Genomic DNA, 56,039 nt, shown 5'->3' with positions numbered 1-56,039 from the left:
TCGTTTTGTCTCCCTCAGAGCAATTCCAGGAAAAGTGCGAAGCGGTTTTCCGTCCGGAATTGCGTAAAATAAAAGGTTAGAGCGGTTTTGTTAAACCGCTCTAGTAGGCGTGGCTGTTCTTGTCGGTGACGGATTTCTCGTCGACCTTGCCCCACAGGACCTTGTAGACCCAAGCGGTGTAGGCAAAGATGATCGGCAGGAAGATCGCCGTCACCACCAGCATGATGAACAGCGTCATATGGCTGGAGGATGCATCCCAGACCGTCAGGCTCGATCGCGGATCGAGCGAGGAGGGCAGGATGAACGGGAACATCGAGAGACCGACCGTCGAGATGATACCGAAGATCGCGAGCTTGCTGAAGAGCAGCGTCATCACCTCACGCCTTGCCCGCATGGCGATGAAAGCCAATGCCGCCCCCACAAGGCCGAGGACGGGCGCGACGATCATCCACGAATGGGCGCCGTAATTGGTAAGCCAGGCGCCCTTTTCGATCACCACCGTTTTCAGCAGCGGATTGGAAGGTCCGATCGGGCTGATATCGCTGGTGATGCGGTAGCCGTCGACCCCGATCCACAGGAAGAGGCCCCCGAGGGCAAACAGCACGATGGCGGCCAGGGCGGCGATGCTGCCATAACTTCTGGCCCTTTCCGCAACCGGCCCTCTCGCCTTCAACACCAGCCAGGCGGCACCATGCATCGTCAGCATGGCGAGGGAAAGCAGGCCGCAAAGCAGCGCATAGGGGTTGAGCAGAGCGAAGAACGAGCCTTCGTAGAAGATCCGCATATCGTCGGCGAAGCGGAAGGGCACGCCCTGCAGCACGTTGCCGACGGCAACGCCAAAGATCAGCGCCGGCACGAAGCCGCCGATAAAGAGCGCCCAGTCCCAGTTGCTGCGCCAGCGGGCACTTTCCCGCTTCGACCGGTATTTGAAGCCGACCGGGCGCAGGATGAGCGCGAAGAGGATCGCGAACATCGCGAGATAGAAGCCCGAGAAGGAGACCGCATAGAGCGGCGGCCAGGCGGCGAAAATGGCGCCGCCGCCGAGGATCAGCCAGACCTGATTGCCTTCCCAGGTGGCGCCGATGGTGTTGATCGCCACGCGCCGTTCCGTATCGGTCCTGGCGACGAAAGGCAGAAGCGTGCCGACGCCGAGGTCGAAGCCGCCTGTCGTCGCAAAGGCGATCAACAGAACACCGAGCAGCAGCCACCAGATGATACGCAGGGTTTCATAGTCGATGAGTTCGTGAAGGATCATGACAGGTCACTCCGCGGCCGGGACGAGGGTTTCGGAAATCAGCACGGCTTCCGGCTCGTCGTCCGGCTCCGGTCCCTGCCTGATCGCCTTGAGCATCAGGCTCATCTCGATGACGATCAGCACAGTGTAGAGCGCGGCAAAACCGATGATCGTCAAAAGCACGGTGCCGGCGCCGAGGCTGGAGACGGCGGCCGCGGTCGGCAGCACGCCTTCGATCACCCAGGGCTGGCGACCGAATTCGGCGACGACCCAGCCGAGCTCAATGGCGACAAAGGGCAGCGGGATCGCCAGTACGGCAATCCGCAGCAGCAGCGGATATTTGTCGAGATGGCGCCGAGCCGACAGCCAGAAGAAGGTTGATGTCAAGAGGATGAAGAAGATGCCGAGCCCGACCATGATGCGGAAGGACCAGAAGAGCGTCGGCACGTGCGGGATCGTATCGCGCGCGGCCTGGACGATTTGCGCCTCGCTCGCCTGGCGCGGATCGTCGACATAGCGCTTCAGAAGAAGGGCGTAACCAAGATCATGGCCGAGATCCTCGAAAGAGCTGCGCACCTCCTGCGCCACCTGATCCTGGGCGGGGGCGGCGCGGATCTGCATCAGCGCGTCGTAAGCCTTGATGCCGTCGCGGATGCGGGTTTCGGCCTGCTGTTCAAGCTTGTCGATACCTGGGATTTCCGTCGTCAGCGATCGCGTGCCGATCAGACCCATGACCCAGGGGATATGCACGGCGAAATGTGTTTCACGCGCTTCCTGGTCGGGGAAACCGAAGGCGGTGAAGGCGGCCGGAGCCGGCTCGGTCTTCCACATGCCCTCGATTGCGGCGAGCTTCATTTTCTGGTTCTCGGTCGCGAGATAACCGCTCTCATCGCCGAGCACGACCACCGACAGCGCCGAGGCCAGCCCGAAGGAGGCGGCCACCGTCATTGAGCGCTTGGCTAGCTCGATATGCCGGCCCTTGATCACATACCAGGCCGAAACGCCGAGCACGAAGATCGAGGCGCAGACATAACCCGCCGAGACCGTGTGGACGAATTTCGCCTGGGCGACGGGATTGAAGACCACGTCGAAGAAGCTTGTTATCTCCATGCGCATCGTCTGCGGATTGAGCGCCGAGCCCACCGGGTTCTGCATCCAGCCGTTGGCGATGAGGATCCAGAGCGCGGAAAAGTTCGAGCCGAGCGCCACCGCCCAGGTGGCAACGAGATGCCCGACTTTCGAGAGCTTGTCCCAGCCGAAGAAGAACAGGCCGACGAAGGTCGCTTCGAGGAAGAAGGCCATCAGCCCTTCGATCGCCAGTGGTGCCCCGAAGATGTCACCGACATAATAGCTGTAATAGCTCCAGTTCATGCCGAACTGGAATTCCATGACGATGCCGGTGGCGACGCCGATCACGAAATTGATGCCGAACAGCGTGCCCCAGAATTTCGTCATCTGCCGCCAGATCTGGCGGCCGGTCATGACATAGACGGTTTCCATGATCGCGAGCAGCACGGACAGACCGAGCGTCAGCGGTACGAACAGGAAGTGGTAAAGCGCCGTCAGCGCGAATTGGAAGCGCGAAAGCGCTACGATATCTAATTCCATTGTCTTTCTCCCACGGTCCCACGGGGTACGGAACGTTCCTCAGCGCCGGCCGGCGGCTGAGGGCATGCGGGTCTCACTCAATCCGGCCGAAGCCGGTCGAGCGCCTTTTCGAACGCCGCCTCTCCGCGGCGTGAAACTTCCGAAATATGTCCTCCTTCGATGACAACGATGCGGTCTGCGATCGCCGCTTCGCGGCGGATATGCGTTGCGATCACCAGTGAACGGCCCGCCGCCGTCTTGGAAAGGCGCTGGAGCACGTCGCGGGCAGTGGCGCCGTCGAGGCTCTCTGTGGGTTCATCGAGCAGCCAGAGCGACGTGTCGCGCAGGAAGAGCCGGGCAAGCGCCAGCCGGCGCGACTGGCCGCCAGAAAGGCCGAGCCCGCCTTCGCCGAGCCTTGTGTCGATCCCCCGTGGCATGGCCTCGATATCGGCGAGCAGGCCGGCAGCCGCGAGCGCTTCGCGAAGGCGGGTCTCGCTCGCATCTGGGTTGGCAAGGGCGAGGTTGCCGCGCAGGCTATCCTCGAAGAGTTCGGTCCGCTGCGTCAGCAGTGTCGCCCCCATCGCGGCGACACTTCCCGCTCTGGCCGACAATTCGTTCGAAAGCAGAGCGAGCAGGCTCGACTTGCCGGCGCCGCTGCTGCCGATGACGGCAAGGCGCTCGCCCTGCTCGAGCGTGAGGTCGATGCCCACGAGCGCCGGCACGGCGGAATTCTCATGGAAGGCGGTCACAGCAGCCAGCGAAAAGGCGTATCCCGGCCGCGGCGACGCCAAAGGCTCGGTTACATCAGCGGCGGCAAGCCGCGGCGCGATGCGCTTAGCGGCCAGCAGCGTCCGCCCGAGTTCCAACGCACCGCGGCGTAATGCTGCGAAGGGCTCGACCGCAGCAAAGGCAACGAGCAGGCCGAGGGCTGCGACCGGCGCGGTGATCGTCTTGGTTTCCGCGAGGGCCGCAACGGCAAGCAGCGAGGCCGTCAACAGCAGGGTGGAGACGAGACCGAAGCCGAATGTCAGGCCGGTTTCGACGCGGTTCAGCCGATCGTCGGCAGCGGCTGCGTAACTGTCGGCATCTGCAATGATGCTCCTCTGCGCGGCAAGCCGGCCAGCCATCAGGAGGTCGGTCTGGCCGGCAACGAGATCGATCGTCCGTGACCGCAGCGCCTCGATGCCGTGGGCGCGCCTGCGAGCATGGCTCCGCGCCGCCCGGCCGGCGACCCAGGGCAGGCCGAGGCCGGCGCCCATCAAAAAGAGACCGAAACACAGGCCGAACAGGGGATGCATGAGCCCCAGCACCACGCTTGCGGCCAATGCCGCGCCGATCGCGACCGCGGCAGGCACGAGAATTCTGAGATAAAGGGAGTCGAGCGCATCGATATCGGCGGTCAGCCGGAAGAGCAGCCTTGCCGGACGATGCGAGAGGGCGCGCGCAGCACCCGGTTCGGCAAAGCCGCGAAATAATCTCTCGCGAAGAGCGGCGAGCACGCCGAGCGTCGCATCATGGGTCGCAAGCCTTTCACCGTAACGCGCCACCGTTCTGACGATGGCGAGCAGCCGGATGCCGGCCGACGGCGCAAAAACGTCGAAGGTAACGGCGGCAGCGGCCGAAAGCCCGGCAAGCGAGGTGGCGGTGATGAACCAGCCGGAAAGGCCGAGCAGCGCGATACCCGCCGTCACCGTCGCCGCCGAAAGCACTGCGCCGAAGAGCAGCGCGCGCCGGCGCTCGGCGAGGAACAGCCGCAGGATCGGCTTGAGGTCTGCAGCAAATCTGCTCATTCGGCAGCCTCCCTCACAATAAAGTTGGCGTCGACGTGCACCGCGCGATGCATGCAGGCGGCAAGCAGCGGGTCATGGGTCGCGACGATCAAGGTGCGGCCCCTGGCGAGCGAAAGCAGGCTCTCGGTCACTTCGGCCGCGGTTGCAGCGTCGAGATGGGCGGTCGGCTCGTCGGCCAGGATGATCTGGAGATCGGGATTGCAGGCCGCGCGCGCGATCGCAAGCCGCAGCGCCTCGCCGCCGGAAAGCCCGATCCCGCTCTCGCCGAGCGAGCGGTTGCCATAGGCATCGGCAACCTTTCCGAGGCTGGCGGCATCGAGCGCACCTGCCAAGTCGCTGCTTGAGATGCCGGGCCTTCCAAGCGCGATGTTGCCCGCGATGGTACCGGCGAAAATATGCGGCTTCTGGCCGATCCACGCCATGCCGCCGCGCACAGCAGCGGCAGTATCATCCGCAAGCTCGGTGTCGCCGATGACGATGCGGCCTTCGCTGCAGGGCGCCAGTCCCGCAACGAGCGAAAGAAGCGTCGACTTGCCGGAACCGCTGGCGCCGAGCAGCGCCACATGCTCGCCGGCGGCGATATCGAGGTTGAAACCGTCGAGAACAAGCGGTTCGTCGGCGTCGTAGCGAAAGGCGAGATTTTCAAAGCGGATGTCCGGGGCCATGCCGCCCGCGGGAGCCATGGGTTCGGCCGCCCCCCGGATGGGCAAGCCATCAACTGCAAGCGCCTCCAACGCCTTCAGCGCCGCTTCGCCGGCCGCCCGGTCGTGCCAGACGGCGGAGAGTTCGCGCAGCGGCTCGAAGAAGGCGGGCGCCAGCAGCAGGATGAACAAACCTTCGGTCAGGTCGAGCCCGCCCGACCAGGTGCCGAAACGGATCTCGCCGAGCAGGCTGAAACCGACATAGACGGCGATCATCGCCACGCCGAGCGCGGCGAAAAGCTCGAGCACGGCCGAGGAGAGGAAGGCGATCTTCAGCACGGACATGGTGCGCGAACGCAGCGATTCCGCCTCGCGCCGCAGCCGAAAAGCCGTCGCATCGACCGCGTCGAGCGCCCGGATCGTCGTCAGCCCGCGCAGCCGGTCGAGCAGGAAGCCGTTGAGACCGCCGGTCGCGACAAGCTGTCTTTCGCTCGCCGCTTGGGCGCGCCAGCCGATCAACGCCATGAAGATCGGGATCAGCGGCGCAGCAAACAGCAGAACCAGCGCGGCGATCCAGGAGACAGGAAGGATGAAGGCAAGGATGATGAGCGGCACAAGGCTCGATTTCATCCGCGCCGGCTGGAAACGGGCGAGATAGGGCACGATGAGTTCAGCCTGCTCGCCAATGACGCTGGCGGCTTTGCCGGATGCCGGCCGGCCGCGGTCGACCGGCGACGACAGGGAAAGAGCAGCGACGGCGGCCCGCCGTTTGCGACTGAGCTCTATGCGGGCGGCGCGAAAGGCGAGGCGACCGCCAGCCGCTTCGAGACAGCTCCTTGCCAATCCGAGGACGAGGATGCCGAAGGCCGGCCAGAGAACGTCGTGTAATCCGCCGCCATCGGCGATGCGGCCGACCGAGAGGGCGAGCAATCCGGCCTGCGGGATCCAGATGGCGGAGGCAAGCACCTGCAGCATCGCGGCTCTTCGCAGCCGGCCTTTCGCCGTGTCACCGCGAGACGAACCGACATCGCGTGGCTGTACCGCCGATTTACCTCTCGCGTCGAAGAAAGCAGTGCCCATGGCTCTAACTCTTGTTCGCAGGATTCGGCCGGCGGCTGCGGCCGAGCGAGACGACCCGGTCCTTGGCCTCCAGAAGCTTGGTCACTTTCGCGCCCAGCGAGAGTAGCGTTGCAAGCCTTTCCGTTTCAAGTTGTTTTACGTCTTCATACCAATGTGTCAGCTGTTCGATCAGCGTATGCATCTCGCTCATGCGCGCCTGCGCATGCCGTTCGGCATCGCTCGCCGGCCGCTGCATCAGGATCTCGCGCAGGACCGACAGCGTCGGATCGACTTCCCGCTTCTTTCGCTCCTCGGCAAGCGTTCGCAAAATGAGCCAGACATCGTCGGGCGTGGTGAAAAAATCACGGCGATCGTCAGGCTTATGCTTGAGAAGCACGAGGTTCCACGCCTGCAGTTCGCGCAGGCTCATCGACACGTTGGAGCGCGAAATGCCGAGCGCATCGGCGATCTCCTCGGCGCAGATCGGCGTGGGCGAGACGTAGAGCAGGGCATAGATCTGGCCGACCGTGCGGTTGATTCCCCAGCGGGAGCCCATTTCGCCGAAATGGAGAACAAAGGACTGGACGAGAGGCGGAAGGTTCATGGTCATTTCCGTTGCGTCTGTGATTTCAGTAATTTCTGAAATTACTATAGCCAATTTCGCGACCGGCCGACAATCGGCAAGGCTGCCCTGCGTCAATTTGGATATCCGTTCGTCGATCGTGGGCTGGATATAACAGGAGGCGACACGGCCGGATTTGATTTGGATCAATTCAGCAACACTTCGCAGCCATGACGCAAAAACGCCCGGCAATGCTACGCGCATGCCGGGCGTTTGGTCTGACTGTGATGATGAGCGGCGTTATGCACGCCGCCGCTGGTCGAGGCGGCTCAGATCAAGCCGGCCAGGATGCCGACACCCGATATGGCGGCGATCCCGCCGGCCGCACGCGCCACGAAGGCGCCCTGGCGCCCACCGGCGCGGCCGATGATGTAACCAAGGGCAAGGCCTGCGCCGTGCAGCAGCGCGGTCGCAATCATGAAACCGGCAGCATAGGCGGCACCGGCGGCGTTTTCCGGCATTTCGGCGCCATGCGCATGACCGTGGAAGATCGCAACGAGGCCGACAATGCCGAGCGCTGCTGCGAGGGGTGCCTTGACGTCGAGCGCAACGATAGCGCCGAGGACGACGACGGAAAGGGCTATGCCCAATTCAACGAAGGGAACATCGATGCCGGCAGCGCCGAGGGCACCGCCGAACGACATGACAAGAACGAAGGTCGTCGGTACGAGCCAGGTGGCGCGACCGCCGAGCTGGAATGCGAAAACACCGACCATCACCATGGCGAGGACATGATCGAGCCCTGATATCGGATGGGCAAAACCATGGCCGAAACCGGCCGCGTCGCCGATGGCGGGATGGGCGGAGGCGGCGGCCGGAAGCGCCGCGGCAGCCAAAGCCAGCAGGACACTCTTGAGTGCTGATTTCATTGCTCGATTCCCTCGTAAATTTTTGAATATCCTGCGGCCGCCGAATATAAGGCATGGCTCCAAGTCGCGCGCATCAAGCTAGTCCAAAGAGCCTGTACGGTCAACGAGAAATGCATAAATTACAAGGCAATTCAATTGCTTATGTGATAGGCAAATGCCGCTTTCGATAGCGCATCCGTCTCAATATCGGCCCTTCGAACGACCTCGGCTCTTCACATTCCTTTTCCGAGAACTGGAAACGACCCGGCACAGCGGCTATCAATCGTCCGACCGAGGCGACACAAACCGTCCGCGCGTTGGAGGAGACATTCATGACGAATAACGAACGGCCGCTGGCGATCAGCGCCCCCGAGCCGCGCACGCTCGACCTGATCTTCACCGACAAGGCGCGCGCCGAACTGCATGCGAAATACGAGATCGTCGAGGCAGATCCCGACAATATCGCCGATCTTGGCGACGAGGTCCTCGGCAGGGCGCGCTACATCATCGGCCAGCCGCCGCTTACGGCGGAAACGCTGGCGAGAATGCCAGCCCTGCGCTCGATCCTCAACGTCGAAAGCAATCTCTTGAACAACATGCCCTATGACGTGCTGTTCGAGCGCGGCATTCATGTTGTGACCACCGGCCAGGTCTTTGCCGAGCCGGTCGCCGAAATCGGTCTCGGCTTCGCGCTGGCCTTGGCGCGCGGCATCGTCGATGCGGATGTGGCGTTTCGCGAGGGCAGCGAACTCTGGGGAGGGGAGGGCAATACGACTGCGCGGCTGATCGCCGGCTCCGAGATCGGTATCGTCGGCTTCGGCGATCTCGGCAAGGCGCTGCGCAGGCTGCTCTCCGGCTTCAAGGCGCGCATCAGGGTCTTCGACCCCTGGCTGCCGCGCTCGATCCTCGAGGAAAACGGCGTCGAGCCGGCAAGCCTGGAGGATGTGCTGACGAAGAGCGATTTCGTCTTCGTCGTTGCAGCCGTCACCAGTGAAAACAAGGGATTTCTCGGCACTGAGGCCTTCGCCAGCATGCGCAAAGGCGCGGCCTTCATCCTGCTCAGCCGCGCCGATGTCGTCGATTTCGACGCGCTCATGGCGGCCGTTTCGTCAGGCCATATCGTCGCGGCAAGCGACGTCTACCCTGAGGAGCCGCTGCCGCCCGATCATCCGGTGCGAAGCCTCAAAGGCTTCATCCGCTCGGCGCATCGGGCCGGGGCGCTCGACAGCGCCTTCAAGAAGATGGGCGACATGGTGCTCGAGGACATGGACCTGATGGATCGCGGCCTGCCGCCGATGCGCTGCAAGCGGGCGGAGCGCGAGACGGTCTCCCGCATGCGCTCCAAACCGGTCGCAGTGAATTAGATGCCGCGCAGGCACGCCACTCAGGCGGCGCGCTGCTCCGTGCCCTGGATCGCGGCGAGCTTCCAGTCGCCGCTCGGCTTGCGCACGAAGGTCCATACCTCGGTGCTTTCGCTCGGGTGGCGATCGTCGCCGGAAACGACGCGGCCGCTGTTGCGTTCGACCATCGCATCGATCGAGGAATAGCGCATGGCGAGTGTCGCATAGTCCTGACCATCCTCGCGCCAGGCCTCGGCGATATCGCCCTGCAGCAGCTTGACATCGGAAACGCGGTTGCGCACGCCGTTGGTGGCGTTTTCGCCGAGCTCCTCGGCAAGGTAGGACATCGCCTCGGGTGTCGTCAGGCGGCGCAACGTGCCGTAATCCTCGGCACCGTAAGCCGTCTGAACGCCGGTCAGCAGTTCCTCGAACTGGTCGAGATCGGCCTGCGCCAGCCCGATCTCATCGCTCGGACGGTTGCCGCGCGAGGACGAACCTGAACCCGCGCCCGAACCGATCGCCGGGATCTGGAAGGACGAATTGCCTGCTGGCGACATGCCGTAGGACTGGGCGTAGGATCGGCTCTGACCGCCGATGCCATAGGAAGGCTGTCGGCGGCTGGCGAAATAACGCATGGCGAGCATGACGGCACCGCCGATCAAAGCGATCTGCAGCAGCATGCCGAGGAAGCCGAAGCCGCCGCCGAAACCGTGACCGAGCAGCATGCCGAGGAGGCCGCCGGCAATCAGGCCGCCGACCATCGAACGGCCGAAGCCACCGAAGAGACTAGGACGCTGAGCGCCGAAGGGCTGCTGCGCGGCTGCAGGTGCCGTCGTCTGCGGACGCGGCGTCATCGACCGCTCCATCGGCGCGGCGGGTGCAGATGCGGTGCTGGTCACCGGAGGAGCCTGGAAGGTGCGCGTACCGCGGCTTCCGAAACCGCCGCTGCCGGCCCGGCGCGCCTCGGCACTGTCGAGGGAAGCAAAAACGGTAGCGCTCGTCAGAGCGGCAATGGCCGCAAACTTGGCAAAACGCGAAATGGCACCCGGCATTCATGATCTCCTGTCATGCGCAATCACGGCATGTCGGGAGACATATAGGTACACTTTCCCGGGTTTGAAGTTCTTTGGCTCCAATACTGCCACACGCCTACTGGCAGACGTCGACCCAGCTGGCGCCGGTCAGCTCGGCCAGCCGCCCGGTTTCGATGCGCACGGCCGAATTCGTCGAGCCGGCCGCCGGCACGACTTCATCGAAACGTTTCAGCGAGATGTCGCAATAGATCGGCAGCGGCGAGGGCAGTCCGAAGGGGCAGACGCCGCCGACCGGATGGCTGGTGACGGCCACGACTTCCTCGGCATCGAGCATGCGCCCCTTGGCGCCGAACGTGTCCTTGAATTTGCGATTGTCGAGCCGCGCCGTGCCGCCGGCAACGACCAGCATCATCTGCTCGCCGACCCGCAGACAGATCGTCTTGGCGATTTGCGCGGGCTCGACGCCGTGGGCTTCGGCGGCAAGCGCCACCGTCGAGGAGCTCTCGGCGGTTTCGATGATTTCGATATCGGGCGCGTGGACACGGAGGAAAGCGCGGACGGATTCAAGGCTCATGGGATGGACGTGCAAAAACGATGATCGGAGGATGCGGACTGCGATGAATACCGAAATGCAAGCATCATTCCGTAACTTAAAGTTCCAGCAATTTCAATCAAAGCGTGGCTCGTTCGCTGAGCGACGGCAATGGCAGGATCGGAGATCATCCGCCTTCGTGGCGGATGCCGGCCGGGATGATTTCACCTTGAAACCACCCCGGCCGGATATTGCCAACAGCGGCGAGGAAGCCGATCTATTCGTGTAATAAAGCGAGGTCGCGGCGCAGCCATGCTGGAAAGAAGTCCACGCTGTTCACCATGCGACGACGTTTCCGCCGGGCAATGATGGTTGCGACGAGAATCTCCCGAAAGCTAAATCGCGAGCAAAGCTCGCTCATGGATGTCGCCAGGCTCTCGCCGGCGTGCTGATTGTTCATGATCAATCGCGGTCAGAATCTGAACCGCCCTTCTCTCAAGCTTGAAGAGCGCAGCGCCATGTCGCGCGGACGTCGCCGTGCCAAAACGCTGCGTACGAAACGGACGCCGTCTTCGGATGGTGAAGCTTGAAAGGTCTCGGATTGGTTCGAGGCAGGGAGCTTCGGAAGCCTATGCCAAAGAGGCGTTGGACGAGGAAATATCTGTCATTGCACGCCTCCGTTGTTGAACTGCTCCGGCGGCAATTATTAGCCGATCGACGAAAGACAGGCAAGAGCGAAACTCGGCCCGTGAGGCCGGCAGTGCCATTGTAACCGGCCCTATGTCGCGATGGATGGACCTTGCTCCGGCGCTGTCTACATCGATGTTTACCGGCAACTAAACCTGGCACTTTCATCGGCATTGACCCCGCCGAGAAGATCGTCATAATAAATTTTGCACACGTGCTCAATTTTGTCATTCGGCCGTTACATCAACCCCCTAGAGCGGACATCGTCACGTTTTCGTGGGGTTTCGGAGCGGCCATCATCAGCAGTGCTGACCCGCCAAGAGGCTTCACACTGCTCTTCCAGGGAGACGAAGAAGATGACCATTTTGCCGACACTGAAATCCCTCACCATCGCGGCCGCCATCCTGGCCTCGACCTCCGCTTTCGCCTTCGCCAAGGACGTTACCATCAGCGTCTGGGCCGGCGGCACCGGCCCGAACGACGTCTATCGCCTCGACGCCATCGACATCGCGGCCCAGCAGCTGCAGCGCCAGGCGGCCCTCAAGGGCGAAGACCTGAAGATCACCGTCGAGAAGAAATCCTATTCCGCCTGGGAGGACTTCAAGCAGGCGCTGACGCTGGCTGCGGAAGCCAAGACCGCGCCCAATATCGTCGTCAGCGGTCATGAAGACATCGCGCCCTGGTCGCAGGCCGGCCTCATCGTTCCGATCGAAGATTACGTCGATCTCGACTCCTGGCCGCTCAACGGCATCTACGAGAACCTGCTGCAGATCGCCTCCTACAACGGCACCGTCTACGGCATACCGCAGGATGCCGAATCCCGCCCCATGTTCTTCTGGAAGCCGTATATGAAGGCGATCGGCTATAGCGACGCCGATCTGGACGCGCTGCCGCAGAGCGTTCAGGACGGCAAGTACACCATGAAGAACCTGCTCGAAGACGCCAAGAAGATGCAGGACAAGGGCCTCGTCCAGCCGGGCTACGGCTTCTATCCACGCACCAGCAACGGCCCCGACTACTGGCAGTTCTACACCAGCTTCGGCGGCACGATGGAAGAAAACGGCAAGCTCGTTTTCGACAAGGCGGCGATGACCCGCACCTACCAGTTCTTCGCCGATGCCGTTAAATCGGGCGTCACCAAGAAGAACCACATCGGCATGCCGGGCGACCAGTGGTGGAAGGAAGTCGCCACCGGCAAGGCCGGCATCTGGGACGGCGGCACCTGGCATTATGCCCGTCTCGTCAACCAGGAAGGACTCAAGGACTTCTTCGGCAACGTGATCTTCACGCTGATCCCGGCCGGTGAAGGCGGCAAGGCCAACACGCTGACCCATCCGCTCGTCTACCTCTTGACCGCCGGTCACGACAAGGAAGAGACCGACATCGCCGCCCAGCTGATCACGATCGCCTCCGAGCCGCGCATCAACGCGCTGCATGCGGTCAAATCGGCCCATCTCGGCATCTCCGAGGCGGAATCCCAAGTCGATTTCTACTCGGCCGACCGCTGGACCCGCGAAGCCACAGAACGTCTGCTGCCGCATGCCAATGCGATGCCGAACAATTCCGATTTCGGCACCTACTGGAACATCATGTGGAAGAACCTTCAGGCATCCTGGACCGGCGACAAGGCCGTCGATGCCGCGGTCAATGATGCCGAAAGCGAGCTGAAGAGCACGCTCGGCGACAAGATCGTCATCCGCTAGGACCGAAGCATCATCCGGGCGGCGGCAACCCCGCCGCCCGGCCGGTCCCGCGAGGAGGCTGCCATGAAATCGTCCAGAACACTCGGACTGGTGATGATCGCGCCCGCGGCGATCATGATCGTCCTGTTCTTCCTGCTGCCGGTCGTTCTGACGGCGGTTTTCTCGATGACCAATATGACGACCGCGACCGGCATCTCCGGCGGTGTCTACCAGATCGCGCCCAATTCCCTGATCACGCTGAAATCGGCGATGCCCGACATCGCCGCCGAGATTTCCGAGCCACGCTACGCGATCGATGAAGCCGGTCTCAAGGCCGTGGAGGGTCTCGGGCTCGCGCCGGGGATTGCCGGCGAATTGCGCGCCAAACATACGGGCGAGGTCTTTGCCACCCGCCGCGACGCCGAGCGGATGATCAAGGATCTCTCCGAGAGACCTTCGACGCGCGACGTCAAGCAGATCTCCGAACAGTTCAACCGTTCCGTCGTCAACACACGCTTCGACAGCAAGGAACAGCTGTTTTCGGCTCTTGATACGCTGGGCCTCAAGCTGACGCCGGAACAGAAGGAAACCGTCGCCACGGCCACCTATACCGGCTGGACCTGGACGACCGACAATTTCTCGCGCCTGGCCACGTCGCCCGACATGGCGCGCGTGCTTTTGAATACCGCGCTCTACGTCGCCCTGGTGCTGACGCTTTTCAATGTCGGCTATGCGCTGCTGCTGGCGATCTGGACACATTACATGCCGCCGGGGCCGGCCTCGATCTTCCGCGGCATCTGGCTCCTGCCGCGCATCACCCCGGTGGTCATCTACGTCCTGCTGTGGAAATGGCTCGCCTGGGATAGCGGTTTCATCTCCATCCTGATGGGCAAGTTCGGCTATCCCCCGAAGAACTACCTGCTCGACACCGCCTATAACGCCTGGTTCTTCGTCGTGCTGATCAACGGTTTCATCGGCGCCTCGATGGGCATGCTGGTTTTCTCTTCGGCGATGAAGGCCATTCCCAAGAGCCAGTTCTATGCGAGCGAGGTCGACGGCGCCTCGCGCTGGCAGCAGATCCGCTACATCATCCTGCCGCAGATGCGATGGCCGATCCTCTTCGTCACCTGCTACCAGACGCTGTCGCTGCTCGCCTCCTTCAACGAGATCCTGCTCGCCACCAATGGTGGCCCTGGTAATTCGACCGAGGTCTGGGCGCTCGCCGCCTATCATACCGCGCTCAGGAATTATGCCGGCAATCTCGAATATGGGCTGGGCGCCGCCATGGCGTTGGTGCTCGTCGTCATCGGCGTGACGCTGTCGCTTCTCTATCTGCGTGTCTTCAACTACGGCACGCTTGTCGCCAAGCCCCTGATCGAGGATTGACCATGGCCGAACAATCGCAGCCATCGGCAAATTACCGCAGCTGGCCCGTCATATCGGCGCTGACGATCGTCAGCCTGCCGCTGCTCCTGATGTATGTCTATCTCTTCCTCGACACCGTGACGGTAAAGCAGCCGGACGCCTTGTTGCCTTCCGGCCTGACGCTCGATCACTGGCGTTTCCTGTGGCAGACGACGCCGGGCAAGGCCAACATCTGGCAGGTGACTGTGAATACGCTGCTCTTTGCAGCCTGCACCACCAGCGTCGTGCTCATCGTCTCATCGATGGCGGGCTACGTGCTGTCGCGACTGAATGTTCCGGCGCGCGGCTTCTTCCTTGCCGGCGTCATGGTGCTGCATGCCTTCCCGTCGGTGACGCTGATCATCGCCATCTTCATCGTGCTGCAGATGATCGGCCTCTACAATTCGCTGATCGGCGTGATCCTGGTAAAGGCGGCGATCGACCTGCCGCTCGGCATCTGGCTGATGAAAGGATTCTACGACACCGTGCCCTGGGAAATCGAAATGGCCGGCGTCGTCGACGGCGCCTCGCGCTTTCGTGTGTGGCGCAGCCTCGTGCTGCCGCAGGTCCAGCCCGGTATCATGGCACTCGGCCTGTTTTCCTTCCTCTCCGGCTGGGGCGAATTCATTCTGCCGCAGGTGCTGGCGCCGGGCAACGAAGTGCAGGTGCTGTCGGTCTATCTCGCCGGCTTTCTCGCCGACGACAACAATTATGATTTCAATATGTTCAAAGCGGTCGGCATCTTCTACTTCCTTCCGGTTCTGATCGCCTACGCACTCTTCAACAAATATCTCATGAACATCTACGGCGGCGGGAGCAAAGGCTGATGCGCATCCTCCTCGACAATTTCTCGAAGAGCTTCGGCTCCACCAAGGTCATCGAGAACATGCAGCTCGAAGTCGGCGACGGCGAGATGCTGGCGCTGCTCGGCCCTTCCGGCTGCGGCAAATCGACGACGCTTTTTGCGGTCTGCGGCATTCACCGACCGACCGGCGGACGCATCCTCTTCGGCGATCGCGATGTGACCGACCTGCCGAGCCAAGCCCGCAATGTCGGCGTCGTCTTCCAGTCCTATGCGCTCTACCCGCACATGACGGTCGCCGAAAACATCGGCTTTCCCCTGAAGGTGAAGGGCGTCAACCCCGCCGAAATCCGCAAGGAGGTCGAGCGCATTTCCGGGCTTGTTCACATCGACAACCTCATGGAACGCCGTCCGGCACAGCTTTCCGGCGGCCAGCAGCAGCGAGTGGCGCTGGCGCGCGCATTGATCCGCAAGCCCGACGTGCTGCTGCTCGACGAACCGCTCGCCAATCTCGACGCCAAGCTGCGCCTCGAAATGCGCTCGGAAATCCGCCGCCTGCAGCGCGAGACCGGCATCACCGCCATCCTCGTCACTCATGACCAGGTGGAGGCGATGAGCATGTGCGACCGCATCGCCATCATGAAGGAAGGCGAGATCGTCCAGATCGCCACGCCGGCCGAAATGTACAATGATCCGAAGACCGCCTTCGTCGCCGGCTTCCTCGGCAATCCGCCGATCACCTTCCTGCGCGGCATCATGGACAAGGGCTCCTTTGTCATCCCCGAAAGCGAAATCCGCGTGCCGCTGCCCAGTACCATCGGCACCGCCGAGGGCACGAGACTGATGCTCGGCGTCCGGCCGGAGCATTTCACCCCGGCAGGCGACACCCCCGTCTCCGGCAAGGTCACCTTCGCCGAAACACAAGGCCGCGAGAACCTCTACGACGTGGCGCTTGCCGGCGGGCCGCTGCTGCGGTCGATCCAGCCGGTGCGCAACGACATTCACGTCGGCGACGAGGTCCGCTGGGCAATCGACAGCCGCGGCGTCCTGGTCTTCGATGAAAATGGCGGGAGGCTGTGATGACCCGCGATTTCTCGGCATTTTTCAGCCGCTACGGCTGGCCGGCGGCCAAAGGCCGGCTTCCCTTCTGCATCGGCCATCGCGGCGCCAGCGGCCACGAACGAGAGAACACGATCGCCGCCTTCCGGCGCGCTGCCGAACTCGGCGCCGAGATGTGGGAGCTCGACACACAACTGACCAAAGACGGCGTGGTCGTCGTTTCGCATGACGACCATCTGGAGCGTGTTTTCGGCATCGATCGGCGCATTTCCGAAATGACGGCCGCCGAGCTTGCCGCCCTCGACGGCGTCGATGTGCCAAGTTTTTCGGAGGTGGCCGCTCTCGGTCGCGAGACCGGAACCGGCCTCTATGTCGAGCTCAAGGCGCCCGGCACCGGCCTGCGCTGCTGGCGCCACCTTGTCGAAATGAACCAGCGTTTTGCCTGCCTCGGCTCCTTCGATACCGCGCAGGTACGCGAACTCAGGAACGCAGGCTGCGATTTTCCGCTTTCAGTGCTGATCCGCGTCGGCCACGATCCGCATGCGCTGGGCGACGAGGCCGGCGCCGATATCCTGCATCTCTGCTGGGAAAGAGCAGGCGAGCGTCCGCAGGATCTGGTAACCGAGATGCTGACTCGTCGCGCCTTTGCGGCGGGCCGCGAGATCGTGCTCTGGCACGAGGAGCGGCGGGCCGTTCTCGATGACATCATGGAACTGCCTGTTCTCGGCATCTGCACGGATCTGCCCGATCTGATGCGGCCGTCGGCAGAGAGGGAAAAAGCAGTTGGCAGACAGGGATAAGGGACCGCGCAAGGTAACCTCCTTCGACGTGGCGCGTGTGGCCGGCGTCTCGCGCGCCGCCGTGTCGCGCGCTTTCACGCCGGATGCCAGCGTCTCGCCGAAGACGCGCGAGAAGGTCTTCGAGGCCGCCAAACAACTCGGCTACCGGGTGAACTATCTTGCCCGAAGCCTCACCAATAAACGTTCAGATCTGGTCGGCGTCGTCGCCGCCGGTCTCGACAATCCGTTCCGGACGTTGCAGATCGAGAATCTGGCAAGAGTGCTGATCGCTCGCAATTTCCGCCCCATCCTGCTGCCGACCTCGCAGGAGGCGGATACCTCGACCGTCATCGGCCAGCTGCTGCATTACGCCGTCTCAGGTGTCATCGTCACCTCAGACGCGCCGCCGACCGAGATTTGCGAACAATGTGCGGCCGAGGGCGTACCGATCGTGCTGATCAACAAGGGCGACGATATCCACTTCGTCGACCGCATCATCTCCGACGATCGCATGGCCGGCCATCTCGCCGCCGCCCACCTGATCGAAGGCGGCGCGCGAAAGCTCGCCGTCATGGCGGCGCCCGCCATATCCTATACGGCGCGGCGGCGCAGCGAAGCCTTCCTGGGACGCTGCAGACAGCTCGGGATCGAAGCGCAGATGCTGCAGATCAGGATCAACGATTACCGCAGCGGCTATGATGCGGCAGCCGACTTTGCCGCATTCGGCATCGATGGGCTGTTCTGCGCCAACGACTATATGGCCTGCGGCGTGGTCGACCGCGTCATGCAGGGCCGCAGCCGCGATGATGCACCGCCGATACGCATCATCGGTCATGACGATATTCCCCAGGCGAGCTGGACAGCCTACGATCTCACAACCATCCGCCAGCCCTGCGATATCCAGGCCGAACAGACCGTCGATCTGCTGATGAGCCGGATCGCAGAGCCGGACTTGACGGCGCGTGTCGAATTCACGCCGGTAACGTTGATAAAAAGAAGGACTGCCTGATGAGTTCCGCATTCGATGCCGCCGCCATCCGCGCCCGATCAGAGGTCGCGATCGCCGTCGCCCTCGAGGTCGGACGGGAAGCGGCCCGGTTTCGGCGCGACTCCAACCCCGGTACGCTTGCCGTCGAGAACAAGGGATTGCAGGATTTCGTCACCATCGCCGACAGGAAGGCCGAGCAGGCGATCCGCGACGCGCTCATCTCGCGCTTTCCCGACGATACTTTCATGGGCGAGGAAGGCGGCGGAGGATCGGGCGGAGCCGGCACCTGGGTCGTCGATCCGATCGACGGTACGACCAACTATATCAGGGGCTTGCGCCACTGGGGCGTCTCGATCGCCTTCGTCGCCGGCGGCACGGTCGAAATCGGCGTGGTCTACGATGCCACCGCGGACAAGGTCTTTCACGCCGTCCGCGGCGGCGGGGCTTTCAAGGACGGGCTTCCGGTCCATGCGGCTGCCACCGCCGATCCGGCCCATGCGCTCGTCATTCTCGGCCATTCCCGCAAGACCAGCTTCGACGACCATCTGGCCCTCCTGCGGCGGCTCCATGAGCGTGGCATGGACTACCGCCGCACGGGCGCGGCCGCCATCGACCTCCTTCGTGTCGCCGAGGGCGCGGCCGATCTCTATTACGAGCGCCATCTCAACGCCTGGGACATGCTTGCCGGCGCGCTGATCGCGGAAGAGGCCGGCGCAATGGTGGCAATGCCCGATGTCGACAGTCTGCTTGCGCAGGGCGGGCCCGTCATCGCCCACGCGCCCGGGCTTGCCGGCGAATTCACCTTCATCCTCGACATCGAGGGACTATAGAGACTCCTGTCTCAGAGAAAACGGCGAACTTTGTCCGGAGCGGCGGAACGCCGTTATGCCACAACGCGATTGCGACCGGTCTTTTTCGCCGTATAGAGATTCTGATCGGCGATCGCCAAAATCTCGTTCGGAGACTTGGCAGACAGAGTGCTGGCGACGCCGATGCTGATCGTGACGCGCAAGCCGTTGCAGATCTCCGACCAGTCCCATTGTTCAACCGCTAAGCGTAGTCTTTCGCAGACATCGGCTGCACCTCGCGGAGCACCCGCCAACAGCACGACGAACTCCTCACCGCCGAAGCGGATCGCCTGATCGGTGATCCGCAACTGGCTGCGCAATATGGTTCCGATGGCACTCAGAACCTGGTCGCCGATCATGTGAGAGAAGTTGTCGTTGACCGACTTGAAGTGATCGACATCCAGCATCGCGATGGAATAGGGGCGTTTCTCGGATGTCAGCTCCTTAAAGCGGCTGTCGAGATATTTGCGATTATAAAGCCCGGTCAGCGCATCCAGATAGACGGCGCTGGCAAGGATATCGGTTTCTTCCTGCAATTTCTGATAGGAGGCTTCCAGCGTATCCGCACGCTTCGTTTCCGTTTCAGCAACTTCCTTCAGCCGCTTGGTTTCATAGTAGATTTCCGCCAGGCGTGTGCGCTGCTGGGTTCTTTCGGCGCTGTTCTGCAGGTAGGCCTGATGGTATTTTTTGTGCGCCTCCAGCGCCAGATCGAACTGCCCCAGCCCTTCATGTGCCTGCGACAGATAAAAATAGATCTGGATATAGGAATCGAAACTACCGCCCTCGCCGATCAGCTCCATCGCTTCGAGCAGCAGCGATCGCGCGTCCGCGAATTTTCCGTAATTGATGTAGATCTGACCCAGGGTGTAGAGATATTGCTGCCGATCCCTGACATAGCTGTTCTCTTGAAACAGCTGATAGCGCTCCATGCACTGGAGCGCCTTCTCGTGCTCACCGATGTGGCTGTAGTAATCGGCGTTGTTGCCGAGACAAATGCGGGCGGCCCAGCTGTCGCCGGTCTCGATTGCGATGTCGAGCGCCTGGTCGGTCAGCTCAAGCGCGCGCAACAGCAGCCGGTGTCCTTCCTCCGGTTTGCCGAGGGCTTGAGCAATATATCCGCTTTCCGAATGAGCGCCGCCGAGATTGACGAGCCACCAGCATTCATAGGTTTTGTCGCCGATTGATCTGGCGAGTTCAACGGACCGTTCGCTCATCAGGATCGCCCGGTCAGGCTGCTTGTTGTACCAGAAGATAATTCCGATGACGTTGGTCGCCAGGCTTTGCGCCTTGGCGTCTGCAACCTTGTCGGCAAGGTCCAGCGCGCGGGTCGCTTCTTCGATGGCTTCCTCCGGCAAGCCCAATTCCAGGAGCAGCCATCCGAAATAGGCCCGGGCATAGGCCTCCTGCCTGGACTCCCCGTGCAATTTCCAGAAGTCTACCGCCCGCCGGACATGCGTCAGTCCAAGTTCGGCCTTGCCGATCTGAAAGCAGTACCAGGCAATGTCGGTGTCGCATTGGGCAGCAAGCCAATCCTCGCCCCGCGCCTTGGCGCCGGCCAGAATTTCGCCGGCGAGCGTCAGCGCCTCGACCGAACGGCCTGTGCACCCCAGACGCCACGCTTCCTGTAAGCTGAAAATTACTTGTTGAGCAACTGCTACAGCATCAACGACTTGCATATCGAACACCAACGTTTGTCTGCCGGAGATCGATAGCATCAGAAGTTTAAAATGATGCAAACTGCCAAAAGATGCGAACAAGCCCTGTCTCAATCAAAGACATAAGCGATTGAAACCCGCTCGCACCTTTCGGCACGATGCTCCAACACCCCGCCAGTCAGCCCGCCATGCGGCGGTCCCAGGCGCGCTCGGTGGCCGGCGCCTCGTCGGTGGTGACCTGATCCGGCTTCAAAGCCATCAGCGCCCGGAAATTCCGCCATTCCTCGTCGCTGAAACCGGCTTCAGGATTCTTGAGCGTAAAAGTCCAGGCATCGACGCGTTTGCCTTCGTCCTGGCAGAGCGCGATCATGTCGAGACCTCCATTGGCGGCATCAAGGATCAGCGGCCAGTGGAGATAGATCGTGTCCGGTTCGGTCGGCCCGCGCAGGTCGGCGCGCAATTCCACCTCGACAGCCTTCCAGCCACCGGTCTGCCTGATATCATAGAGCTTGTCCGTGGGATCGATGCCGCGCAGAAGATTGGGAAGCTTCTCTTTGACCGCGACGATGAGGTCGAGACTGCCGCCGCTGACGATCACCGAGGCGGAAATATCGCGGAAATGCGCGGCAAGATGCTCGATACCCCTGGCGCCGATCGCCGCGTAATCGTCCTTGATGTCGAATTGCAGCAGCGCGGCCGGGTGGGCCGATTGCAGCATGGCGGCGAGGTTCTCGCTGAGGATCAGCGGCCGGTCGCCCTCTTTCATCCTGATAGCGCTGAGATCGCCGAAGCTCTTTTCGGCGATCGGGCCGTACCCGGTTGTTTCACCTTCGAGCTCTTCATCATGCAGCACGACGAAACCGCCATCGGCGCGCACACGCAGATCGAGTTCCATCGAGGCGCCTGCTGCAAAACCCTCCGCCATCACCTCGGCAGAAAACAGCGGATCGGCAAATCGTTTGCGCAATCGGTGCCATTTCAGGCGGGTGCGATGCCCCTCATGCGAAATCTCCAGGCCCTGCGCATCCAGCAATCCAGTCATTAGACCAAGTCTCCGTGATGCCACTCTCCTGCCTCGACGCGCTGGATTTATCAAGAGGCGGATACGGTTCAGCGGCTGTAGGCCGCGGATATCGCTTCCGCAGCAGCGGCGATATCGCAGGCATGGCCGGCCTGCCTGAGGGCTGCGCCATAGGCGACGACATTCGAGAGCACCGTCTGGAACGAGGCGCGCTGACCCGTGTGGTTCAGCCGCACCAGACGGACCGGCGCAGTCCCGACACCTTCGGTCAGCTCGACGCCCAACCGTCCGGCGGCTGCAATCAGCGCCGCCGGCGCCAGGCCCTGCGGCACCGGCACCGCCGTCACCAGGTTCGACGCCCTTGCCGCCGGCACCCAGGCGCCGGCGCCGAGCGCGGTCAGCCCCGCCCGTGTCGCCGATCCCGCCAGCGCATGGCGGGCAACGATCTTCTCCAGGCCTTCGCCCTCGATGCGGTCGAGTGCGGCCTCCAGCGCGAAGAATTCCAGCGGCGCCGGCGTTCCCGGCAGAGCCTGTCTGCCGCCGTCGAGCCATGCCTTCAAATCCGCCAATGACAGGATCGAATCACGCGGCGCACCGTCGCTCAGAATAAGCTCCCAGGCGCGGCGGCTGACTGAAAGCGCCGATAGACCGGCCGGACCGCCAAGCGCTTTCTGCGGGCCGATCACCGCGATGTCGATGCCGAGTTCGTCAACATCGAACTCATGTCCGCCGACGGAGGCGACCGCATCGACGACGGTGACGATGCCGTGGGCACGGGCCAGCGCCAGTATCTCGGGCAGCGGGTTGAGGATGCCGCTCGCCGATTCCGCATGAACCACAGCCAGCACATCGATCTCGGGCCTGGCGTCGAGCGCCCTGGCGACGGCCTCGATCTCGATCGGCAAGCCCGGTTCGGTGACGATATCCCGAACCGCAGCACCGCCCCGCCGCAGCCATTGCCCGAACCAGCCGCCATAGGGGCTGGTGACGATGTTGAGGGCGGAGAGGCCGGGGCGCGCAAGGCTGACCGCCACAGCTTCCAGCGCCACCACCGCCTCGGCCTGCACCAGCACTATGTCGCTGCAGCTCTGCAAGATGCCGCCGATCCTGTCGGCGAGGGCGCCGTAGCGTTCCGCCGGATAGGAGGGGACGCCGTGCAGGGGATTCCAACCGGGGTCGAACATCGACATCTCCTTCAGGGCGGATCGGTCACAAGACGCGGAACGGCTGCAACAAGGGCGCGGGCGGCGGCCGATTGCGGCGCGGCAACGACTGCGGCTGCCGGACCCGTCTCGACGATCCGCCCGCCATCCATGACGGCGATGCGGTGGGAGACGGCCCGGACCACGGCAAGATCATGCGAAATGAACAGACAGGCAATGCCCTGTTGCTTCTGCAGATCGACCAGAAGCTCGAGGATCCTGCCGCGCACGGTGACGTCGAGCGCCGAGACCGCCTCGTCGAGCACCAGCAGCGACGGCCGTGTGGCGATCGCCCGGGCAATCCCCACACGCTGGCGCTGACCGCCGGAGAGCGCGCGAACCGGCCGGCCATTATAGTCGGCGGTGAGACCGACACGTTCGAGGAGCATGGCGATCTCGCCGGCACGCCGGTCTTTCGGCACGACGCCGTGGATGCGCAAGGGATTATCGAGCACCGAACCGACCGACGCCAGCGGGTTGAAGGCAGCCAGCGGATCCTGAAACACCATCTGCATGCGCGCCCGTTTGGGGCGCAGGGCGGCACTCTTCAGGGACAGCCAATCCTCTCCCTCGAAGCGGATCGAGCCGGCGTCGCAGGAGAGAAGCCGCAGCAGGATACGCGACAGCGTCGATTTTCCGCTGCCGGAGGCGCCAACCAGCCCGAGCGTTTCCCCGGCTGCGATCGTCAGCGAAACATTGTCGAGAGCCGTGATCTGGCGGCCCGCCGACGAAAAGCCTTTCGTGATGTTTTCGATGGAAAGCAGCGGGCTCATGGGGACGCCTGCGCGATCAGCGGCGGCGTGGCGAGGTCGCGATGGCTGGCGATGAGAGACGCGGTATAGTCACTTTTCGGTGCCGAAAGCACCGAACGGACGGGGCCTGCCTCGATGAGGCGCCCATCGCGGAAGACGGCGATCCGGTCGACGAAGCCGGAGGCAAGCGCGATGTCGTGGGTGATGAAAAGCAGCGTCATGCCGTCCTCGCGCACCAACCCGTCGAGCAGGCGGACGATCTCGGCCTGGACCACGACGTCAAGTGCGCTGGTCGCCTCATCGGCGATCAGCAGCGCCGGCCTTGCAGCAATTGCCGCCGCGATCGCCACGCGCTGGCGCTGACCGCCGGAAAGCTGGTGCGGAAAGGCTCGCATCACCTTGCCGGGCTCCGGCATCCGCACCCGTTCGAGCAATCCCTCGGCCCTGATGGAGGCCTGTTTCCAGCTAAGCCCGAGATGGCGCCTGGCGCCCTCGGCGATCTGCTCGCCGATCGTCAGCACCGGATTGAGGCTCGTGCCGGGGTCCTGGAAGACGAAGCAGAAATCGCGGCCCGGCCGAGGCGGATGGCCAAGTGCGGGCCAGTGCATCTCGCCACCGACTTTGGCTCCATCAGGCAGCAGACCGGCGAGCGCCCGGGCGAGCGTGCTCTTGCCGGAGCCGCTTTCGCCGATGATCGCCAGCCTTTCACCGGCAGCGATATCGAGATCGACGCGGTCGAGCGCGGCGACAGCGTTGCCGCTGGTATAGGCGACCGAAAGCTGCCGGATGCTGCAAAAAATGCCGCTCATGCCGGCCTCCCGCCGTCATCGCCAAACGCCTTGCCGAGACCCTCGCTGAAGAGATGGACGCCGAGCACGGTTACGGCAAGTGCGGCACCCGGGATGACGGAGAGGTAGGCGGCCGATCGCAAGACGCTGCGTCCCTCGGCAATCATCGAGCCCCAGGTGGCGATATTCGGATTGCCGAGGCCCAGAAAGGAAAGTGCTGCCTCAGTGAGGATCGCACCGGCGACGATAGTGGCGGACAGCGCCAGCACTGGCGGCAGCGCGTTCGGCAAGATTTCCCGAAAGGCGATCTCCACAGGATGCATGCCGATCACCCTTGCCGAGGCGACGTAATCCTGCTCGCGGATCGCCAGCACCTGCGCCCGCGTCAGCCGCGCCGGATCGGCCCAGGCGCCGAGCGCGATGGCAAGAACGATGACAGGCGTCGAAACACCGATGGTGCTGACGAAGGCGAGCGCCAGCAGGAAACCCGGCATGATCTGGAAGGCATCGACCACCCGCATCAGCGCCTCGTCGACGATCCCGCCGGCAAAACCCGCCGCCATGCCGACGCAAAGCCCGAGGATCATGGCCGAAAAGGCCGCAGCAAGGCCGACGGCAAGCGAGGTACGCGCGCCGTAAACAAGCCCCGCGAGCACGTCGCGGCCCAAGCGATCCGTCCCGAGTGGAAAAGCCGGGTCGGTGAATGGCGCAAGCAGCGCCCGGCCGGCAATCCTCAGCGGATCGCCCGGCGAGATGATGGGAGCGAAGAGCCCGGCCAGAAGCAGAACAACAAGGATCGCAAGCCCGGCCACGCCTTCCGGCGTGCTGAGGAGGCGCCGGAAACGGCTCATGCGCCGCCCTCCGAAGCGCCGATGCGCGGGTCGAGCGCGGCATAGACGAGATCGACGAGGAAATTGACCGAAATGACGAGGACGGCGCTGGTGACGATAATGCCCATCAACAGCGGCGCGTCGCGGCCGCTGACCGCCTCCTGCGCTAAGCGCCCGAAACCGGGAATGGCAAAGACACTCTCGATCACCACGCTGCCGCCAAGCATGGCGGCCGATTGCAGCCCGAGCATGGTGACGAGCGGCAGCAGCGCATTGCGCGCCACGTGGCGGAGCACGATGCGGCTGCGCGACAGGCCTTTGGCGCGGGCGAAGAGCACGAAATCCAGTTTCCAGGCCTCGGTCATGCCGGCGCGCATCACCCGCAGGAACAGGGCGAGATAGATCAAGGCCAGCGCGCCGACCGGTAGAACCAGATGATCGGCAATATCAAGCACCCGAGTGAGGCCCGTCTTGCCGGACGCAATCGTCTCGATGCCGGCGATCGGAAACCAGCGCAGCTTCACCGAAAAGGCGATGCCCAAGACCAGGCCAAGCCAGAAGCTCGGAATGGCATAAACAACAAGCGAACCGATCGACAGCAGCCGGTCCCGCAAACTGCCCGGCCGCGCGCCGGCAAGGATGCCGAGGGCCGAGCCGAGGCCGAAGGAAAGCGCCGTGGCGCTTCCCATCAGCAGCAGCGTGTTGGGCAGGCGTTCGGCGATCAGTTCGCCGACCGGCCGGTTGAAGGCGACTGACCAGCCGAGATCGAACCGGGCCAGCGAGGAGAGATAGAGCCAGAGGCGCGCAAGCATCGACTGGTCGAGGCCATAACTCTCACGCAGCGACTGCCTCAGTGCTGCATCGCCGCCGCCGATCGAGCCGAGATAGGCGTCGACGGCATCGCCCGAGGCGGATTCGAGCAGGAAAAAGGTGAAGATCACCACGATCAGCAGCACCGGAATGGCGCTGATCGCCCTGCGCCTCAGGAGGATGATTGCACGTTTCACGCCGGACAGGGCCTCTGGAAGAGAATTGCCGCCAATCCTATCACGACTGCAGCACGGTATCGCCCCAGTTCGAGACGGCCCAGCGCGGATTGTCGGAGACGTTGAGCACGGTGTCGCGCGCGACGGTGATAAAGCCCCATTCCGCGACGTTGATCAGCGGCAGATCGGCGACGACGAGCTGCTGGAACTTGCGGTAGAGATCGGTGCGGGCCGCCGTATCGACAGTCTCGGAGGCCTGTTTGATGATCTTGTCGAGCTCCGGATTGACGTAGCCGCCCTGGTTGGAGAAGGGCACGCCAGCAGGAGTGCCGGATTGAACGAGAATGGTGGTGGAGATTGCCGGATCGCCGCGGAAAACCGGCGGGCCGACCGCGAGATCGAAATCGTGGTCGGTATAAACAGCCTTCTGATGCGCGGCCGCATCGGCATTGACGATCTCCGCATCGATGCCGATCACGGCGAGCGCCTGGCGAAGATAGTCGCCGAACTGCCGCGTCTCGTTGAAATAGGGCGCGGGGCGCAGCTTCAGCTTGAAGCGGTTGCCGTCCGCGCCTTGCTTGTACCCTGCCTTGTCGAGAATATCGTTGGCCGCAGCAGGGTCGAATTCATAGGCCGCTACATCTGAGGTATAGAACTCCGGCGCGTTCTTCGGCACCGGACCGGTCGAAGCCGCAGCGTAGCCGAGGAAAATCGTGTCGACCACGAATTTCTTGTCGATCGCCTGCGCGATCGCCTGGCGGACCCGGAGGTCGGCGAGCTCCTTGCGGCGGTGATTGATCTCGACGACGAGCTGGTAGGTCAAGGCCTCATAACCCTTGGAGATCACTTTGATGCCCTCGACCTTGGAGATGCGGTCGAGATCGGCGAGCGGCACCGCCGAGAAGGCGGCAAGCTGGATTTCGTCGGCTTCGAGTGCCGCGCCCGCCGACGCGCGGTCGGGCAGCACGCGGAAGACGATCTCGTCGAGCTTCGGCTGATCCTTGCCCCAGTAATTCTCATTGCGCGCCAGCCGGTAATATTCGCCGGGCTTGTATTCGGCGAAGGTAAAGGGGCCGGTGCCGACGAGCGTGTTGTTGGCCGGATTGGTGGCGATATCGCTGCCGTCGAAGATGTGCTTGGCGACGACGCTGGTGACGACGGGCAGGGCATTGCGGATGAGCTGGAACGGCGTCGGCTTGGAGAAGCGGAAGACGGCAGTGTAATCGTCGGGGGTATCGACGGCTTCGAGATTGGCAAAGACCAGGCGGCCGAGATTCTGCAGCGGCTTCCAGATATTGAGGGCGGAAAAGGCGACATCGACCGAGGTGAACGGCTTGCCGTCGTGCCAGGTGACGCCGTCGCGCAGCTTGAAAGTGACGGAGAGGCCGTCGGGCGAGCCCTCCCAGGAGGTGGCAAGACGCGGCGCAAGCCCGTCCTTGCCGTCGAACGAGGCTTCGGCCAACGGTTCGATCACCTTGCTGGCGATGAAGAAAACGCCGTTCGAGGCGACGATGGCGGGATTGAGGTTTTTCGGCTCAGAATCGGAAGCTACGACCAGTCGACCACCCTTTGGCACATCCTGAGCAAGAGCTTGCCTGGCCAGCGCCGTCGAAGCGAGGAGCAGGGCGGTGCCCTTCATCAGTGTGCGCCGCGAGATAGATGGTACGGTCATGACCCCTCCTGATCGATCGAATTCCGAGCGCCCATATTCAGGGCGAAATATCGATTGTCATAGAGGTTAGACTCTAAACCTCGGACATCGCGAGACATTTTTTGTCACCCAGCCATTATTCGTTCAACCATTGGCCGCAAAACGGGTGGGCTCTTTGAAGAGATCGCGATAGGCCGCACCCGGATGCGGGGCGACGAGACGCGGCCCGGCGCCCCCAAGCTTTTCACGCAGCGTTCCCTTGGCATATTCCGTCTTGTAGACGCCGCGTTTCTGCAATTCCGGCACCAGCAGATCGACCGCATCCTCGAAACTCTCGGGCGTCACGGCATAGGCAAGGTTGAAGCCGTCGACATCGGTGTCTTCGACCCATTCCTGCATCAGATCGGCGACGGTCTGCGGCGAGCCGACGAAAACCGGGCCAAACCCGCCGACGCCGACCCAGTCGGCCATTTCGCGCACCGTCCATTCCTTGGTCGGATCGATGGTCGTGAAGGTCTCCACGGCCGATTGCACGGCATTGGTATGACGGTGGCGCAGCACCTCGTCCGGGCCGAACTGACCGAAATCGATGCCGGTCCAGCCGGAGATCAGCGTCAGTGCACCCTCGAAAGAGGCGTATTTGCGGTATTCCTTGAACTTGCGCTGTGCCTCCGCATCCGTCTCGCCGAGAACAACGGTCTGCAGGTTGAAGGCGAGGATTTCCCGCGGGTTGCGGCCGGCGCGCTCGGCGGCCTCGCGAACATTGGCGACGTAACGTTTCAGCACGGCCTTTGACGGCGAGGCGACGAAGATGCATTCGGCATGGGCGCCGGCGAAATCCTTGCCGCGGCTGGAGGCGCCGGCCTGGTAGAGCACCGGCGTACGTTGCGGCGACGGCTCGCTCAAATGGATGCCGGGCACGTTGAAATGTCTGCCGGAATGACCGATCGGATGAACCTTGTCGGGGTGAGTGAAGATGCCGGCTTCCCGGTCGCGGACGACGGCGCCATCCTCCCAGCTGCCCTCCCAGAGCTTGTAGCAGACCTCGAGATATTCTTCGGCGAGATCGTAGCGGTCGTCATGCTTCGTCTGCGCCGGCTGGCCGATATTCAGCGCACCGCTGTTGAGATAGGAGGTGACGATATTCCAGCCGACGCGCCCCTTGGTCAGGTGGTCGAGCGTCGAGATGCGGCGTGCGAAGGTATAGGGATGCTCGAAGGAGAGCGATGCCGTCAGGCCGAAACCGAGATGCTCGGTCGCATAGGCCATGGTCGGGATGAGCTGCAGCGGATCGTTGACCGGCACCTGCGCCGAATGGCGAAGGGCCGCATCGACATTGCCGTTCAGCACATCGTAGACGCCGAGCACGTCGGCGATGAACAGCCCGTCGAACTTGCCGCGTTCCAGCGTCTTTGCCAGATGCACCCAGTAGTCGAGATCCTTGTAGGTCCAGGACTTGTCGCGCGGATGGCGCCAGAGCCCCGGCGACTGGTGTCCGACGCAATTCATGTCGAAGGCGTTCAGCCTGATTTGGCGGGTCATGTCTTTCTTCCTTGGAATTTAAGGATTGCTGCGGCCGAGGCCGTAGGTCAGGGCCAAAGCTCCGACGAGCACGGCGCCCTTGACGAAATCCTGGGTGTAGTAGGGGGCGTTCAGCATGGTGAGGCCGTTCAGGAGCACGCCGACGAAGACGGCGCCGGCGATGGTGCCGAGCACGTTCGGACGGCGCAGATTGAGAACGGCAAAGCCGATCAGCGCGGCGGCGACCGAATCCATCAGCAGCGAGCCACCGGAGGAAATGTCGCCGCGCCCGACACGGGCGGCAATGACGATGCCGCCGAGCGAGGCCAGCGTGCCCGACAGGACATAGGCGAGGGTCTTCAGCCTGACGGTCGAGGCGCCGGCAAGCCGGGCGGCGACCTCGTTGCCGCCGGTCGCAAACAGCAGCCGGCCGATGCGGGTGCGTTCGGTGAGCACGAAGAGCGCAACGGCGACCGTCGCCATCAGCACCACGGAAACGGGAAGGGTGCCGAGGATGCTGTAGCGGCCGATCAGCAGGAAGGCCGGGTCATAGGCCCCGGTCGCCTTCGTGCCGTCGGGCAAGGTGAGGCCTGCTGAAATCGACCGGCCGGCCGTCGGGATCAGCTGCAGGCCGGAAAGCAGGAACATCATCGCCAGCGTCGCCAAGAGATCGGGCACTCTCAAGCGCACGATGAGGAAGGCGTTGACGAGCCCGACCAGGGCGCCGAAGGCCAGCACCAGCGGCACCGTCGTGTAGACGTCGAACTGCCAGACGATCATCGCGTAGCTTGCCGCCATGACGCTTGATGCGGCGACTGCGCCGATCGACAGGTCGAAGCCGCCGACAGCAAGGGTGACAGTGACGCCGGCCCCAAGGATGGCGACCACGGACACCGCCTGCAGGATGCTCATCAGATTGGCGATATTGATGAAGGCGGGCTCGGCGATGGTGAAGCCGACGACGAGAGCCGCAAGCAGAATGAACACAGCGCCCGCCCGCAGCAAGGCCCCGAGAGCAGCGAGGCGGCCGCTCTCGGCTTCGGGCGGCGTCTTTGCCCGCGTGCGTGCCTGGGCAAGAGTGTCGTTGTCGATCGTCGTCATGCGGAAATTCCCTGAATGGCGGAAAGAGCGGCAAAGCCGCCTGCAGCGGGTTCCAACACATGGCGGTCGATGACCATGATGCGGTCGGCCACCTCGTAGGCTTCCTCCGGATCGGAGGTCGCGATCAGCGTCGCCCGGTCGGTGCGGGAACGGATTGCCCGGATGATGTCATGGCGGGCGCCAACATCGACGCCCTGGAACGGTTCGTCGAGCAGCAGCAGCCGGCTTGGTTCCGCCTCCCAGCGGGCGATCACCGCCTTCTGCTGGTTGCCGCCGGACAGCGACCAGATCGAAGCGAGCGGGCCGGCGGCCTTGATGCCGAAACGGGCAATCGCCTGCTCGGCCTCGCGCCGCTCCCGTCCGCCGAGGAGAAAACCGTGGGGATACCATTTGCCGAGATGCGGCAGGCTGATCGTCGCCGACAGCGAATGGCCGGGCCATGCCGGCGGCATCAGCGAGGAACGATGCCGGTCTTCGGCCGCCATTGCGACACCCGCAGCGATCGCCTCGGCCGGGTTTTTCGGCCGGTAGGGACGACCATCGAGAAACATCGCGCCACGGCGAAGCGCCGTCACGCCGAAGATCGCCTGCAGCAGCCGGCTCTTGCCGGCGCCGAGCACGCCGGTCACAGCCACCACCTCGCCTTCGTGCAATGACAGATCGAAGGTCGCACTTTCGGGCAGCAGGCTGATATCGCGCATTTCGAAAATCGCAGGTCCGGTCGCCGGCCGGGCATCCGGCCGGGCCGCATCCAGCCTGCGGCCGATCATCGTCTCGATGGCGGCCGAAAAATCGATCGGCCGCGCGAAGGTGCCGACGACACGGCCGCCGCGCATGACGAGCGCGCGGTCGGCGATGGCTTCGAGATCGGCTGTGCGATGGGAGATATAGAGGATTGCCAGGCCCCGCTCGCGAAGCCTGAGCAGAATATCGAAGAGGCGGCGGCTTTCCTCTCCGGAAAGGCTCGCCGTCGGCTCGTCGAGGATGAGGAGGTCGGCGCGGTTGGCAAGCGCCCGGGCGATCGCCACGAGTTGCCGGTCGGCGCTGGTGAGTTCGCCGAAATCACGATCGAGCGACAGGCTGAAACCGGCAGAATCGAGCATGGCCTGTGCGGCACGGCGAATGCCAGCACGCGAGACGAAGAAGGGCGTGCTGCGATCGGCGAACCGGTTGAGAAGCAGGGCATCGGCGACGGTCAGTCCGGCGGTGCCGACCAGATCGGTCGACTGATGCACGGTGACGACACCGGCTTTTGCCGCTTCGGCCGGACTGCGCGGCGCAAAGGGGCGGCCGTCGAAACTGACCATGCCGCCATCGGCCGCAAGCACGCCGGACAGGATCTTGACCAGCGTCGATTTGCCCGCGCCGTTGGCCCCCATCAGCGCCACGATCTCGCCACGCTCCATCGAAAGAGCAGCACCGGCAAGCGCCCGTGTCGAGCCGAAGCTGCGGGTGATGTTTTCAATCTGAAGAAGCGGCATCGATCATGTCCGGGGCTGCATTTGTATCAGGAGTGTGCCCTCTCCGGGCGGTCGAACTCCAGGCACGCCTTTCCCTTGCGAACTGTCTGCGGGAAACAAAGAATCTCCCGCAGCCGGTAAAATCGGATCATTTAATCTACTAAAAACATAGAGATTATATCTAAATAATCCGACACGTCGCTGGGGCTGCCGGTCCTGTCAGACGACGCACCTCATTGCTAAAGGAATACGACGATGAAATCCCTCGCACGGCTTGCACTGTCTGCCGCCGTCATTCCCTTCATCTTCATTCAAGGGGCAAGTGCCGACGGCCTGTCCGGTGCGCCGGCTCCCTTCGACAAGGGTGGCGTGAAGGTGGCGCTGATCAGCTACATCTCGGCCGGTGATTTCTTCCAGGCCTATCAGGCCGGTGCCGAGGCCCAGGCCAAGGCGCTGGATATCGACCTGCGTGTCTTCCCCGGCCGGCAGGACGCTGCCGAGCAGCGGGAGCAGATCCTGCAGGCGATCAATCTCGGCGTCTCCGGCATCGTCATCGACCATGGCCTGCCGGAATCGCTCGGCGATGTCGTCCAGCAGGCGCTCGACAAGGGCATCAAGGTCGTGGCCTTCGACGTCAACCTCAACAATCCGAAGATCCCGCAGGTGGAGCAGAGCGACCACGAACTCGCGTCATTGGCCCTCGAACAGGCGGTGAAGGACAACGGCAAGGACTTCAAAGCCGGCTATGTCTATGTCGCTGGCTTTGCGCCGCTCGACCGCCGCAACGAAGTCTGGGACAAGTTCAAGTCCGAAAATACCGGCGTGGTCGAAAAGGCTCGCTTCGGCAATGTCAGCGATACGACGGCGACCTCGACCGCCGACCAGGCGAAGGCCGCGCTCACCGCCAATCCCGATATTTCAGTCGTCTTTGCCCCCTATGACGAATTCGCCCGCGGCGTGAAGCTCGCCGCCAACGATCTCGGCATATCGAAAAAGCTCAAGATCTATTCGGCCGATGTCTCGACGGCCGACATCCAGGAAATCACCGAAGAAGGCAGCCCGTGGGTCGCGACCGTCGCGACCAATCCGGCCGTGGTCGGCGCCGTCTCCATCCGCGCCGCCGCCCTCGAAATCGCCGGCCAGACCGTTCCTCGCCAGATCACGGTCAAACCGACGCTTCTGACGCAGGAGAGCCTGCGCGCCGCCGGCGTCAAGACGATCGAGGAACTGGCCGCCAAGATCCCCGCCTTCAGCACGAGCGATGCGGCGACCGCCAGCTGGATCCCGGACAAGCTGTTCTGAGGCTTTTCATCCTCGATCTTTCCGGCGGGAGCGTTCGGTTCCCGCCGGATCATCTTTTGAAGATTTGGAGTTCCGCCATGAGCCAATCCAATGTGATCTTCGCGGCCAGTCGCAACCCGACACGCGAAGACCTCTTTGCCCGCGCCGAGGAAATCTCGGCCGACCTTTCCCGGCGCGCCGCCGATCTCGATCGCGAAGGCCGCCCCCCGCTTGCCGAGATCATCAAACTGAAGAATGCCGGCCTGCTCAACGCGCTGCATCCGACCCAGATCGGCGGCGGCGGTCTCGATTGGGTCGACGGGCTGAAGCTCGTGCGCATTCTGGCCCGCGGCGAAAGCTCGATCGGCCAACTGCTCGGCTATCACTATGTCAACAGCCAATATATTTATTGGGCGCTCGAACCCGCGCGCGCCCATGCGCTGGGCAGCGAGACTGTCGCCAGGAACCTTTACTGGGGGGCGGCGGTCAATCCACGCGATCCCGGATTGGTGCTGACCCGCCGCGGCAACGGCTATGTGCTGAACGGCCGCAAATCCTTCTCCACGGCGGCACGGGTCTCCGACTATATCAATGCCAATGCGGCTCTCGACGACAAGATCGCCGGCTTCGCCGTGCCGACCAATCGGCCGGGCTACGTCGCCCATGATGACTGGGACAATATCGGCCAACGCCTGTCCGACAGCGGCAGCGTCGAGTTCCACGATTTCCCGGTCTACGAGGAGGATTTCGTCGGCGTTCCCGCCGCGCCCGATGCCGCCGCACCGGTGCTTTCAACCTTCAACACGCCATTCATCCAGCTGGTCTTCGTCAATTTTTATCTCGGCACGGCCGAAGGCGCGCTGCAAGCGGCTGTCGATTATGTCAGAACCACCACCAGGCCGTGGATCACCTCAGGCGTCGAGCGCGCCGCCGACGATCCCTATATCCTTGAGCGCGTCGGCGAATTCACCGCCACACTGAAGGCTTCGGCAGCGCTTGCCGACAACGCGGCATCAGCCGTGCAGGCCGGCCTTGCCCGCGGCCGCGATGTGACGGCGCGCGAGCGCGGCGAGGCGGCGGCGGAAGCCTATGCCGCCAAGGTCCACGCCACCCATGCCTCGCTGGACATCACCTCGCGCGTCTTCGAGCTGACCGGTGCGCGCTCGACGGCTGACAAACACCGCTTCGATCGGTTCTGGCGCAATGTCCGCACCCACACGCTGCACGACCCGGTCTTCTACAAGGCAAGGGAAGTCGGCGAATTCGTGCTGAACGACCGGATCCCGGAGGTCAGCCTCTACAGCTGAGGCGGTGATGCCCGCCACCGGAAGCAAAACCCACCGCCGCGGTGGGTCAGCTTGTGACAACCTCTCCTCCGTCATGCTCGGCCTTGTGCCGAGCATTTAACCACGGCAATTTACTGACAATAAATGTTTATTTTTCAGATGCTTAGTTAGAGCTGCGCAGATCCTCGGCACAAGGCCGAGGACGAGGTCACAGGGTTTCGCCGTGGTTTTGAGAAACGGCTGAAACTTCAGAGCGCGCCGTTCTTCGGCGGCGTCACGCCGTTCAGATGATAGTTGCCGACAACGTGGTACTTCCAGCGTACCGGGTCGTGCAGCGTATGGGTGCGGGCATTGCGCCAGTGGCGGTCGAGATTGAGGCCGATCTGCACCGACGAGGTTCCGGCGAGCTCGAAGAGCGTATTCGAAGCCTCGAGCGCCACCTCAGTCGTCAGCACCTTGGCGGCGGCGACCGCAAGCGTGGCCTCGATCACCTTTTGCTCCGTCGTCTCGACCTGGGCGGCGTCCACCTTGTGGCCAGCGCGTTCGACAAGGGCGGTTGCTGCTTCCAGCCGAATGGCGATCTGGCCGACCTTGGCGACCGTCAGCGGATCGTCGGAGGCGCGGTCGAGGCCGCTATCCATCCAGGGGCGCGATTTCGTCCTGACGAACTCGAGCGTTTCTGCAAAAGCGGCGCGTGCGATGCCGAGATCGATACCGGCATGGATGATCTGGCCGACCGAGCCGATCGTCGTCGGCCGCTCGAAGCCCTTGTGATGAAAGACCACGGAATCGGCGCTGACATAGACATTGTCGAGGATCGTCGTGCCGCTGCCGGTGGTGCGCTGGCCAAAACCGTCCCAGTCGTCGATGATCTCGACGCCTTCGGTTCCCTTCGGCACGAAAGCCATGGTCAGCCGCTCCTCGGGATCGAGCGCGAAGACGGTGATCCAATCGGCGAAGAGAACGCCGGTGGAATAGAATTTGCGGCCGGTGATCCGGTAACCCGGGCCATCGCGGGTGATGCGGGTGTTGTAATGGCCGACCGTCTTCGTGCCGCGCTCGGAAAGCGCGTTACCGAAACGGTCACCGGCCAGAACGCGGCCGAAGAAATAGCGCTGCTGCTCCTCGCTGCCGTCGGTTCTGAGCGCTTCGAGAATATAGAAATGATTTTGCGGGATCTGGCCGATCGAACCGTCGGCCTGCGCCAGGATCGCAGTGATCTCGGCAAGCACGGCATTGGACACGTCGAGCCCGCCATATTGCGAAGGCACGGTGATCGCCAGAAGTCCGGACTGCGCGAGGAGGTCGAGCTCCCCGAAAGGCAGGATCCGGTCGGCGTCACGCTCGGCGGCGCGCGCGGCAAATTGCGCCGCCAGCCTGCGGGCGGTGGCGATCGCCTCCTCCTCGCTGTCGATACGAGCGGCCACGGGCCGGATCTGGTCTGTTTGCCTCAACACGCTGTTCATCGATGCCTCCAATTCTGAGGATGCTATCGGTGAAAGAAATCGCACGCCGAGATAAGAGTACAAATTCTATAGATGTGATAGAAAATAAAAAGTGTTTGCTTATCAGCCCCCGGCGGTCACGCCTCGGCTCAATCGAGCGATGCGAGATCACGCTTGCCGTGAAGGACGCGCACAATATTGACGGTTCGGACAGGTCTCTCGTCCGTATCCGGAATGGTCTCATAGAGCATAATAAACGGCGCTTCGACCAACATGCGCGCCCCGGGCCGGATTTCAGGTCGGCGTCTACCGATACGCGGCTGCTCGATCAGCAGCTTCGCCTTCCGCTCAAAACTATCGAAAAGCCGTTCGGCCGCCTGTGGTTGTTCCAGACCGACCTGCACATAAATATCACGAACGTCGGCCAGTGCCTGGGGCAGCCAAACGAGATCAACGGGCATTGTTGAGGGCAGCGCTCAGTTCCTGACGAGCCTCTTCGCGGAGCTTATCGAAATCGACCCGCACGGGATCGCCGCTAGCCTTGCCTTCGTCCCAAAGCTCCCGCAAGCGTTTGGCATCAGCCTGGCGGGCTTCCCATTTGGCCTCCCAGTCGCGGACGGCTTCGCGGACGATTTCACTTGTAGTAGCGTAGGCGCCGGTCTTGACCACGTCGCGAAGCAGGGCGGCCTGATGCGTCGTAACGGCTACGCTCACTTTCTCGACATTCGGCATTTTTGGCCTCCTCGGTCTGGTGGTAGTAAAGTTTACTACTATCCTGCCGCTCTGCCAACCATCCCGGCCTCGATTCCATCTCCGCGGTTTCCTGCCAAAGTCGTCGACCGCCCAGCACCGTGCTGACAAAAGGCCACCAAGCCTGCAGCTCAGACCATAGCTCCGACCTGAAACGCGTCGCTTTCACCCGGCGTCAACTCAAGCGGCCAGATGATGTTGCAGGCCTCATCAGGATAGACCTCCCGATAGGCCGGCATGTTGGCGAGAAGCATCCGGCCGAGCGCGGCGCCGAGGTCGTAGAGCGACATGCGAAAGCAGCTGAGCGACGGTTGCAGGAACTGCGCCCGCGGAGCGTCGCGGAAGCCGATCACCGCAAGGTCGCGGCCGGGTATGACGCCCGATTCCATCAGGCGGCGGTAAAGGCCGATTGCCATCAGCTCGTAGATCAGGATCACCGCCGTCGGCCGCTCTTCAAGCAGCAGCAGCTCATGCGCCGCCTGATAACCGCCCTGTTCGCTCGACCTGACGCGGATGACGAGCGACGGGTCGAAGGCGATATCGTGGCGTTCGAGCGCGCGGCGATAACTGTCGAGAAAGACGTAGCCGAGGTTGACCTCGCTCGATGGCGCGGTGATCGCGATCCGGCGATGGCCGCGCGCGATCAGCCGCTCGACGGCACGGTCGGCCACGCCCTCGAAATCGAGATCGATCCAGGGGGAATTGCTGGCCGAAACACTGCGGCCGACGGCAACGAAGGGGATCTTTGCCCGCGACAGAAGATCGATGCGCCGGTCGATGCGCTGCGTGTTCGAGATGATCATCGCATCGACGATGCGTCGCGCCACCATGCGCTTCAGATATTCGTGCGGGTCCTCGTCGCTCGGGCAGGGCAGCATGATCAGGTCGAGTTTGTGGCGGGCAAAGACGCTCTGCAGGCCGCTGATGACGCCGAGAAAGAAGTTGTCGGCATTTTCGACCGCCTCGGCGCTGGATTCAATCATCAAGCCGATGACCTTCGTCTCGCCCTGCCTCAGGCTCCGTCCCGATTGATTGGCGACGTAGCCGAGTTCCTCGGCTGCGGCCAGCACGCGGCGCCGCGTTTCGTCGTTGACATCAGGCTTGCCGTTCAGCGCCCGAGAGACCGTGCCGATCGAAATATCCAACTGCTCGGCAAGCTGGCGGATCCCCTTCATCGCTGTTGATTTTCCCCGATCTGCAATTTCGCATTTGGCGTCTATTGACATCGCAAAATGTTTCCGCCACCATTCGTAAACGTTTACGGAGTGCGTGTCACGAGGAGAGTTGGCGCCATTCCCTGGAGGAAATCGTGAAATTCAGTGCCATTCTGTGCGGGTGCGGAGCTATGTCCAAAGGTTGGTTGCGCGCCATCGCTTCCAACCCTCAACTCGCCGAGTCTATCGCCGTCGTCGGCCTCGTCGACCTGAACCGGGAGACGGCGGAAAAGCTCGCCGCCGAGTTCGGTCTGGAAGGCGCCGCCATCGGCTCTGACCTGTCCGAAGTCATCGCTGCCACCAAGGCCGATCTGGTCTTTGACATCGTCATTCCGGCCGCGCGCTACGACGTTGTTTCGACGGCGCTGAAGGCCGGCTGCCATGTGCTGAGCGAAAAGCCGATGGCCGCCTCGCTCGCAGAAGGGGCCGCGCTGATCGATCTCGCCACCGAGACCGGCCGCATCCATGCCGTCATCCAGAACCGCCGTTTCATCTCGGGGATCCGGCGCCTGCGCCGTTTCGTCGACAGCGGCGCGATCGGCGAACTCACCGGCATCCATTGCGACTTTTTCCTCGCGCCGCATTTCGGCGGCTTCCGCGAAGACATGGACAATGTGCTGCTTCTCGACATGGCGATCCACACCTTCGATGCCGCCCGCTACGTCGCGGATAAAAAGCCGCTCGCCGTCTATTGCGTCGAGCGCAATCCGAAGGGTTCATGGTACCGGCACGGCGCGTCGGCGAACGCGATATTCGAATTTTCCGACGACATCGTGTTCACCTATCGCGGCTCCTGGTGTGCCGAAGGCGAGCGCACCAGCTGGGAAAGCCAGTGGCGGCTCGTCGGCTCGAAGGGAATGCTGACCTGGGACGGCGAGGAGAGCTTCAAAGCGGCCGTCGCGGGGCAAGAGCCCGGCCTCTTGCACGGCTTTGTTTCCGTAAACGTTCCCGGTCCGGAGCACGACGAGGAAACCCACGGCCACGCCAGCGTCATTGCCGATTTCATCGCGGCAATCCGCACCGGCAAGCAGCCCGAGACCGTCAATTCCGACAATATCAGAAGCCTTGCCATGGTCTTCGGCGCGATCGAAAGCGCCAAGACCGGCCGGCGCATCGAAATTTCAGCATAGGATGAGTGACGTGAGCAACCCTGCAAAATCCATTCGCATCGGCACCATGGTCAGCGGCAACAAGGGCGATGCCGCCGCGCGCATCGGCCAGATCGCCGACCTCGGCTTCGAGAGCTTCGAACCCTTCTTCTGGCAGACGACGAAGGGCCAGAACCTCGCCGAACTCGGCAAACGCTGCCTCGATGCGATCGGCGACCGCGACATCACCATCTCGACGCTCGGCATGTTCGGCAATCCACTGGAAGAAGACGCGATCGACCTGGAGACGCTGCAGGGTTGGAAGGACTGCATCGACAACGCCCATCACTTCGGCGCCACCTGCGTCGCCGGCTTCACCGGCCGCATTCGCGGCAAGCCGCTGACCGACAGTCTGCCGCGCTACAGAGAGATCTGGAGCGAGCTCGCCAAGCGCGCCGCCGACAAGGGCATCAGGATCGCCTTCGAGAATTGTGCCATGGACGGCAATTGGGCAAGCGGCGATTGGAACATCGCGCATAATCCCGATGCCTGGGAACTGATGTTCAACGAGACGCCGGATGATCATATCGGGCTGGAGTGGGAACCGTGCCATCAGATGGTCTATCTGATCGACCCCATGCCGCAGATCCGCAAATGGGCGCACAAGATCTTCCACGTTCACGGCAAGGACGCGACCATCCGCTGGGAGGTCATCAAGGAACACGGTATCTTCGGCAAGGAGAAATTCGTCTTCATGCGCACGCCGGGCTTTGGCGACAGCAACTGGACCGACATCATTTCCGAACTGCGCCTTGCCGGCTGGTCGGGTTCGATCGACATCGAAGGCTGGCACGATCCGGTCTATCGCGACGAACTCGAAATGACTGGTCAGATTCACGGGCTCAACTATCTGAAGAAATGCCGGGGCGGAGATTTCGTTGTTGATCCCTGATCGACGCCTAAGGTGGGGCGCCGCCGGCTGGGAGGCCTGGCGGGGCACCACGACTGACTAACTTGGTCTTTTCGCGGCGCAGCCGCTTCTTTGGGAGGAAAGCATGAAAAGAATTGCAAGACTTGCGCTGGCACTCGGCACGGCGATGCTGATGACATCGATCGGCCATGCCGAGCAGAAGACCTTCAAGATCTGGTGGTTCGAGGAGCCGACCACGGCTCAGGGCATTGTCTGGAAGAAAGCGCTCGAGGAGTTCAAGACGAAACATCCGGACGTTACCGTCAGCTTCGAGCAGAAGACCTTTCAGCAATTGCAGGCCTCAGGCGGCATGATCCTCAATTCCGATCAGGCCCCCGACGTGCTCGAGTACAACAAGGGCAATGCGACCGCTGGCCTGGTTGCAAGCCAGGGATTGCTGACCAATCTGGATGCCTATGTGAAGAAGGAAGGCTGGGACAAGATCCTTAACGAAGGCGATTTTGTCCTAAGCCGTTATGACGAAAAGGGCATCTATGGCTCCGGCCCCGTCTGGGGCGTCTCGGTCTTCGGCGAATATGTTTCGTGCTTCTACAATATCGACATGTTCGAAAAGGCAGGCCTCAAGCCGCCGACGACGCTCGAAGAGTGGGTCGCCAGCATGGAAGCCTTCAAGCAGAAGGGTCTCACACCTCTCGCGCTCGGCGCCATCGACACCAGTGGCCAGCACTTGCTTGCCTCTCTCGCCTATACCAAGGCTGATGACGCCTGGGTCCAGAATTATCAGGGTTTGAAGGCCCCCCTCGACGGCGCGCCCTACCTCTATGCGGCGCAGACATTGGTCGACTGGGTCGGCAAGGGCTACATCAACAAAGACTCCACGGGCATGAAGGACACGGACGCGGCTCTGCTCTTTACCTCCGGCAAGGCGCCGATGTACGTCTCGGGCACGTGGAATCTCGGCACTTTCGCCTCGACCATCAAGGACTTCAAGTGGGGTCAGTTCGTCATTCCGACGCCGAAATATTCGGTCGGCTCGACAGGCAATCTCTGGGTCGTTCCCAAGGGTAGCCAGAATCCCGATCTCGCCGCCGAGTGGATCAGCCTGACCTTGTCGCCGAAATACCAAGCTGAACTCGGCAATGCCGGCGGCGTGCCGATCGCCGCTGATCTTTCCGCCATCACCAACCCCATCGGCAAGAACGCCGCAGCTGTTTTCAAGCAGATCTCTGACAAAAATGGCCTCGGTTTCTATCCTGACTGGCCGGTCCCCGGCTACTACGACGTGCTCAATCAGAAAGACACCGGTCTCTTCCAGGGCAGTCTGACCGCGGAGCAGTTCGTCGAACAGATCAAGCAGGTTTACGACGACGCGCAGGAAAATCAGTAGCGCGACCTTGAACGCTGGGCTGCGCCTCTGGCGCAGCCCATTCTGCGAGGCTGAAGGAAGAATGATATGGCCATATCCAGCCAGCGATCGAGCGACGCTTCACGAAGCTATAGCCTCTACCTCATCCCAGGGGCGATCGGCTTCATCCTGATCGTACTCATACCGCAGCTTGCTAATCTCGGGCTGAGCTTCACGGCATGGAAAGGCGTTGGCACGCCGCGACCGGTCGGCCTGCAGAACTATCATCGCCTGCTTACGGACGATCAATTCTGGGGATCGATGTATCACACGCTGCTGTTCATCGTCTCGATGACCGTGATACCGGTGTGCATCGGCCTGGTGCTGGCCGCTTTGCTGTTCGACTATGTCAGGGATCAATTCGGGGAATGGGTCTCAAGCTTCTTCAGGGCCGGCTTTTACTTGCCGCAGATTCTGCCCGTAACGGTCGCGGGCGTGCTCTGGGGCTGGATTCTCAATCCCGTCGGCGTCATCAACATCACGCTAAAGGCCGTCGGCCTCGATAATCTCGCCCAGAACTGGATCGGCGATGCGACATACGCGCTTGCTGCCGTTTCGCTCGTCATTGTCTGGATACAGGTCGGCTATTGCTTGGTGGTTTTCATGGCCGGTCTTTCGCGCATCGACCCTTCTCTCTACGAGGCTGCCGAGCTCGATGGGGCAAACTGGTGGAGCCGGCTGGTGACGATCACCATTCCGCTTCTGGCGCCGGAGATTTTCGTCGTTGTGCTGACCACGCTGATCGCAGCGCTTAAAGTCTTTGCGCCAATCTTTGTCATCACTGCCGGCGGCCCCGACAATTCCACCCTCGTGCCATCCTATCTGACTTACTACCACTTCTTCACAACACAGCGCGTCGGCTACGCCGCGGCCATCGCGGTCGTGCAAACGACTCTGACGATCGCTTTGGCCGTGATTTTCCTACGCTTCCAGAGCCAGCAGGAGGCGAAGGAGTAGATCATGGCTTACTCAGTTCTCAGCGACGGTACGACCAAGGCAAAAGCGACGGCGCCAGCAGATCGCGCGCGGCGCGATCCCATGCGGTGGGTGGTGCTGGCCATCCTTATTCTACTCCTCGCCTTTACGCTCTTTCCCTTTTTCCTTGCTCTGCTCAACGCCGTCAAGGCGAGCGCCGAATACGCAGCCGGTGGACCGCTTTCGATTCCTCGGTCGATCGATCTCACGGCGATCGAGAAATTCTGGACGGTGTCTGATTTCGGCCGCAAGCTGCTCAACAGCGTGGTGATCAGTCTCGCTGTGTCGGTGTTGGGGGTACTCATAAGCCTATTCAACGCCTATGCGATTGGGGTCGGCAAAGTGCCGGGTTCGCGCGTGATCCTGGTGGTCTTTCTTCTCGGCATCATGGTGCCGCAGGAGTCGATCATTTACCCGCTTTACTACATGGCGAAAGCGAGCGGCCTCTACGATACGCAGCTTTCCGTGATCATCATTTTCGCGGTCCTGCAAAGCGCTTTCGGGACTTACCTGCTCTCGACCGTGCTGAGTACCTTTCCCAAGGAAATCCTCGAAGCGGCGGAGATGGACGGCTCGACCCACTGGAAAACGTTGTGGTTCGTCGTCGTCCCGATGCTGAGGCCGACGCTGATGGTCCTGGGAACCTTCTTTTTCATCTGGACTTGGAACGAATTCCTGATCCCGCTCGTCATGCTGGTGTCCAACAACAACCAGACGGTCTCGGTCGCCATGGGCCTCACCCGCGGTCAGAACATGTCGGACCCGGTGCTGCAGGCCTCGGCGGCTTTCCTGGGCATCATACCGACCGTGATCTTCTTCCTGATCTTCCAGCGCACGCTAACGCGCGGCATCGCCGCTGGAGCAGTCAAATGATGACGTCTTTCACCCTTGACCATCCCATCGGTCCCGGTTGGGGACCAGCAAGGTTTTCAGCATGAGCCAGGACATCCAAATCGAACTCTTGGGCGTCGAGAAGCACTATGGCGCCTTTCACGCGCTTAAGAACGTCAACCTTTCAATTCCCAAGGGCACGTTCGTGGCGCTGGTCGGTCCATCCGGATGCGGCAAGTCCACGTTGCTCCGTTCGCTTGCCGGGCTGGAAAAAATTACCGGCGGCACGCTGAAAATTGCCGGCGAGGTGATGAACGACGTGCCGCCGCGGGCACGCGATATCGCCATGGTTTTTCAGAGTTACGCCCTCTATCCACATATGACGGTGGAACAGAACCTGACCTATTCGCTGAAAATGCACGGCGTCCCTGAAGCTGAGGCAAAGCAGAAAGCCGAGGAAGTCGCTGTCATCACCGGTCTTTCCCGCTTGCTCGACCGTTATCCCCGCCAGCTTTCCGGGGGCCAACGGCAGCGCGTCGCCATGGGCCGCGCCATTATCCGCAACCCCCAGGCCTTCCTGTTCGACGAGCCGCTTTCCAACCTTGATGCCGCGCTGCGTGTGTCGATGCGCAAGGAAATCCGCGCCCTGCACGACCGGCTGGGCGCCACTTTCGTCTACGTCACGCACGACCAGGTCGAGGCGATGACGATGGCTGATCACGTGGTTGTCATGCGCGACGGCATCATCGAACAGCAGGGTGCGCCGCTGGACCTTTACGACCGGCCGGCCAACCGCTTCGTCGCCGGTTTCATCGGATCGCCGGCGATGAATTTCATTCCGGCGATCGCCGCCGAAGACGGTAAGAACCTGATTCTGGATTTTGGCGCGGTGAAGCCGCGGCTTGCGATCGCACGCACCGTCGAACCGGGGCGCCAACTCATCGTCGGCATTCGCCCGGAGCACATCGAGGTGCTTGCACCCGGGCAGGGCAGCTTCGATGTGCCGATCGCCTTCGTCGAATCGACGGGCTCCTCGACCTTCATCGTCGCGGCGACGCAGCCGGAACTGACCATCGTCGAGACCCGGCGTGACAAGGTCAGGCCAGGGGAGATGATCGGGCTTTCGGTCGACCCGGCCCAGGTCCATCTCTTTGACGCATCGACCGAGCGCCTGATATAAGACCCGTCAGGCGCGGGCGGCTTCATAAAACCATCATCGGTCTCTGCGAAGGGAGTGGCTCCGCACGATTCACGTCGTCATATCTGCAGCATCCGGATTTTCCACATGACATCCTCCCCGATATCAGCGCGCCTTTCCCCGAACGCGTCATCCCGCCTCATCGTGCTTGCCGAAACGGTGCTGAAGGCGGGCGAGACCGCCCGTCGCTCGTTGCGGCGGCGGACATCCGGGGAAATGCTTGCCAAGGCGCCGCGCGATTACCAGACCGAGATCGATGTCGCCGTCGAGCGGATTATCGTCGATGAGATGATCAAGGCCTTTCCGGATTATGCCATCCAGGGCGAGGAAGCCGTCGGCAACCGCACGGCCGGGCCGGAAACGCCGATAATCTATATCGACCCGATCGACGGCACCACCAATTACGCCTGGGGCCTCCCGCATTTCGGCATGACGATCTCGATTGCCGAAGGCGGCAGGCTGGTTGCCGGCGTCGTCTATGACGCCATGCTGGATGAGCTGTTCAGCGCCGAACTCGGCGGCGGCGCTTATCTCAATGGCGAGCGCATCGGCTGCGCCGATGTCGCCGACATCGAAAACGTGCTGATCGGCGCCGGTCTGCCGATCCCCGGCCAGGTCAAGGCGGTTGCGGAGGAGACCTATTTTGACGCCGTCAAACGCTTGATGGCCAACACGGCGGGCGTGCGCCGCCTGGGCTCGGCGGCTCTGTCGATCGCCTATGTCGCCTGCGGCCGGCTGGACGGCTTCTTCGAGGACGGGCTGTCGATCCATGATTTCGGCGCCTCGGCGCTGATGGTCGAAGAGGCAGGCGGCATCGTCACCCGGTTTTCCGGCGCGGCCGTCGACGGAAAAGGCGATATCCTTGCCGCCAGCAAGGCGCTGCATCCCTGGCTCAAGGACGGTTTCTCGACCAAGGCTTAACCGCGTTAGACCGGCAGCAGTCGAACCGCCTCGGCATCGCTCTTTGACGGCATCGACTGATGCACGAGGGCGTTGTCGCGGAAGGCAAAAAAGCTCGCGAAGCTCGGCTCGACCTTCATTCCAGCCTGGAACCTCTCATCCGGCGCCACCATCGCCTTCAGGCGGGTGCCATCGGCAAGATCGACATCGACGATCTTGTGCGTACCGAAATCGACGGTGCGGTGGACAGTCGCCGCATTCGCCCGCTCAGAGGGATGGATCGCCAGTGCTTCAGGGCGGCTGGCAAGCGTCACCGGCCCGTCGTCGACAGGAACGGCGAGCGGGAAAAGAGGATGCTCGCAGACACCGTTTCTGATGTGGCTCTGGACGAAATTCATCGAGCCGATGAAACCGGCGACGAAGGCCGTCTGCGGCCGCCGGTAGATGATGCTCGGCGGCGCGATCTGCTCGGTGCCGCCGTCACGCATGACGACAATGCGGTCGGCAAGCGCCAGGGCCTCGTCCTGGCCGTGGGTGACGAAGAGCGTGGTAATGCCCAAGCGCTGTTGGATGTCGCGCACTTCCTCCCGCAATCTTTCGCGCAGGTGCTGGTCGAGGCTGGCGAAGGGTTCGTCGAGCAGGATTTTTGGCTCGAGCACCAGCGAGCGGGCAAGTGCAACACGCTGCTGCTGCCCGCCCGACAATTGCGTCGTTATCCGGCGTCCGTAGTCAACAAGGCCGACCAGAGCGAGCGCATTTTCGACGCGCTCGCGGATCTCGGCTTTCGGCAGCCGGCGCAGCTTCAGGCCGAAGGCGATGTTGTTGAAGACGTCCATATGCGTCCAGAGCGCATGGCTCTGGAACACCATCCCGGTCGGGCGCCGCTCGGGCGGCAGGTTCGTCACGTCCTTGGCATCGATGCGGATCGTTCCGCCGCTCGGCCGCTCGAAGCCGCCGATCATCCGCAACAAGGTCGACTTGCCGGAGCCGGACGGGCCGAGCAGGCAGACGAGCTCACCGTCGCCCACTTCGAGTGAAAAATCGCGAACGGCAAAGGTGGTTCCGAACAGCTTCGAAACGCCCTCGATCGCCAGATGTGCCATTCTCAAACCTTTCCCTGAATTGCTGTTTGACGCTTTACGCGCCAAAACCTCTCGCAAAGGCGCCGGTGCCGACGATGCGGCGCGCAAACATCAGCGCGATGAAGGACGGCACCCACAGCATGACGGAGAGTACGGCGCCGTATTGCACGACGATCTGATTGTTGATGAAGCTGATCATCAGCACCGGCATGGTGCGGATCTCCGGCGCACCGATCAGCCAGGCGCCTTCGGTTTCGTAAAAGGTGCCGACGAAGGTCAAAAGCAGCGCGGCGGATATGGTCGGCGCGGCCTGCGGCAGCGTGATCGACCAGAAGACGCGCAGCGGCGCAGCACCCGCGTCGCGCGCCGCCTCTTCCATGCGCCGGTCGACATTCTGGAAGGCTGCGACCGGAATCCAGATCATCAGCATCAGCGTGCCGACGAGCTGGATCAGCACGACGCCCCAGAAGGTGCTGATCAGACCGAGCTGCAGGAAGATGCCGGCAATGGCAACGAGCAGGCCGAATTTCGGAAAGGCATGTGACGCCAAGAACGATAGGAAGAGGATGTTCCTGCCGGGGAAGCGCAGGCGCGCAAAAGCATAGGCCGCGGGAAGACAGATGACGGCGGACAGAACGGTGACTGTCGCCGTCAATCGCAGACTGAGGAGGAGGGCTTCCCAGACATCGGATCGCGCCAGCGTCTGGCCCCAGAAGCGCAGGCCGAATTGCTGTGGGATCACCGAGGGGTAGCGCCAGACTTCGCTGAAGGCCCAGGTTCCGACCACGATCAGCGGCAGCGCGATGAACAGCGTCAGCAGGCATGCGAAGGCCATGCCGATCCAGTCGAAGCGAAGGGCGGTGCCCGGTCTGCCGCCACTCATGGCCGGGCCTCGCGGTTGCGGGCGATCGATCTGATATAGAAGATGCCGAAGACGAGGCAAAAACAGAAAGTGATGACGGCCTGGGTCATGGCGTTGAGCGGATCGTTCATATCGGCGAAGGTGCGCTGCATGAACGGCCCCATCATTTCGGGCGATGCGGGGCCGAGCACATAGGGAAGGGTGAAGGCGGAGAAGATGCCGAGCACCGCAAAGGAAGCGGTCACCAGTAGCGAATTACCCATGCGCGGCAGGATGATCGAGACGAAGACCCGCAGCGGCCTTGCGCCGACATCGCGGGCGGCCTCGATGGCGCTGTTCGATACGGAGGAGAGCCCCGCCGTCAGCATCAGCACCGTGAGGGGAAGATTGTCCCAGACGAGACCGATCACCGGTCCCCACGGCGTCAGGTAAGGCGTACGCAGCTTCGGCAGACCGACCGCGTTCAGCAGCAGGTCGACGGTGCCGTTCGGCCCGATCGTCCGGATTAGCGCATAGGCGAGGATGATCGACGGCACGAACATCGGGAAGATCGCCAGGCCCTGCACATAGGCTGCAAGGCGCCCCTGCGAGAAGCGAAGATAGAGCGCAATCGGAAGGCCGATCGCCACAAGCAGGACGCCGCAGACGGCTGTGGTCCAGAGCGTTACCCAGAGATTGGCGAGGCTGTAGCCGTCGGTGAAGAAGAAGCGATAGGAGGCGAGCGAAAATTCCCTCGCGCCGTCAGGGCTGCGAACGAAGATCGTGCCGACGACCGCCGAGAAAATCGGAAAGATGATCAGCCAGGCCAGCAGGAACACCGGCAGGGCAACGAGGAGGAGCCCGATCGCGCTCCCCCTGTTGATGGACCGGTGACGGGGCAGAGCCGCCGGCGCGGTGTTGGCGGACATCAGGTGCGGCTGATGTTGGGAGCGACGTTGCGATACCAGCCGTCGTTGATCGTCGTTTCCCAATCGCCGGCGGGGAAGGTCGGGATGGTCGACGGAATGACGTCGGCATATTTTTTGCGGAGATCATCGGAGATATGATCCCAGGAGACGGCCGGGAAACCGCCGATCTGGGTGATGATCGCTTCCTGCATTTCCGTGGTCAGCATGAAAGCGGCGAGTTTCAGCGCCGCATCCTTGTTGGCGCCGTTCGAAAACACCGTCATGGCGGAGAAGCCGCCGCAAAGGGCGAGATCGCCGAGCTGCACGAGGCCGGTTGTCTCAGGCAGCACACCCTGGGCGATCGCCTGCAGCACCTGATCCGACCAGACCGGCACCATGGTGACGACGCCCTGGGCGAGCAGCTGAATCGACTGGGTGTTGCCTGATGTATAGGCGCCCTTGTCGTAGAGCGAGGGGGCGAGATCGTTGAGGATCTTCCAGGCCGGCGGCAGCGCCTGGGAGGCGAAGTCGGCGGTGAAATTGTCGATCTTGAACTTCTTCGGATCGCGGCCGTTGACCTCATGGATGGCGCGGCGGACGAAGTTGCCGCCCGAACCGCCCTTGTCCGGACGGTTGTAAATGAACTGACCCGGATTGGCCTTGATCCAGGTGGTGAGCTGCTCCCAGCTCTTCGGCGCGTTTTTCGGGTCAAGCTTGGTCGTGTCGTAGGCGAGCAGGACCTGCGAACCGCGATAGGGAAGTGAGTAGGGGGTGTCGAAGGCGAGCGGGTTGATGCGGTCGTAGCCTTCGATGTTTTCGGCAGAGAATTTGACCCAGAGGCCGGCATCGATACCGCCGGAAGGCAGACGCGGATCGAATACCTCGAAGAGGTCGGCCTGGGGATCGGTCTTCGTCTTCAGCGCCGCAAGCGCACGGTCGGCGATCGCACGCAAGCCGCTATTGTCGCCGGCATCGGTGACCTTCAGGGCGACGTCAGGATGCGCTTTTTCGAAGGCCGGGCGGATGATGTTGTTCCAGAGATCGATGATGTTGGCATCCGAACCGCTATAGAGGTCGATGGTGCCGGCCGCGGCCGATGCGAAGCGCGGAAGAGCCAGAAGACCGGCCGCAGCCGACGAGGTGATCAGAAATTCACGCCTATTCATAACCGTCTCCATCAGGTGTCGAGGCTCTGCCTCCGCGGATTGTCGAAGACTTGCTAGCGCCGGCGCGTAACATCGACATGACAGGACAGGGGCTGTTCGAAGGGAAATTGCACAGCTGTGCTTGTTTCCGCCTTATGGAAATCTGCGACGCCAGACACTATCTCTTGGCAAACAAGGAGATATCAAATGACCGAAGAACGTGCAGTGCTCGCCGGCGGCTGCTTCTGGGGCATGCAGGACCTCATCCGCCGGTACAATGGCGTGATTTCCACCCGCGTCGGTTATACCGGCGGCGACGTGCCGAATGCGACCTACCGCAACCACGGAACCCATGCCGAGGCGATCGAGATCCTCTTCGATCCCGCAAGGATCAGCTACCGCGAAATCCTCGAATTCTTCTTCCAGATCCATGACCCGAGCACGCGCAACCGCCAGGGCAACGACGTCGGCACGAGCTATCGCTCGGCGATTTTCTACACCGGCCCGGAGCAGGAGCGCGTCGCCCGCGATACGATCGCCGATGTCGATGCTTCAGGCCTGTGGCCCGGCAAGGTCGTGACCGAAGTCGTGCCGGTCAGCGATTTCTGGGAGGCCGAGCCCGAGCACCAGGATTATCTGGAGCGTATTCCGAACGGCTATACCTGTCACTTCGTCCGGCCCGGCTGGAAACTGCCGGCCCGCCAGAAGATCGCCTGACGCAATTCGCGCATGCATGCCGGAAACAATGCCGGCATGCATGGCGCGTATAGCTGCTCGGCAGGCGGGTCAGAACCCGGTGCGATCGGCGATGACACGCACCATTTCGTCGATGTCCCGATCGTGAATTTCGTGCCCGCCGCCAACAATCCGGTGCAGTTGGGCGGTCGGCGTGACACGGGTGAAGGCTTCTCCATGCTCGATCGGGAAGAGCGGGTCCGATGTGCCGTGGATTACGAGAACCGGCACGTCGATGCGCGACGCATGCAGCGTGGCGGCGCTATCCTCGCTCAACAGCATGAAATGGTTGGTCGCACTGACAAAGGACGCGGCCCGGCCCATGTCGCGTGCGATGAGGGCACTTGCCGCCTCGGCATCGTGCGGATGCCTGGTGCCGGCCAGCATGGCTGAATCGCCACGCAGGAAATCGGCGATGGCCCCAAGATCCGACCAGTCGAGACTTTCGGCAGCGGCGGAATGTTCCTTGTAAGCTTTGGTCGAAGAAGGCAGGCCGTCGACTCCGAGCGGCGACGAGCTGATCACGGTGAGTGTCCGCACGCGCCGGGGATGGCGCAAAGCGGCCTCTTGCGCTAGGAAACCGCCCATCGACATGCCCATCAGATGCGCGGCTTCAATTCCATAACCGTCGAGAACGGCAATGGCATCGTCGGCGAGATCGCTAAACGAATAGCCCGGCTCGCCCGGCGGGTAACACGTGGAAAGGCCGGTGTCGCGCTGGTCGTAGCGGATAACGTAGCGTCCTTGGGCGGCGAGTTCCTCACAGAACCTTTCCGGCCACCAGAGCATCGAAGACATCACCCCCATGATCAACAACACGGGCGGGTGGGCCGGATCGCCGAAGGCCTGGGTGTGCAGTTGCACATCTTGGAATGCGACGATCTTTTCGGCGACGAGAGTTGATCCGGTCATTTCCATACCCCACCCTTTCCGATTGCAATTCGCAATCAGTCTCCATCTTGCATAACTGATCCTAATATGCAATCTGTTTTGGCACGCGAAACCCCTCCACGCATCAGACTGAAGATTGATCCTCGAACCAAGCAGAGTGAGTGTATGGCGTTGGATCGTGCCGACTTTTACGACGCGGAATTGGCGAGACACAATCGACACCTGTATATTGCTGCCGGCGTTGCCCCCGGTGACCGGGTGCTCGATATCGGCTGCGGCGCGGGCCAGACGACGCGCGAGGCCGCCCGCGCCGCGCCGCAAGGAGAAGCGGTCGGAGTGGATACTTCAGCCGAGATGCTCGAAGTCGCAAGGCGACGGAGTGCTGCGGAAGGTTTGCGAAATGTGGTGTTCGAGCAGGCAGACGCGCAATTCCATGCCTTTCCCGCTGCCGGCGTCGACCTCTGCATCAGCCGGTTCGGCGTGATGTTTTTTGCCGATCCGGCAGCTGCCTTTGCCAATATCGGCAGGGCGATGCGTCCGAGTGCGCGCCTTGTGTGGATGGTATGGCAAAGCCGGGAGCATAACGAGTGGTCCGGCGCCATACGGCAAGCGCTGGCGCCCGGAACCGCGGTTTCGGCAGATGGTCCCAATCCGTTTTCGCTTGGCGATCCGCCCATTGCGAAGGGCCTTTTGAGCACCGCGGGTTTTACATCGATCGACTTTGCCGACGTGCGAGAGCCGGTCTTCTATGGACCGGACGTCGATGCGGCTTCCGATGCGCTCGCCGGCCTTTATCTTGTGAAGGACGCGCTCGCGCGCACCGATGAGCCGCCCGGCAAACCGCTGCAGCGTCTACGCGATTTGCTGGAGGCGCATATGACGCCGGAGGGTGTGTTTTTCGACTCCCGTGCCTGGATCATCACGGCTCGCCGAGCAGGCATCGTCGCGTCTCAATAGCGCGGTGCGTAGTCCAGGCCGCCGTCGATCCGAGCCGGACGCCCATCCAGGAAAAGCTCGCCGATGCGCGGCGTCGAGCGGGCGACGACCTTGCCGCGGCGGATCACCGCCAGCCGGTTCGGCTTCAGCCGCAGCGCTTCCAACGTGTCTCGCGCCTGGAGGATGACCAGGTCGGCGTTGCATCCCTTCGCCAGGCCGTAACCCGTCAGTCCCATCGTCTTCGCCGAATTGACGGTCAGGGCGTCGAAGATCTTCTTCTTGTCCTCGATGCCTGCCATCTGCGCGACATGGATCGCCATATGGCCGACCTCCAGCATGTCGCCCGATCCCATCGAATACCACGGGTCCATGACGCAATCGTGCCCGAAGGAGACGTTGAGCCCGGCATCCATCAATTCCCTCACGCGGGTCATGCCGCGGCGTTTCGGATAGGTATCGTGCCGGCCCTGCAGCATGATGTTGATCAGCGGATTGGGGATGACGTTGATCTCGGCCTCCGCCATCAGCGGAATGAGCTTGGAGACATAGTAATTGTCCATCGAGTGCATCGAGGTCAGATGCGAGCCGGCGACACGTCCCTGCAGGCCGAAGCGAATGGTCTCAGCCGCCAGCGTCTCGATATGGCGCGAGAGCGGATCGTCGGTTTCGTCGCAATGCATGTCGACCGGCAGGCCGCGATCGGCGGCGATGCGGCAGAGCGCCTCGACCGAGGCCGTCCCTTCGCCCATCGTCCGTTCGAAGTGCGGAATGCCGCCGACGATATCGACGCCCATGTCGAGCGCCCGGTTAAGCGCATCGATCGCGCCCGGCGAGCGATAATAGCCGTCCTGGGGGAAGGCGACCAGTTGCAGGTCGATATAGGGCGCCACCTTTTCGCGGACCTCGATCATCGCTTCGACCGTCACCAGCCTGGGATCGCTGGTATCGACATGGCTGCGGATGAAGAGCAGGCCTTGCGTCACCGCCAGATCGCAATAGCGCAGCGCACGGTCGACCAGCTCTTCCTTCGTCACGATGGGGCGCAGCTCCCCCCAGAGCGCGATGCCTTCGAGCAGCGTGCCGGAGACGTTCATGCGCGGCAGTCCGAGCGACAGGGTGGCGTCCATGTGAAAATGCGGATCGACGAACGGCGGGCTGACCAGCCTGCCGGTCGCGTCGATTTCTTCGCCAGCCTGCGCCTGGAGATTGGGTTCGACGGCGATGATCCTGTCGCCCTCGATGCCGATATCGATGCCGGTGCGGCCATCGGGAAGATTTGCGTTTCTGACGATCAGATCGAACATCGGAGCCTCGTTGGATGTGGATGGTCTCAGCGCTCGCCGCGGCGGTAGGGCTGCATCAACGCCTGCGGAACGCGGGCGCGGCGGGCCATGACGGCAAGCGCGGCAATGGAGAGAATATAGGGCGTCATCAGGAAGAGCTGATAGGGCACAAGCCCGCTCAGCACGGTTTGCAGCCGAAGCTGAAAGGCATCGAAGAAGGCGAAGAGCAGGGCGCCGAAAAGCGCGCGGCCCGGCCGCCAGGAGGCGAAGACGACGAGCGCAATGCAGATCCAGCCGCGCCCCTGCACCATGGTCGGGAAGAAGCTGTTGAATGCCGACAAGGTCAGGAAAGCGCCGCCCATTCCCATCAGCGCGCTGCCGGCGATGACCGCGCCGTAACGCACCTTCATCGGATTGACGCCCTGGGCTTCCGCCGCATGCGGGTTCTCTCCGGTCATGCGGATCGCAAGCCCCACGGGCGTGCGGAAGATGATATAGGCCATCAACAGGGCGATCAGGATCGCAATGTAGGTCGGCGCCGTCTGCGTGAAGAAGGCCGGGCCGATGAAAGGCAGCGTCGAGAGGCCGGGAATGGCGATCGACTGGAACGGCACGATGGTGGGCGGCGTATTGGCAAGCGGCACGATCAGCCGGAACACATAGTAGCTGAAACTCGACGCAAAGAGCGTGACGCCGAGACCGGCGACATGCTGCGAGAGGCCGAGCGTCGCCGTCAGCCCCGCATGCAGCAGGCCGAAGACGCCGCCCGCGACCGCGGCAATCAGCAGGCCGGTCCAGAGATCGGCGCCGTGATAGACGGATAGCCAGCCGATCATCGCCCCAAAGGTCATGATGCCTTCGATGCCGAGATTGAGCACACCCGCCCGTTCGCACAGAAGAGCGCCGAGCGTGCCGAAAATCAGCGGCGTGGCGATCCGCAGGATTGCCGCCCAGAGCCCGGCGGAGGCGATGATATCGAACAGCTGCATCATCGCCGAATCCTGTACTGAGTGAAGAACAACGCGATCAGCATCGTCAGCAGCGACAGCGCCACCGTGACGTCGGCGATATAGGTCGGGATGCCGAGGCCCCGGCTCATGCCGTCCGCGCCCACGAACATGGTGGCGGTGAAAATAGCGGCGAAGACGACGCCCAGCGGATTGAGGTTGGCGAGCATGGCGACGACGATGCCGGCATAGCCGAAACCGGGCGACAGATCGGTCGTCACGTAACCCTTGACACCCATCACCTCGATCGCGCCTGCGAGCCCCGCGAGCCCGCCCGAGAGGCAGGCGACCTTCACCAGCGTTCTGCCGAGCGGCACGCCTGCGAAAACAGCGCCGGCAGGATTGAGGCCCGCGGCGCGGGACTGCATGCCGAAGACGGTGCGGGACTGGACGAAATGGACGACGACGGCAAGAGCGATCGCGATCGCAAAGCCGATATGCAGGCGCGAGCGGGCGATCAGCTTCGGCAACATGGCGTGATCGCTGACGGATTGGGACTGCGGCCAGCCGAAGGCAAGCGGATCCTTGAGAACCCCGTCGATCAGCATCGACACGAAAAGCACGGCGATGAAGTTCAGGAGCAGGCTGGTGACGACCTCGTCGACGGAAAAGCGCAGCCTGAGCCACAGCGGAACCAGGATCAGCACCATGCCGGCGATGGCGCCGATCAGCAGCAGGAGCGGGATGAGGATGGGCGCGGGAAGATTGCCCAGCAGTTTCGAACTTGCCGCCGCAACGGCGATGGCGCCGAGATAGAACTGACCCTCGGCGCCGATATTCCAGAGCCGCGCCCGGAAGGCGACGGCGGCGGCAAGCCCGGTCAGCATCAGCGGCGTCGCCCGCGTCAGCGTTTCGGTCGCCGACAGCCGCGAGCCGAAGGCGCCGGTCAGGATGCGCCAATAGGCATCGAGGACAGGCGCACCGGCGATCGAGATCAGGATGCCCGCCAGCGCCAGTGCTGCAATGACGGCGACGACAGGCGTGAATATCAGCAGGGAAAGCGGGCGGTGCTCGCGGCGCTCAAATCGCATGATCGGCCTCTGGGGTTTCCTGCCATTCGCCGGCCATCATCAGCCCCAGCCTGCGGGCGTCGGCGCCGTCGGCGTCGACCGGCGGCGACAGGCGACCGCCGACGATCGCCTGGATACGGTCGGCAAGCGCGATCACTTCGTCGAGATCCTCCGAGATCAGCAGCACGGCGGTCCCCTGTCGGCGGGCGTCGAGCAGGCGCGCGTGCACGGCGGCGACGGCACCTTCGTCGAGACCGCGGGCGGGCTGTGCGGCAATCAGAATGCGCGGCCGCCGATAGAGGCTGCGCCCGAGGATCAGCTTCTGCATATTGCCGCCGGAAAGCAGCCGGGTGCGGATGGCCGGGTCGCCGCCGCGAACGTCGAACCCGTCGATGATTTCCCTTGCGAAGGCCATGCCGGCCTTGCGGTCGACGAAACCACGGCGCGAGAAAGCCGGCGAGGCGATACGCTCCAGCACGGCGTTTTCCCAGATCGCCATTTCTACGATCACGCCTTCATGGTTGCGATCTTCCGGAATACGGCCGATGCCGGCTTCGACGACATCGGCGACACCGAGATGACCGACTGTTTCCCCGAACAGCTTGAGGTCGCCGCCGCTGCGCGCCAGCGTGCCGGACAGAAGATGCGCCAACGCCGCCTGGCCATTGCCCGAAACGCCGATGATGCCGAGGATCTCGCCCTGGTGCAGCCGGAAGCTGATCGATTTCAGCCGATCGACGCCGCCGGTGCGCGCCGTCACGCCGTCCGCTTCGAGGGCAACGGCCCCGGGTGTCGATGGCTCGCGCACAGGCCGCGTCACGCGGCGCCCGACCATCAGTTCGGCGAGTTCCGCCTTGCTGGTGTCCGATGCCCTGCGTTCGGCGACCATCTTGCCACCACGCAGGACCACGATGCGGTCGGCCGCAGCCATCACCTCGTCGAGCTTGTGCGAGATGAAGATCAGCGACAGGCCCTGGCGGGCCATTTCCTTCAG

At 62.7% G+C, this 56,039-nt stretch carries 54 protein-coding genes (2 of these 54 cut by a window edge); 20 read left to right on the top strand and 34 right to left on the bottom strand.

Translation table 11 applies throughout. From position 1 onward, the window contains the following. The 7 genes from cydX to GGD57_RS19175 all read right to left on the bottom strand — a co-directional run. On the bottom strand, position 1 holds a 1-nt sliver of the coding sequence (gene cydX / locus GGD57_RS19205) for a cytochrome bd-I oxidase subunit CydX (protein ID WP_184471886.1). Its footprint begins 122 nt before the window's first position; a 1-nt sliver of its 123-nt coding sequence is all that appears in the window; the start codon is cut by the window's left edge — 1 of its three bases falls inside, at position 1; its stop codon lies off the left edge, out of view. Positions 2 to 100: 99 nt separating this feature from the next. Further along, on the bottom strand, positions 101 to 1,255 hold the full coding sequence (gene cydB / locus GGD57_RS19200; RefSeq protein WP_184471885.1) for a cytochrome d ubiquinol oxidase subunit II: 1,155 nt from the start codon (positions 1,253 to 1,255) through the stop codon (positions 101 to 103). A gap of 6 nt (positions 1,256 to 1,261) precedes the next feature. Continuing rightward, positions 1,262 to 2,842 (bottom strand): cytochrome ubiquinol oxidase subunit I, encoded by a 1,581-nt coding sequence (locus GGD57_RS19195; RefSeq protein WP_184471884.1) that lies wholly within the window; start codon positions 2,840 to 2,842, stop codon positions 1,262 to 1,264. 77 nt (positions 2,843 to 2,919) lie between these two features. After that, positions 2,920 to 4,611, bottom strand: coding sequence for an amino acid ABC transporter ATP-binding/permease protein (locus GGD57_RS19190; protein WP_184471883.1), 1,692 nt, complete (start codon positions 4,609 to 4,611; stop codon positions 2,920 to 2,922). Beyond that, positions 4,608 to 6,332 carry a thiol reductant ABC exporter subunit CydD gene (cydD, locus tag GGD57_RS19185; RefSeq protein ID WP_184471882.1) on the bottom strand — a complete coding sequence of 575 codons (1,725 nt, stop codon included), beginning with the start codon at positions 6,330 to 6,332 and terminating at the stop codon, positions 4,608 to 4,610. Before cydD ends, GGD57_RS19190 begins: the two co-directional genes overlap by 4 nt. Positions 6,333 to 6,336: 4 nt before the next feature. After that, entirely contained in the window at positions 6,337 to 6,915 is a 579-nt protein-coding gene (locus GGD57_RS19180; protein ID WP_184471881.1) for a GbsR/MarR family transcriptional regulator, read from the bottom strand. Between the two features lie 287 nt (positions 6,916 to 7,202). Beyond that, a complete protein-coding gene (locus GGD57_RS19175) occupies positions 7,203 to 7,802 on the bottom strand; it encodes a HupE/UreJ family protein (RefSeq protein WP_184471880.1) in 600 nt (199 codons plus the stop codon). Between the two features lie 311 nt (positions 7,803 to 8,113). Between GGD57_RS19175 and GGD57_RS19170 the strand changes: the two genes are divergently transcribed. After that, on the top strand, positions 8,114 to 9,145 hold the full coding sequence (locus tag GGD57_RS19170; RefSeq protein WP_184471879.1) for a hydroxyacid dehydrogenase: 1,032 nt from the start codon (positions 8,114 to 8,116) through the stop codon (positions 9,143 to 9,145). Between the two features lie 20 nt (positions 9,146 to 9,165). Here the strand turns inward: GGD57_RS19170 and GGD57_RS19165 are convergent, their stop codons facing one another. Both GGD57_RS19165 and GGD57_RS19160 read right to left on the bottom strand, forming a co-directional pair. Continuing rightward, the gene (locus GGD57_RS19165; protein ID WP_184471878.1) at positions 9,166 to 10,173 is read right to left on the bottom strand and encodes a Tim44 domain-containing protein; all 1,008 of its coding nucleotides are present in this window, start codon (positions 10,171 to 10,173) and stop codon (positions 9,166 to 9,168) included. A 97-nt stretch (positions 10,174 to 10,270) separates the two neighbouring features. Continuing rightward, positions 10,271 to 10,729, bottom strand: a complete 459-nt coding sequence (locus tag GGD57_RS19160; protein ID WP_184471877.1) for a YbaK/EbsC family protein — start codon at positions 10,727 to 10,729, stop codon at positions 10,271 to 10,273. 43 nt (positions 10,730 to 10,772) lie between these two features. Here GGD57_RS19160 and GGD57_RS19155 point away from each other — a divergent pair, with 43 nt between their 5' ends. Next, the gene (locus GGD57_RS19155; RefSeq protein ID WP_184471876.1) at positions 10,773 to 10,976 is read left to right on the top strand and encodes a hypothetical protein; all 204 of its coding nucleotides are present in this window, start codon (positions 10,773 to 10,775) and stop codon (positions 10,974 to 10,976) included. Here GGD57_RS19155 and GGD57_RS19150 read toward each other — a convergent pair. Continuing rightward, the gene (locus GGD57_RS19150; RefSeq protein ID WP_184471875.1) at positions 10,965 to 11,147 is read right to left on the bottom strand and encodes a hypothetical protein; all 183 of its coding nucleotides are present in this window, start codon (positions 11,145 to 11,147) and stop codon (positions 10,965 to 10,967) included. The two genes, GGD57_RS19155 and GGD57_RS19150, sit on opposite strands and share 12 nt — an antisense overlap. Positions 11,148 to 11,730: 583 nt before the next feature. On the opposite strand from GGD57_RS19150, the gene GGD57_RS19145 reads away from it, so the two are divergent. From GGD57_RS19145 to GGD57_RS19115, 7 genes are all read left to right on the top strand, one after another. Next, entirely contained in the window at positions 11,731 to 13,077 is a 1,347-nt protein-coding gene (locus GGD57_RS19145) for an extracellular solute-binding protein (RefSeq protein WP_184471874.1), read from the top strand. Positions 13,078 to 13,140: 63 nt separating this feature from the next. Next, positions 13,141 to 14,442, top strand: coding sequence for a carbohydrate ABC transporter permease (locus tag GGD57_RS19140; RefSeq protein WP_126911016.1), 1,302 nt, complete (start codon positions 13,141 to 13,143; stop codon positions 14,440 to 14,442). Between the two features lie 2 nt (positions 14,443 to 14,444). Continuing rightward, positions 14,445 to 15,287: a carbohydrate ABC transporter permease gene (locus tag GGD57_RS19135; protein WP_184471873.1), complete on the top strand. Its 843-nt coding sequence runs from the start codon at positions 14,445 to 14,447 to the stop codon at positions 15,285 to 15,287. Next, a complete protein-coding gene (locus tag GGD57_RS19130; protein ID WP_184471872.1) occupies positions 15,287 to 16,342 on the top strand; it encodes an ABC transporter ATP-binding protein in 1,056 nt (351 codons plus the stop codon). The genes GGD57_RS19135 and GGD57_RS19130 overlap by 1 nt, the downstream gene beginning before the upstream one ends. Further along, on the top strand, positions 16,342 to 17,121 hold the full coding sequence (locus tag GGD57_RS19125; protein WP_184471871.1) for a glycerophosphodiester phosphodiesterase: 780 nt from the start codon (positions 16,342 to 16,344) through the stop codon (positions 17,119 to 17,121). Before GGD57_RS19130 ends, GGD57_RS19125 begins: the two co-directional genes overlap by 1 nt. Further along, positions 17,105 to 18,109: a LacI family DNA-binding transcriptional regulator gene (locus GGD57_RS19120; protein ID WP_184471870.1), complete on the top strand. Its 1,005-nt coding sequence runs from the start codon at positions 17,105 to 17,107 to the stop codon at positions 18,107 to 18,109. The genes GGD57_RS19125 and GGD57_RS19120 overlap by 17 nt, the downstream gene beginning before the upstream one ends. Beyond that, positions 18,109 to 18,918, top strand: coding sequence for an inositol monophosphatase family protein (locus GGD57_RS19115; RefSeq protein ID WP_184471869.1), 810 nt, complete (start codon positions 18,109 to 18,111; stop codon positions 18,916 to 18,918). Before GGD57_RS19120 ends, GGD57_RS19115 begins: the two co-directional genes overlap by 1 nt. A gap of 53 nt (positions 18,919 to 18,971) precedes the next feature. On the opposite strand, the gene GGD57_RS19110 is transcribed toward GGD57_RS19115, so the two are convergent. The 11 genes from GGD57_RS19110 to GGD57_RS19060 all read right to left on the bottom strand — a co-directional run bounded on the left by GGD57_RS19110 (position 18,972) and on the right by GGD57_RS19060 (position 31,924). Continuing rightward, positions 18,972 to 20,651 carry a diguanylate cyclase gene (locus tag GGD57_RS19110; RefSeq protein WP_432443381.1) on the bottom strand — a complete coding sequence of 560 codons (1,680 nt, stop codon included), beginning with the start codon at positions 20,649 to 20,651 and terminating at the stop codon, positions 18,972 to 18,974. 118 nt (positions 20,652 to 20,769) lie between these two features. Further along, positions 20,770 to 21,633: a glycerophosphodiester phosphodiesterase gene (locus GGD57_RS19105; RefSeq protein ID WP_184471868.1), complete on the bottom strand. Its 864-nt coding sequence runs from the start codon at positions 21,631 to 21,633 to the stop codon at positions 20,770 to 20,772. A gap of 68 nt (positions 21,634 to 21,701) precedes the next feature. After that, the gene (locus GGD57_RS19100; protein WP_184471867.1) at positions 21,702 to 22,796 is read right to left on the bottom strand and encodes a pyridoxal-phosphate-dependent aminotransferase family protein; all 1,095 of its coding nucleotides are present in this window, start codon (positions 22,794 to 22,796) and stop codon (positions 21,702 to 21,704) included. An 11-nt stretch (positions 22,797 to 22,807) separates the two neighbouring features. Then, entirely contained in the window at positions 22,808 to 23,587 is a 780-nt protein-coding gene (locus GGD57_RS19095) for an ABC transporter ATP-binding protein (RefSeq protein WP_184471866.1), read from the bottom strand. Then, positions 23,584 to 24,375, bottom strand: a complete 792-nt coding sequence (locus GGD57_RS19090) for an ABC transporter ATP-binding protein (RefSeq protein ID WP_184471865.1) — start codon at positions 24,373 to 24,375, stop codon at positions 23,584 to 23,586. The genes GGD57_RS19095 and GGD57_RS19090 overlap by 4 nt, the downstream gene beginning before the upstream one ends. Next, positions 24,372 to 25,205: an ABC transporter permease gene (locus GGD57_RS19085; protein ID WP_184471864.1), complete on the bottom strand. Its 834-nt coding sequence runs from the start codon at positions 25,203 to 25,205 to the stop codon at positions 24,372 to 24,374. The genes GGD57_RS19090 and GGD57_RS19085 overlap by 4 nt, the downstream gene beginning before the upstream one ends. After that, a complete protein-coding gene (locus tag GGD57_RS19080) occupies positions 25,202 to 26,191 on the bottom strand; it encodes an ABC transporter permease subunit (protein WP_184471863.1) in 990 nt (329 codons plus the stop codon). The genes GGD57_RS19085 and GGD57_RS19080 overlap by 4 nt, the downstream gene beginning before the upstream one ends. A 40-nt stretch (positions 26,192 to 26,231) precedes the next feature. After that, a complete protein-coding gene (locus tag GGD57_RS19075) occupies positions 26,232 to 27,842 on the bottom strand; it encodes an ABC transporter substrate-binding protein (protein WP_184471862.1) in 1,611 nt (536 codons plus the stop codon). A 123-nt stretch (positions 27,843 to 27,965) separates the two neighbouring features. Continuing rightward, entirely contained in the window at positions 27,966 to 29,363 is a 1,398-nt protein-coding gene (locus GGD57_RS19070; protein ID WP_184471861.1) for an LLM class flavin-dependent oxidoreductase, read from the bottom strand. 18 nt (positions 29,364 to 29,381) lie between these two features. After that, positions 29,382 to 30,443: an ABC transporter permease gene (locus GGD57_RS19065; RefSeq protein WP_184471860.1), complete on the bottom strand. Its 1,062-nt coding sequence runs from the start codon at positions 30,441 to 30,443 to the stop codon at positions 29,382 to 29,384. Then, positions 30,440 to 31,924 (bottom strand): sugar ABC transporter ATP-binding protein, encoded by a 1,485-nt coding sequence (locus GGD57_RS19060; protein ID WP_184471859.1) that lies wholly within the window; start codon positions 31,922 to 31,924, stop codon positions 30,440 to 30,442. Before GGD57_RS19060 ends, GGD57_RS19065 begins: the two co-directional genes overlap by 4 nt. A gap of 234 nt (positions 31,925 to 32,158) precedes the next feature. On the opposite strand from GGD57_RS19060, the gene GGD57_RS19055 reads away from it, so the two are divergent. Both GGD57_RS19055 and GGD57_RS19050 read left to right on the top strand, forming a co-directional pair. Then, complete coding sequence (locus GGD57_RS19055) at positions 32,159 to 33,205, top strand: substrate-binding domain-containing protein (protein WP_184471858.1); 1,047 nt, start codon at positions 32,159 to 32,161, stop codon at positions 33,203 to 33,205. Between the two features lie 77 nt (positions 33,206 to 33,282). Beyond that, a complete protein-coding gene (locus GGD57_RS19050) occupies positions 33,283 to 34,491 on the top strand; it encodes an acyl-CoA dehydrogenase family protein (protein WP_184471857.1) in 1,209 nt (402 codons plus the stop codon). A 227-nt stretch (positions 34,492 to 34,718) separates the two neighbouring features. Here the strand turns inward: GGD57_RS19050 and GGD57_RS19045 are convergent, their stop codons facing one another. The 4 genes from GGD57_RS19045 to GGD57_RS19030 all read right to left on the bottom strand — a co-directional run bounded on the left by GGD57_RS19045 (position 34,719) and on the right by GGD57_RS19030 (position 37,840). After that, the gene (locus tag GGD57_RS19045) at positions 34,719 to 35,936 is read right to left on the bottom strand and encodes an SfnB family sulfur acquisition oxidoreductase (RefSeq protein ID WP_184471856.1); all 1,218 of its coding nucleotides are present in this window, start codon (positions 35,934 to 35,936) and stop codon (positions 34,719 to 34,721) included. A gap of 128 nt (positions 35,937 to 36,064) precedes the next feature. Then, a complete protein-coding gene (locus GGD57_RS19040) occupies positions 36,065 to 36,376 on the bottom strand; it encodes a type II toxin-antitoxin system RelE/ParE family toxin (RefSeq protein ID WP_184471855.1) in 312 nt (103 codons plus the stop codon). Next, positions 36,366 to 36,647, bottom strand: a complete 282-nt coding sequence (locus tag GGD57_RS19035; RefSeq protein WP_184471854.1) for a ribbon-helix-helix domain-containing protein — start codon at positions 36,645 to 36,647, stop codon at positions 36,366 to 36,368. The genes GGD57_RS19040 and GGD57_RS19035 overlap by 11 nt, the downstream gene beginning before the upstream one ends. 149 nt (positions 36,648 to 36,796) lie before the next feature. Beyond that, the gene (locus tag GGD57_RS19030; protein ID WP_184471853.1) at positions 36,797 to 37,840 is read right to left on the bottom strand and encodes a substrate-binding domain-containing protein; all 1,044 of its coding nucleotides are present in this window, start codon (positions 37,838 to 37,840) and stop codon (positions 36,797 to 36,799) included. Between the two features lie 134 nt (positions 37,841 to 37,974). On the opposite strand from GGD57_RS19030, the gene GGD57_RS19025 reads away from it, so the two are divergent. The 7 genes from GGD57_RS19025 to GGD57_RS18995 all read left to right on the top strand — a co-directional run bounded on the left by GGD57_RS19025 (position 37,975) and on the right by GGD57_RS18995 (position 45,228). Continuing rightward, positions 37,975 to 39,009, top strand: coding sequence for a Gfo/Idh/MocA family oxidoreductase (locus tag GGD57_RS19025; RefSeq protein ID WP_184471852.1), 1,035 nt, complete (start codon positions 37,975 to 37,977; stop codon positions 39,007 to 39,009). 10 nt (positions 39,010 to 39,019) lie between these two features. Next, complete coding sequence (locus tag GGD57_RS19020) at positions 39,020 to 39,919, top strand: TIM barrel protein (protein ID WP_184471851.1); 900 nt, start codon at positions 39,020 to 39,022, stop codon at positions 39,917 to 39,919. A gap of 103 nt (positions 39,920 to 40,022) precedes the next feature. After that, complete coding sequence (locus tag GGD57_RS19015) at positions 40,023 to 41,285, top strand: ABC transporter substrate-binding protein (protein WP_184471850.1); 1,263 nt, start codon at positions 40,023 to 40,025, stop codon at positions 41,283 to 41,285. A gap of 66 nt (positions 41,286 to 41,351) precedes the next feature. Further along, positions 41,352 to 42,260: a carbohydrate ABC transporter permease gene (locus GGD57_RS19010; protein WP_184471849.1), complete on the top strand. Its 909-nt coding sequence runs from the start codon at positions 41,352 to 41,354 to the stop codon at positions 42,258 to 42,260. A gap of 3 nt (positions 42,261 to 42,263) precedes the next feature. After that, a complete protein-coding gene (locus GGD57_RS19005; protein ID WP_184471848.1) occupies positions 42,264 to 43,151 on the top strand; it encodes a carbohydrate ABC transporter permease in 888 nt (295 codons plus the stop codon). A 61-nt stretch (positions 43,152 to 43,212) separates the two neighbouring features. Then, on the top strand, positions 43,213 to 44,289 hold the full coding sequence (locus GGD57_RS19000) for an ABC transporter ATP-binding protein (RefSeq protein WP_184471847.1): 1,077 nt from the start codon (positions 43,213 to 43,215) through the stop codon (positions 44,287 to 44,289). 105 nt (positions 44,290 to 44,394) lie between these two features. Then, entirely contained in the window at positions 44,395 to 45,228 is an 834-nt protein-coding gene (locus tag GGD57_RS18995) for an inositol monophosphatase family protein (RefSeq protein WP_184471846.1), read from the top strand. Between the two features lie 5 nt (positions 45,229 to 45,233). Here GGD57_RS18995 and GGD57_RS18990 read toward each other — a convergent pair whose 3' ends face one another. From GGD57_RS18990 to GGD57_RS18975, 4 genes are read right to left on the bottom strand one after another with little or no spacing between them, the layout of a single operon-like run. Next, complete coding sequence (locus GGD57_RS18990) at positions 45,234 to 46,310, bottom strand: ABC transporter ATP-binding protein (RefSeq protein WP_184471845.1); 1,077 nt, start codon at positions 46,308 to 46,310, stop codon at positions 45,234 to 45,236. A 34-nt stretch (positions 46,311 to 46,344) separates the two neighbouring features. After that, positions 46,345 to 47,172, bottom strand: coding sequence for an ABC transporter permease (locus GGD57_RS18985; protein WP_184471844.1), 828 nt, complete (start codon positions 47,170 to 47,172; stop codon positions 46,345 to 46,347). Next, positions 47,169 to 48,059 (bottom strand): ABC transporter permease, encoded by an 891-nt coding sequence (locus tag GGD57_RS18980; RefSeq protein WP_184471843.1) that lies wholly within the window; start codon positions 48,057 to 48,059, stop codon positions 47,169 to 47,171. Before GGD57_RS18980 ends, GGD57_RS18985 begins: the two co-directional genes overlap by 4 nt. Beyond that, complete coding sequence (locus GGD57_RS18975; protein ID WP_184471842.1) at positions 48,059 to 49,204, bottom strand: extracellular solute-binding protein; 1,146 nt, start codon at positions 49,202 to 49,204, stop codon at positions 48,059 to 48,061. Before GGD57_RS18975 ends, GGD57_RS18980 begins: the two co-directional genes overlap by 1 nt. A gap of 186 nt (positions 49,205 to 49,390) precedes the next feature. Here GGD57_RS18975 and msrA point away from each other — a divergent pair, with 186 nt between their 5' ends. Next, entirely contained in the window at positions 49,391 to 49,900 is a 510-nt protein-coding gene (gene msrA / locus GGD57_RS18970) for a peptide-methionine (S)-S-oxide reductase MsrA (RefSeq protein ID WP_184471841.1), read from the top strand. A gap of 69 nt (positions 49,901 to 49,969) precedes the next feature. On the opposite strand, the gene GGD57_RS18965 is transcribed toward msrA, so the two are convergent. Beyond that, positions 49,970 to 50,836 carry an alpha/beta fold hydrolase gene (locus tag GGD57_RS18965; RefSeq protein ID WP_184471840.1) on the bottom strand — a complete coding sequence of 289 codons (867 nt, stop codon included), beginning with the start codon at positions 50,834 to 50,836 and terminating at the stop codon, positions 49,970 to 49,972. Between the two features lie 138 nt (positions 50,837 to 50,974). Here GGD57_RS18965 and GGD57_RS18960 point away from each other — a divergent pair, with 138 nt between their 5' ends. Next, on the top strand, positions 50,975 to 51,766 hold the full coding sequence (locus tag GGD57_RS18960; RefSeq protein WP_184471942.1) for a class I SAM-dependent methyltransferase: 792 nt from the start codon (positions 50,975 to 50,977) through the stop codon (positions 51,764 to 51,766). Here GGD57_RS18960 and GGD57_RS18955 read toward each other — a convergent pair. The 4 genes in view from GGD57_RS18955 to GGD57_RS18940 are tightly spaced (at most 26 nt apart) and all read right to left on the bottom strand, a layout consistent with a single transcriptional unit that may run on beyond the window. Beyond that, entirely contained in the window at positions 51,760 to 53,049 is a 1,290-nt protein-coding gene (locus GGD57_RS18955; protein ID WP_184471839.1) for an amidohydrolase family protein, read from the bottom strand. The two genes, GGD57_RS18960 and GGD57_RS18955, sit on opposite strands and share 7 nt — an antisense overlap. A 26-nt stretch (positions 53,050 to 53,075) precedes the next feature. After that, entirely contained in the window at positions 53,076 to 54,020 is a 945-nt protein-coding gene (locus GGD57_RS18950) for an ABC transporter permease (protein ID WP_184471838.1), read from the bottom strand. Continuing rightward, positions 54,017 to 55,066 carry an ABC transporter permease gene (locus GGD57_RS18945; protein WP_184471837.1) on the bottom strand — a complete coding sequence of 350 codons (1,050 nt, stop codon included), beginning with the start codon at positions 55,064 to 55,066 and terminating at the stop codon, positions 54,017 to 54,019. The genes GGD57_RS18950 and GGD57_RS18945 overlap by 4 nt, the downstream gene beginning before the upstream one ends. Beyond that, on the bottom strand, positions 55,056 to 56,039 hold the 3' portion of the coding sequence (locus tag GGD57_RS18940; RefSeq protein ID WP_184471941.1) for an ABC transporter ATP-binding protein. Its footprint extends 549 nt past the window's final position; only the last 984 of its 1,533 coding nucleotides appear in the window; the start codon falls outside the window, past its right edge; its stop codon occupies positions 55,056 to 55,058. Before GGD57_RS18940 ends, GGD57_RS18945 begins: the two co-directional genes overlap by 11 nt.

It is taken from the genome of Rhizobium esperanzae (assembly GCF_014197615.1).
Lineage (GTDB): Bacteria > Pseudomonadota > Alphaproteobacteria > Rhizobiales > Rhizobiaceae > Rhizobium > Rhizobium esperanzae_A.
This window is presented reverse-complemented; position numbering and strand designations above follow the sequence as displayed.

Bases quoted from the DNA above. Each gene is read 5' to 3' on its own strand.
- cydD (WP_184471882.1), bottom strand. From the start codon at position 6,332: ATGGGCACTGCTTTCTTCGACGCGAGAGGTAAATCGGCGGTACAGCCA.
- GGD57_RS19015 (WP_184471850.1), top strand. From the start codon at position 40,023: ATGAAAAGAATTGCAAGACTTGCGCTGGCACTCGGCACGGCGATGCTG.
- GGD57_RS19190 (WP_184471883.1), bottom strand. From the start codon at position 4,611: ATGAGCAGATTTGCTGCAGACCTCAAGCCGATCCTGCGGCTGTTCCTC.
- GGD57_RS19065 (WP_184471860.1), bottom strand. From the start codon at position 30,443: ATGACGACGATCGACAACGACACTCTTGCCCAGGCACGCACGCGGGCA.
- GGD57_RS18950 (WP_184471838.1), bottom strand. From the start codon at position 54,020: ATGATGCAGCTGTTCGATATCATCGCCTCCGCCGGGCTCTGGGCGGCA.
- GGD57_RS19180 (WP_184471881.1), bottom strand. From the start codon at position 6,915: ATGAACCTTCCGCCTCTCGTCCAGTCCTTTGTTCTCCATTTCGGCGAA.
- GGD57_RS19170 (WP_184471879.1), top strand. From the start codon at position 8,114: ATGACGAATAACGAACGGCCGCTGGCGATCAGCGCCCCCGAGCCGCGC.
- GGD57_RS18990 (WP_184471845.1), bottom strand. From the start codon at position 46,310: ATGGCACATCTGGCGATCGAGGGCGTTTCGAAGCTGTTCGGAACCACC.
- GGD57_RS19090 (WP_184471865.1), bottom strand. From the start codon at position 24,375: ATGAGCGGCATTTTTTGCAGCATCCGGCAGCTTTCGGTCGCCTATACC.
- GGD57_RS19105 (WP_184471868.1), bottom strand. From the start codon at position 21,633: ATGACTGGATTGCTGGATGCGCAGGGCCTGGAGATTTCGCATGAGGGG.
- GGD57_RS19140 (WP_126911016.1), top strand. From the start codon at position 13,141: ATGAAATCGTCCAGAACACTCGGACTGGTGATGATCGCGCCCGCGGCG.
- GGD57_RS19135 (WP_184471873.1), top strand. From the start codon at position 14,445: ATGGCCGAACAATCGCAGCCATCGGCAAATTACCGCAGCTGGCCCGTC.
- GGD57_RS18985 (WP_184471844.1), bottom strand. From the start codon at position 47,172: ATGAGTGGCGGCAGACCGGGCACCGCCCTTCGCTTCGACTGGATCGGC.
- GGD57_RS19155 (WP_184471876.1), top strand. From the start codon at position 10,773: ATGAATACCGAAATGCAAGCATCATTCCGTAACTTAAAGTTCCAGCAA.
- GGD57_RS18960 (WP_184471942.1), top strand. From the start codon at position 50,975: ATGGCGTTGGATCGTGCCGACTTTTACGACGCGGAATTGGCGAGACAC.
- GGD57_RS19115 (WP_184471869.1), top strand. From the start codon at position 18,109: ATGAGTTCCGCATTCGATGCCGCCGCCATCCGCGCCCGATCAGAGGTC.
- GGD57_RS18975 (WP_184471842.1), bottom strand. From the start codon at position 49,204: ATGAATAGGCGTGAATTTCTGATCACCTCGTCGGCTGCGGCCGGTCTT.
- GGD57_RS19085 (WP_184471864.1), bottom strand. From the start codon at position 25,205: ATGAGCCGTTTCCGGCGCCTCCTCAGCACGCCGGAAGGCGTGGCCGGG.
- GGD57_RS19070 (WP_184471861.1), bottom strand. From the start codon at position 29,363: ATGACCCGCCAAATCAGGCTGAACGCCTTCGACATGAATTGCGTCGGA.
- GGD57_RS19040 (WP_184471855.1), bottom strand. From the start codon at position 36,376: ATGCCCGTTGATCTCGTTTGGCTGCCCCAGGCACTGGCCGACGTTCGT.
- GGD57_RS19175 (WP_184471880.1), bottom strand. From the start codon at position 7,802: ATGAAATCAGCACTCAAGAGTGTCCTGCTGGCTTTGGCTGCCGCGGCG.
- GGD57_RS19095 (WP_184471866.1), bottom strand. From the start codon at position 23,587: ATGAGCCCGCTGCTTTCCATCGAAAACATCACGAAAGGCTTTTCGTCG.
- GGD57_RS19150 (WP_184471875.1), bottom strand. From the start codon at position 11,147: ATGAACAATCAGCACGCCGGCGAGAGCCTGGCGACATCCATGAGCGAG.
- GGD57_RS19050 (WP_184471857.1), top strand. From the start codon at position 33,283: ATGAGCCAATCCAATGTGATCTTCGCGGCCAGTCGCAACCCGACACGC.
- GGD57_RS19075 (WP_184471862.1), bottom strand. From the start codon at position 27,842: ATGACCGTACCATCTATCTCGCGGCGCACACTGATGAAGGGCACCGCC.
- GGD57_RS19145 (WP_184471874.1), top strand. From the start codon at position 11,731: ATGACCATTTTGCCGACACTGAAATCCCTCACCATCGCGGCCGCCATC.
- GGD57_RS19000 (WP_184471847.1), top strand. From the start codon at position 43,213: ATGAGCCAGGACATCCAAATCGAACTCTTGGGCGTCGAGAAGCACTAT.
- GGD57_RS19030 (WP_184471853.1), bottom strand. From the start codon at position 37,840: ATGAAGGGGATCCGCCAGCTTGCCGAGCAGTTGGATATTTCGATCGGC.
- GGD57_RS19165 (WP_184471878.1), bottom strand. From the start codon at position 10,173: ATGCCGGGTGCCATTTCGCGTTTTGCCAAGTTTGCGGCCATTGCCGCT.
- GGD57_RS19060 (WP_184471859.1), bottom strand. From the start codon at position 31,924: ATGCCGCTTCTTCAGATTGAAAACATCACCCGCAGCTTCGGCTCGACA.
- GGD57_RS19160 (WP_184471877.1), bottom strand. From the start codon at position 10,729: ATGAGCCTTGAATCCGTCCGCGCTTTCCTCCGTGTCCACGCGCCCGAT.
- GGD57_RS18955 (WP_184471839.1), bottom strand. From the start codon at position 53,049: ATGTTCGATCTGATCGTCAGAAACGCAAATCTTCCCGATGGCCGCACC.
- msrA (WP_184471841.1), top strand. From the start codon at position 49,391: ATGACCGAAGAACGTGCAGTGCTCGCCGGCGGCTGCTTCTGGGGCATG.
- GGD57_RS18995 (WP_184471846.1), top strand. From the start codon at position 44,395: ATGACATCCTCCCCGATATCAGCGCGCCTTTCCCCGAACGCGTCATCC.
- GGD57_RS19005 (WP_184471848.1), top strand. From the start codon at position 42,264: ATGGCTTACTCAGTTCTCAGCGACGGTACGACCAAGGCAAAAGCGACG.
- GGD57_RS19010 (WP_184471849.1), top strand. From the start codon at position 41,352: ATGGCCATATCCAGCCAGCGATCGAGCGACGCTTCACGAAGCTATAGC.
- GGD57_RS19110 (WP_432443381.1), bottom strand. From the start codon at position 20,651: ATGCTATCGATCTCCGGCAGACAAACGTTGGTGTTCGATATGCAAGTC.
- GGD57_RS19055 (WP_184471858.1), top strand. From the start codon at position 32,159: ATGAAATCCCTCGCACGGCTTGCACTGTCTGCCGCCGTCATTCCCTTC.
- cydB (WP_184471885.1), bottom strand. From the start codon at position 1,255: ATGATCCTTCACGAACTCATCGACTATGAAACCCTGCGTATCATCTGG.
- GGD57_RS19035 (WP_184471854.1), bottom strand. From the start codon at position 36,647: ATGCCGAATGTCGAGAAAGTGAGCGTAGCCGTTACGACGCATCAGGCC.
- GGD57_RS19045 (WP_184471856.1), bottom strand. From the start codon at position 35,936: ATGAACAGCGTGTTGAGGCAAACAGACCAGATCCGGCCCGTGGCCGCT.
- GGD57_RS18980 (WP_184471843.1), bottom strand. From the start codon at position 48,059: ATGTCCGCCAACACCGCGCCGGCGGCTCTGCCCCGTCACCGGTCCATC.
- GGD57_RS19125 (WP_184471871.1), top strand. From the start codon at position 16,342: ATGACCCGCGATTTCTCGGCATTTTTCAGCCGCTACGGCTGGCCGGCG.
- GGD57_RS18965 (WP_184471840.1), bottom strand. From the start codon at position 50,836: ATGGAAATGACCGGATCAACTCTCGTCGCCGAAAAGATCGTCGCATTC.
- GGD57_RS19195 (WP_184471884.1), bottom strand. From the start codon at position 2,842: ATGGAATTAGATATCGTAGCGCTTTCGCGCTTCCAATTCGCGCTGACG.
- GGD57_RS19100 (WP_184471867.1), bottom strand. From the start codon at position 22,796: ATGTTCGACCCCGGTTGGAATCCCCTGCACGGCGTCCCCTCCTATCCG.
- GGD57_RS19130 (WP_184471872.1), top strand. From the start codon at position 15,287: ATGCGCATCCTCCTCGACAATTTCTCGAAGAGCTTCGGCTCCACCAAG.
- GGD57_RS18945 (WP_184471837.1), bottom strand. From the start codon at position 55,066: ATGCGATTTGAGCGCCGCGAGCACCGCCCGCTTTCCCTGCTGATATTC.